The organism is Streptococcus australis, assembly GCF_019930045.1.
GTDB classification, from domain to species: Bacteria; Bacillota; Bacilli; order Lactobacillales; family Streptococcaceae; genus Streptococcus; species Streptococcus australis_D.
On the sequence record NZ_JAHZQQ010000009.1, the window covers coordinates 1 to 50,130 of the forward strand.

General features: G+C 44.1%; 67 protein-coding genes, 1 tRNA gene and 2 pseudogenes. 4 read left to right on the forward strand and 66 right to left on the reverse strand.

Annotated features, from left to right (window positions below):
* Nucleotides 1–256: 256 nt before the first annotated feature.
* Entirely contained in the window at nt 257–1,741 is a 1,485-nt protein-coding gene (locus K1J10_RS03045; RefSeq protein WP_006595123.1) for a DUF1846 domain-containing protein, read from the forward strand.
* A 109-nt stretch (nt 1,742–1,850) separates the two neighbouring features.
* Here K1J10_RS03045 and K1J10_RS03050 read toward each other — a convergent pair whose 3' ends face one another.
* The 61 genes and pseudogenes from K1J10_RS03050 to K1J10_RS03345 form a co-directional block, all read right to left on the reverse strand.
* Nucleotides 1,851–2,006, reverse strand: a complete 156-nt coding sequence (locus K1J10_RS03050; protein WP_223355829.1) for a hypothetical protein — start codon at nt 2,004–2,006, stop codon at nt 1,851–1,853.
* Between the two features lie 96 nt (nt 2,007–2,102).
* On the reverse strand, nt 2,103–2,918 hold the full coding sequence (gene folK, locus K1J10_RS03055; RefSeq protein WP_164555447.1) for a 2-amino-4-hydroxy-6-hydroxymethyldihydropteridine diphosphokinase: 816 nt from the start codon (nt 2,916–2,918) through the stop codon (nt 2,103–2,105).
* A gap of 26 nt (nt 2,919–2,944) precedes the next feature.
* The gene (gene folE, locus K1J10_RS03060; RefSeq protein WP_048717524.1) at nt 2,945–3,499 is read right to left on the reverse strand and encodes a GTP cyclohydrolase I FolE; all 555 of its coding nucleotides are present in this window, start codon (nt 3,497–3,499) and stop codon (nt 2,945–2,947) included.
* Nucleotide 3,500: 1 nt separating this feature from the next.
* Nucleotides 3,501–4,805 (reverse strand): bifunctional folylpolyglutamate synthase/dihydrofolate synthase, encoded by a 1,305-nt coding sequence (locus K1J10_RS03065; protein ID WP_223355830.1) that lies wholly within the window; start codon nt 4,803–4,805, stop codon nt 3,501–3,503.
* A 16-nt stretch (nt 4,806–4,821) separates the two neighbouring features.
* Nucleotides 4,822–5,778: a dihydropteroate synthase gene (folP, locus tag K1J10_RS03070; protein ID WP_223355831.1), complete on the reverse strand. Its 957-nt coding sequence runs from the start codon at nt 5,776–5,778 to the stop codon at nt 4,822–4,824.
* A gap of 158 nt (nt 5,779–5,936) precedes the next feature.
* Nucleotides 5,937–6,611 carry a CPBP family intramembrane glutamic endopeptidase gene (locus K1J10_RS03075; RefSeq protein WP_223355832.1) on the reverse strand — a complete coding sequence of 225 codons (675 nt, stop codon included), beginning with the start codon at nt 6,609–6,611 and terminating at the stop codon, nt 5,937–5,939.
* 151 nt (nt 6,612–6,762) lie between these two features.
* Entirely contained in the window at nt 6,763–7,959 is a 1,197-nt protein-coding gene (locus tag K1J10_RS03080; protein WP_023022080.1) for an acetate kinase, read from the reverse strand.
* A 48-nt stretch (nt 7,960–8,007) separates the two neighbouring features.
* Nucleotides 8,008–8,961 (reverse strand): class I SAM-dependent methyltransferase, encoded by a 954-nt coding sequence (locus K1J10_RS03085; RefSeq protein WP_223355833.1) that lies wholly within the window; start codon nt 8,959–8,961, stop codon nt 8,008–8,010.
* Between the two features lie 31 nt (nt 8,962–8,992).
* Nucleotides 8,993–9,439 (reverse strand): competence type IV pilus minor pilin ComGG, encoded by a 447-nt coding sequence (gene comGG / locus K1J10_RS03090; protein WP_223355834.1) that lies wholly within the window; start codon nt 9,437–9,439, stop codon nt 8,993–8,995.
* Nucleotides 9,405–9,857, reverse strand: a complete 453-nt coding sequence (gene comGF / locus K1J10_RS03095; RefSeq protein ID WP_223355882.1) for a competence type IV pilus minor pilin ComGF — start codon at nt 9,855–9,857, stop codon at nt 9,405–9,407. Before comGF ends, comGG begins: the two co-directional genes overlap by 35 nt.
* Complete coding sequence (gene comGE, locus K1J10_RS03100) at nt 9,841–10,134, reverse strand: competence type IV pilus minor pilin ComGE (RefSeq protein WP_048717510.1); 294 nt, start codon at nt 10,132–10,134, stop codon at nt 9,841–9,843. The genes comGF and comGE overlap by 17 nt, the downstream gene beginning before the upstream one ends.
* Nucleotides 10,100–10,525: a competence type IV pilus minor pilin ComGD gene (gene comGD / locus K1J10_RS03105; protein ID WP_042507426.1), complete on the reverse strand. Its 426-nt coding sequence runs from the start codon at nt 10,523–10,525 to the stop codon at nt 10,100–10,102. The genes comGE and comGD overlap by 35 nt, the downstream gene beginning before the upstream one ends.
* A complete protein-coding gene (gene comGC / locus K1J10_RS03110; RefSeq protein WP_048717660.1) occupies nt 10,494–10,763 on the reverse strand; it encodes a competence type IV pilus major pilin ComGC in 270 nt (89 codons plus the stop codon). Before comGC ends, comGD begins: the two co-directional genes overlap by 32 nt.
* A 1-nt stretch (nt 10,764) precedes the next feature.
* A complete protein-coding gene (locus tag K1J10_RS03115; protein WP_223355835.1) occupies nt 10,765–11,004 on the reverse strand; it encodes a hypothetical protein in 240 nt (79 codons plus the stop codon).
* A 112-nt stretch (nt 11,005–11,116) separates the two neighbouring features.
* A complete protein-coding gene (locus tag K1J10_RS03120) occupies nt 11,117–12,571 on the reverse strand; it encodes a peptidoglycan amidohydrolase family protein (RefSeq protein WP_223355836.1) in 1,455 nt (484 codons plus the stop codon).
* A 1-nt stretch (nt 12,572) separates the two neighbouring features.
* Entirely contained in the window at nt 12,573–12,905 is a 333-nt protein-coding gene (locus K1J10_RS03125; protein WP_223355837.1) for a phage holin, read from the reverse strand.
* Between the two features lie 2 nt (nt 12,906–12,907).
* Nucleotides 12,908–13,207 carry a hypothetical protein gene (locus tag K1J10_RS03130; RefSeq protein ID WP_223355838.1) on the reverse strand — a complete coding sequence of 100 codons (300 nt, stop codon included), beginning with the start codon at nt 13,205–13,207 and terminating at the stop codon, nt 12,908–12,910.
* A 3-nt stretch (nt 13,208–13,210) separates the two neighbouring features.
* Complete coding sequence (locus tag K1J10_RS03135; protein WP_223355839.1) at nt 13,211–13,444, reverse strand: hypothetical protein; 234 nt, start codon at nt 13,442–13,444, stop codon at nt 13,211–13,213.
* Nucleotides 13,445–13,446: 2 nt separating this feature from the next.
* On the reverse strand, nt 13,447–13,890 hold the full coding sequence (locus K1J10_RS03140) for a DUF1366 domain-containing protein (protein WP_223355840.1): 444 nt from the start codon (nt 13,888–13,890) through the stop codon (nt 13,447–13,449).
* Nucleotides 13,891–13,902: 12 nt separating this feature from the next.
* Nucleotides 13,903–15,909, reverse strand: coding sequence for a DUF859 domain-containing protein (locus K1J10_RS03145; RefSeq protein ID WP_223355841.1), 2,007 nt, complete (start codon nt 15,907–15,909; stop codon nt 13,903–13,905).
* Nucleotides 15,909–18,962 carry a phage tail spike protein gene (locus K1J10_RS03150; RefSeq protein ID WP_223355842.1) on the reverse strand — a complete coding sequence of 1,018 codons (3,054 nt, stop codon included), beginning with the start codon at nt 18,960–18,962 and terminating at the stop codon, nt 15,909–15,911. Before K1J10_RS03150 ends, K1J10_RS03145 begins: the two co-directional genes overlap by 1 nt.
* Nucleotides 18,963–18,964: 2 nt before the next feature.
* Nucleotides 18,965–20,464 carry a distal tail protein Dit gene (locus K1J10_RS03155; protein ID WP_223355843.1) on the reverse strand — a complete coding sequence of 500 codons (1,500 nt, stop codon included), beginning with the start codon at nt 20,462–20,464 and terminating at the stop codon, nt 18,965–18,967.
* A complete protein-coding gene (locus tag K1J10_RS03160; RefSeq protein ID WP_223355844.1) occupies nt 20,461–24,270 on the reverse strand; it encodes a tape measure protein in 3,810 nt (1,269 codons plus the stop codon). Before K1J10_RS03160 ends, K1J10_RS03155 begins: the two co-directional genes overlap by 4 nt.
* 20 nt (nt 24,271–24,290) lie before the next feature.
* Entirely contained in the window at nt 24,291–24,890 is a 600-nt protein-coding gene (locus K1J10_RS03165) for a Gp15 family bacteriophage protein (protein WP_223355845.1), read from the reverse strand.
* Nucleotide 24,891: 1 nt separating this feature from the next.
* Nucleotides 24,892–25,251 carry a hypothetical protein gene (locus K1J10_RS03170; protein WP_223355846.1) on the reverse strand — a complete coding sequence of 120 codons (360 nt, stop codon included), beginning with the start codon at nt 25,249–25,251 and terminating at the stop codon, nt 24,892–24,894.
* A gap of 65 nt (nt 25,252–25,316) precedes the next feature.
* A complete protein-coding gene (locus tag K1J10_RS03175) occupies nt 25,317–25,775 on the reverse strand; it encodes a phage tail tube protein (protein ID WP_223355847.1) in 459 nt (152 codons plus the stop codon).
* Complete coding sequence (locus tag K1J10_RS03180; protein ID WP_223355848.1) at nt 25,776–26,177, reverse strand: minor capsid protein; 402 nt, start codon at nt 26,175–26,177, stop codon at nt 25,776–25,778.
* Nucleotides 26,174–26,536, reverse strand: a complete 363-nt coding sequence (locus K1J10_RS03185; RefSeq protein WP_223355849.1) for a minor capsid protein — start codon at nt 26,534–26,536, stop codon at nt 26,174–26,176. Before K1J10_RS03185 ends, K1J10_RS03180 begins: the two co-directional genes overlap by 4 nt.
* On the reverse strand, nt 26,536–26,877 hold the full coding sequence (locus K1J10_RS03190) for a putative minor capsid protein (RefSeq protein WP_223355850.1): 342 nt from the start codon (nt 26,875–26,877) through the stop codon (nt 26,536–26,538). Before K1J10_RS03190 ends, K1J10_RS03185 begins: the two co-directional genes overlap by 1 nt.
* Complete coding sequence (locus K1J10_RS03195) at nt 26,864–27,271, reverse strand: hypothetical protein (protein ID WP_223355851.1); 408 nt, start codon at nt 27,269–27,271, stop codon at nt 26,864–26,866. Before K1J10_RS03195 ends, K1J10_RS03190 begins: the two co-directional genes overlap by 14 nt.
* A 14-nt stretch (nt 27,272–27,285) precedes the next feature.
* The gene (locus K1J10_RS03200; protein WP_115283096.1) at nt 27,286–27,483 is read right to left on the reverse strand and encodes a hypothetical protein; all 198 of its coding nucleotides are present in this window, start codon (nt 27,481–27,483) and stop codon (nt 27,286–27,288) included.
* A gap of 5 nt (nt 27,484–27,488) precedes the next feature.
* Nucleotides 27,489–27,647, reverse strand: a complete 159-nt coding sequence (locus K1J10_RS03205) for a hypothetical protein (RefSeq protein WP_172020711.1) — start codon at nt 27,645–27,647, stop codon at nt 27,489–27,491.
* 14 nt (nt 27,648–27,661) lie between these two features.
* A complete protein-coding gene (locus K1J10_RS03210) occupies nt 27,662–28,531 on the reverse strand; it encodes a capsid protein (RefSeq protein WP_223355852.1) in 870 nt (289 codons plus the stop codon).
* An 18-nt stretch (nt 28,532–28,549) separates the two neighbouring features.
* Nucleotides 28,550–29,113, reverse strand: coding sequence for a phage scaffolding protein (locus K1J10_RS03215; RefSeq protein ID WP_223355853.1), 564 nt, complete (start codon nt 29,111–29,113; stop codon nt 28,550–28,552).
* Between the two features lie 64 nt (nt 29,114–29,177).
* Nucleotides 29,178–29,248, reverse strand: a tRNA-Trp gene (locus K1J10_RS03220).
* 124 nt (nt 29,249–29,372) lie between these two features.
* Nucleotides 29,373–29,597, reverse strand: a complete 225-nt coding sequence (locus tag K1J10_RS03225; RefSeq protein WP_093651470.1) for a hypothetical protein — start codon at nt 29,595–29,597, stop codon at nt 29,373–29,375.
* A gap of 144 nt (nt 29,598–29,741) precedes the next feature.
* Nucleotides 29,742–30,900, reverse strand: a pseudogene (locus K1J10_RS03230) (phage minor capsid protein); the annotation flags it as partial.
* 4 nt (nt 30,901–30,904) lie between these two features.
* Nucleotides 30,905–32,416 (reverse strand): phage portal protein, encoded by a 1,512-nt coding sequence (locus tag K1J10_RS03235; protein WP_317629277.1) that lies wholly within the window; start codon nt 32,414–32,416, stop codon nt 30,905–30,907.
* An 11-nt stretch (nt 32,417–32,427) separates the two neighbouring features.
* On the reverse strand, nt 32,428–33,726 hold the full coding sequence (locus K1J10_RS03240) for a PBSX family phage terminase large subunit (protein WP_223355856.1): 1,299 nt from the start codon (nt 33,724–33,726) through the stop codon (nt 32,428–32,430).
* Nucleotides 33,695–34,378, reverse strand: coding sequence for a phage terminase small subunit (terS, locus tag K1J10_RS03245; RefSeq protein WP_223355857.1), 684 nt, complete (start codon nt 34,376–34,378; stop codon nt 33,695–33,697). The genes K1J10_RS03240 and terS overlap by 32 nt, the downstream gene beginning before the upstream one ends.
* A gap of 125 nt (nt 34,379–34,503) precedes the next feature.
* Nucleotides 34,504–34,938 carry a DUF1492 domain-containing protein gene (locus tag K1J10_RS03250; RefSeq protein ID WP_223355858.1) on the reverse strand — a complete coding sequence of 145 codons (435 nt, stop codon included), beginning with the start codon at nt 34,936–34,938 and terminating at the stop codon, nt 34,504–34,506.
* A 77-nt stretch (nt 34,939–35,015) separates the two neighbouring features.
* Nucleotides 35,016–35,330: a hypothetical protein gene (locus K1J10_RS03255; RefSeq protein ID WP_223355859.1), complete on the reverse strand. Its 315-nt coding sequence runs from the start codon at nt 35,328–35,330 to the stop codon at nt 35,016–35,018.
* A complete protein-coding gene (locus tag K1J10_RS03260; protein WP_223355860.1) occupies nt 35,317–35,574 on the reverse strand; it encodes a hypothetical protein in 258 nt (85 codons plus the stop codon). Before K1J10_RS03260 ends, K1J10_RS03255 begins: the two co-directional genes overlap by 14 nt.
* Before the next feature lie 10 nt (nt 35,575–35,584).
* Nucleotides 35,585–36,007, reverse strand: a complete 423-nt coding sequence (locus tag K1J10_RS03265) for a DUF7448 domain-containing protein (RefSeq protein ID WP_223355861.1) — start codon at nt 36,005–36,007, stop codon at nt 35,585–35,587.
* A 1-nt stretch (nt 36,008) separates the two neighbouring features.
* On the reverse strand, nt 36,009–36,311 hold the full coding sequence (locus K1J10_RS03270; protein WP_223355862.1) for a DUF1372 family protein: 303 nt from the start codon (nt 36,309–36,311) through the stop codon (nt 36,009–36,011).
* A 9-nt stretch (nt 36,312–36,320) separates the two neighbouring features.
* Nucleotides 36,321–36,833, reverse strand: coding sequence for a RuvC family protein (locus K1J10_RS03275; protein WP_223355863.1), 513 nt, complete (start codon nt 36,831–36,833; stop codon nt 36,321–36,323).
* Nucleotides 36,830–37,162, reverse strand: coding sequence for a hypothetical protein (locus K1J10_RS03280; RefSeq protein ID WP_223355864.1), 333 nt, complete (start codon nt 37,160–37,162; stop codon nt 36,830–36,832). Before K1J10_RS03280 ends, K1J10_RS03275 begins: the two co-directional genes overlap by 4 nt.
* 17 nt (nt 37,163–37,179) lie before the next feature.
* The gene (locus tag K1J10_RS03285) at nt 37,180–37,389 is read right to left on the reverse strand and encodes a hypothetical protein (RefSeq protein ID WP_223355865.1); all 210 of its coding nucleotides are present in this window, start codon (nt 37,387–37,389) and stop codon (nt 37,180–37,182) included.
* 9 nt (nt 37,390–37,398) lie between these two features.
* Nucleotides 37,399–37,902, reverse strand: a complete 504-nt coding sequence (gene ssb / locus K1J10_RS03290; RefSeq protein WP_223355866.1) for a single-stranded DNA-binding protein — start codon at nt 37,900–37,902, stop codon at nt 37,399–37,401.
* 20 nt (nt 37,903–37,922) lie between these two features.
* On the reverse strand, nt 37,923–38,309 hold the full coding sequence (locus tag K1J10_RS03295) for a hypothetical protein (RefSeq protein WP_223355867.1): 387 nt from the start codon (nt 38,307–38,309) through the stop codon (nt 37,923–37,925).
* Nucleotides 38,290–38,625 (reverse strand): hypothetical protein, encoded by a 336-nt coding sequence (locus K1J10_RS03300; RefSeq protein WP_223355868.1) that lies wholly within the window; start codon nt 38,623–38,625, stop codon nt 38,290–38,292. The genes K1J10_RS03295 and K1J10_RS03300 overlap by 20 nt, the downstream gene beginning before the upstream one ends.
* 2 nt (nt 38,626–38,627) lie before the next feature.
* Nucleotides 38,628–39,656 (reverse strand): DUF1351 domain-containing protein, encoded by a 1,029-nt coding sequence (locus K1J10_RS03305; protein ID WP_223355869.1) that lies wholly within the window; start codon nt 39,654–39,656, stop codon nt 38,628–38,630.
* Between the two features lie 9 nt (nt 39,657–39,665).
* Nucleotides 39,666–40,451: a phage recombination protein Bet gene (bet, locus tag K1J10_RS03310; RefSeq protein ID WP_223355870.1), complete on the reverse strand. Its 786-nt coding sequence runs from the start codon at nt 40,449–40,451 to the stop codon at nt 39,666–39,668.
* A complete protein-coding gene (locus tag K1J10_RS03315) occupies nt 40,448–40,627 on the reverse strand; it encodes a hypothetical protein (RefSeq protein WP_223355871.1) in 180 nt (59 codons plus the stop codon). Before K1J10_RS03315 ends, bet begins: the two co-directional genes overlap by 4 nt.
* Before the next feature lie 3 nt (nt 40,628–40,630).
* Complete coding sequence (locus K1J10_RS10705; RefSeq protein WP_263285377.1) at nt 40,631–40,762, reverse strand: hypothetical protein; 132 nt, start codon at nt 40,760–40,762, stop codon at nt 40,631–40,633.
* Nucleotides 40,763–40,772: 10 nt separating this feature from the next.
* Nucleotides 40,773–41,033, reverse strand: coding sequence for a hypothetical protein (locus tag K1J10_RS03320; protein ID WP_223355872.1), 261 nt, complete (start codon nt 41,031–41,033; stop codon nt 40,773–40,775).
* Nucleotides 41,033–41,305 carry a hypothetical protein gene (locus tag K1J10_RS03325; protein WP_223355873.1) on the reverse strand — a complete coding sequence of 91 codons (273 nt, stop codon included), beginning with the start codon at nt 41,303–41,305 and terminating at the stop codon, nt 41,033–41,035. The genes K1J10_RS03320 and K1J10_RS03325 overlap by 1 nt, the downstream gene beginning before the upstream one ends.
* A gap of 271 nt (nt 41,306–41,576) precedes the next feature.
* Complete coding sequence (locus tag K1J10_RS03330) at nt 41,577–41,957, reverse strand: transcriptional regulator (RefSeq protein ID WP_223355874.1); 381 nt, start codon at nt 41,955–41,957, stop codon at nt 41,577–41,579.
* A 9-nt stretch (nt 41,958–41,966) separates the two neighbouring features.
* Nucleotides 41,967–42,125 (reverse strand): BOW99_gp33 family protein, encoded by a 159-nt coding sequence (locus K1J10_RS03335; RefSeq protein ID WP_181877640.1) that lies wholly within the window; start codon nt 42,123–42,125, stop codon nt 41,967–41,969.
* A gap of 64 nt (nt 42,126–42,189) precedes the next feature.
* Complete coding sequence (locus K1J10_RS03340) at nt 42,190–42,921, reverse strand: phage antirepressor KilAC domain-containing protein (protein ID WP_223355875.1); 732 nt, start codon at nt 42,919–42,921, stop codon at nt 42,190–42,192.
* 12 nt (nt 42,922–42,933) lie between these two features.
* The gene (locus K1J10_RS03345; RefSeq protein WP_223355876.1) at nt 42,934–43,173 is read right to left on the reverse strand and encodes a helix-turn-helix domain-containing protein; all 240 of its coding nucleotides are present in this window, start codon (nt 43,171–43,173) and stop codon (nt 42,934–42,936) included.
* Nucleotides 43,174–43,357: 184 nt separating this feature from the next.
* Between K1J10_RS03345 and K1J10_RS03350 the strand changes: the two genes are divergently transcribed.
* The 3 genes from K1J10_RS03350 to K1J10_RS03360 all read left to right on the forward strand — a co-directional run bounded on the left by K1J10_RS03350 (nt 43,358) and on the right by K1J10_RS03360 (nt 45,936).
* The gene (locus tag K1J10_RS03350) at nt 43,358–44,110 is read left to right on the forward strand and encodes an XRE family transcriptional regulator (protein ID WP_223355877.1); all 753 of its coding nucleotides are present in this window, start codon (nt 43,358–43,360) and stop codon (nt 44,108–44,110) included.
* A 1-nt stretch (nt 44,111) separates the two neighbouring features.
* Nucleotides 44,112–44,312, forward strand: a complete 201-nt coding sequence (locus K1J10_RS03355; protein ID WP_223355878.1) for a hypothetical protein — start codon at nt 44,112–44,114, stop codon at nt 44,310–44,312.
* Between the two features lie 178 nt (nt 44,313–44,490).
* Nucleotides 44,491–45,936 (forward strand): recombinase family protein, encoded by a 1,446-nt coding sequence (locus K1J10_RS03360; protein WP_223355879.1) that lies wholly within the window; start codon nt 44,491–44,493, stop codon nt 45,934–45,936.
* A 63-nt stretch (nt 45,937–45,999) separates the two neighbouring features.
* Here K1J10_RS03360 and comGB read toward each other — a convergent pair whose 3' ends face one another.
* From comGB to K1J10_RS03385, 5 genes and pseudogenes are all read right to left on the reverse strand, one after another.
* The gene (gene comGB, locus K1J10_RS03365; RefSeq protein WP_398577087.1) at nt 46,000–47,031 is read right to left on the reverse strand and encodes a competence type IV pilus assembly protein ComGB; all 1,032 of its coding nucleotides are present in this window, start codon (nt 47,029–47,031) and stop codon (nt 46,000–46,002) included.
* Complete coding sequence (gene comGA, locus K1J10_RS03370; RefSeq protein WP_223355880.1) at nt 46,964–47,905, reverse strand: competence type IV pilus ATPase ComGA; 942 nt, start codon at nt 47,903–47,905, stop codon at nt 46,964–46,966. Before comGA ends, comGB begins: the two co-directional genes overlap by 68 nt.
* A 104-nt stretch (nt 47,906–48,009) precedes the next feature.
* The gene (locus K1J10_RS03375; RefSeq protein WP_006595139.1) at nt 48,010–48,387 is read right to left on the reverse strand and encodes a DUF1033 family protein; all 378 of its coding nucleotides are present in this window, start codon (nt 48,385–48,387) and stop codon (nt 48,010–48,012) included.
* 207 nt (nt 48,388–48,594) lie between these two features.
* A complete protein-coding gene (locus K1J10_RS03380) occupies nt 48,595–49,698 on the reverse strand; it encodes a glycosyl hydrolase family 8 (RefSeq protein WP_223355881.1) in 1,104 nt (367 codons plus the stop codon).
* Nucleotides 49,699–49,706: 8 nt separating this feature from the next.
* Nucleotides 49,707–50,054, reverse strand: a pseudogene (locus tag K1J10_RS03385) (glycosyltransferase family 2 protein); the annotation flags it as partial.
* Nucleotides 50,055–50,130 lie beyond the last annotated feature (76 nt).

The following is a 50,130-nucleotide window of genomic DNA, read 5'->3' on the forward strand; positions in this document are numbered from 1 at the left end:
TTGTGGTAGAATAATTAGTAGACATGTTCATCTTCCTTTATGCTGTTTTTCGCAATTCTAGTATATCAGATGAACGTATCTTTTGTGTTGCACTTCATTTTACAACAGGGCTAATTGTTTTAAACCCCCATTTTGGGGTTTTTTTGATATAATACTGAATGAATATTGCAACGGGTGTTCTTTTGCACTCCCCTTTCCCTATGTGAAAGGCGGAGCACCGCTAAAGATCACCCTCGCTTCTTTATTGGAGGTTTAAATGAAGAAACAAGCTTTTAGTTCCGAAAAGTATTTGAATTTGCAGCGCGATCACATCCTCGAGCGCATCAACCAATTTGATGGCAAGCTCTACCTAGAGTTTGGAGGAAAAATGTTGGAAGATTTCCACGCAGCTCGTGTCCTTCCTGGTTATGAACCAGATAACAAAATTAAGCTTCTCCAAGAACTTCGTGACCAAGTGGAGATTGTGATTGCTATTAATGCCAATAACATTGAGCATTCAAAAGCGCGTGGTGACCTAGGAATCTCTTACGACCAAGAGGTCTTCCGCTTGATCGATAAATTCAACGAATTGGGCATCTATGTTGGCTCTGTCGTCATCACTCAGTATGCTGGTCAACCAGCTGCAGACCTTTTCCGCAAGCAGTTGGAAAAAAATGGCATCGCCTCTTATCTCCACTACCCAATCAAGGGCTACCCAACGGATATGGACCACATCATCTCTCCTGAGGGAATGGGGAAAAACGACTACATTCAAACTAGCCGTAATCTCGTTGTCGTGACAGCTCCTGGTCCTGGTTCTGGTAAATTGGCGACTTGTATGTCCAACATGTACCATGACCAATTGAATGGCATCAAGTCTGGTTATGCTAAATTTGAAACCTTCCCAGTTTGGAACCTGCCTTTGCATCACCCAGTGAATTTGGCCTATGAAGCTGCTACTGCAGACCTTGACGATGTCAATATGATTGACCCATTCCACCTCCAAACCTATGGCGAAACAACGGTCAACTACAACCGGGATATCGAAATCTTCCCTGTCTTGAAGCGGATGTTGGAACGCATCCTTGGAGAATCTCCTTACGCTTCCCCAACAGATATGGGTGTGAACATGGTCGGCTTTGCCATCGTGGACAATGACGCAGCGATTGAAGCCTCTAAGCAAGAAATTATCCGCCGTTACTACCAAACCATTCTAGATGTGAAGGCAGAGCGTGTCGGAAACGGAGCTATTAAGAAAATTGAACTCTTGATGAATGACTTAGGCATTTCACCAAAAGACCGCCAAGTCACCGTCCTTGCCCGTCAAAAAGAGGAAGAAACCGGTGAACCTGCCTTGGCACTGGAATTGCCGAACGGAGAAACCGTGACAGGTAAGACTTCTGACTTATTTGGTCCAACGGCAGCTGTTCTCATCAACGCCATCAAGAAATTGGCCCATATTGATAAAGAAACCAAGTTGATTGAGCCAGAATATGTGAAACCAATCCAAGGCTTGAAGATCAACCACTTGGGCAGTCGCAACCCTCGCCTCCACTCAAATGAAATCCTCATCGCCCTCGCCATTACCGCCATGAACCATCCAGAGGCAAATCTTGCCATGCAAGAATTGGGTCGATTGAAAGGGAGCGAAGCCCATTCAACAGTCATGTTGACAGACGAAGATAAGAACGTTCTTCGCAAACTGGGCATTCATGTGACCATGGATCCAGTTTACCAATACGATCGCTTGTACCGCAAATAAAGAAAGGCAAGGCTAGACCGTTGGTCCTAGCTCCATATACAAAAAATCCCCTGAGTGCCTGAACCAGTTGGCACCCAGGGGATTTTTCATAGTTTAATTGGATGGAGAGTTACCTCTCCTTAAAAAGATAGAGGCCCACAATCAGTATCGAGACAAGGAGAAGGGGATACACTTCTTTTGGCAGTAAGTCCGTTTCCAAACTCAACCAAAGGAAAAAAACAGCCAAGACAATCGCGATCAACCATTTTACAAGATAAGATTTCATGACGCCCACCTACCCCTAATCTATTTATGCATAGTATACTCCTGCTCAGTCAACCTGTCAAGGTAAAAAAGGTAGTTGACCTAAGGGTCAACTACCTTATGTTTCTTTCACAGCCTCCCACAGTTGTCGGATCTGTTTTCTTTGGACAGGATCCACAAAGTAAGGAGCAATTTCATTCAAGGATTCTAGGACAAATGCCCGTTCTGCCACATACGGATGAGGGAGAATCAAATCTGGACTATAGAGGATCAAATCCTCCATATAAAGGAGATCCAAATCGATGACCCGTGGTCCCCATTTGATCTCACGAATCCGGCCCATTTCTAGTTCGATTCCTAGCAAGGTCTCAATCAAGTCTTGGGGCGTAAACCAAGTTTCGACCTCTACGACTTGGTTGAGGAAGCTATCCTGCTCAACCCCTCCCCAAGGTGCTGTCTCAATCTGAGAAGAGGTTTGGAGAATCGTAAGCCCCTTTTCTTCTAGTCTAGATACAGCCGTCTCCAACTGTTGTCCCTTATCGCCCATATTGGTTCCCAGACCAATAAAGGCTCGTCTTTTTTCTCGTTCAATCGTGACCGAACAAGTATCCAAAGGTAGAGGAACTGGCGCCCAAGGTTTTTTCAGCTCAAGTCGAACCTTTTTGACAAAGTCATAGGTTGCAAAAATCTTCTCCACAAGCTGAAAAGCTACTGTCTCAATCAAATCAATTTTCTCAGCTTGAACCCAATTTGTCAGTTGCTCTGCTAAGATTCCATAATGGATTGAAGCCGTCAAATCGCCCGTCCGAGCAGACTTTGTCATCTCATAATCGACACAGACATCCAAGACAAAGCGCTGCCCCAATTCCTTTTCAGCGGAAAACACACCATGATAAGCATAAATTTCCAAATCTTTGATCCGTAATTGATCCACCATCGTCACCTCAGTTTATCTAGGGATTAGTGTCCCATCAGTTTATAGGCTTCGTTTTTCAAGTCTTTATCTGTCTCGAACAAGCCACGCGCTGCTGTCGTTACAGTAGCTGTCCCTGGTTTGCGTACCCCACGCATGTTCATGCACATGTGCTCTGCTTCCACCCAGACAAGGGCTCCCTGCGCTCCCAGATACTCCATCAAGGCATCCGCGATTTCCACTGTCAAGCGCTCCTGGATTTGAGGCTTTTTGGCATACACTTCCACTGTCCGAGCTAGCTTAGAGAGGCCCGCTACGCGCCCATTTGGGATATAGGCAATGTGGACCTTGCCATAGAAGGGCAAGAAATGGTGTTCACACATCGAGTGGAAGAAGATATCCTTTTCTACCACCATATTGTTGTCCACAATCTCAAAAGATTTTGATAGGTGGACTTCCGCAGTTTGGTTGAGACCTGCAAAAATCTCTTGGTACATCTTGGCAATACGTTCTGGTGTTTCTTGCAAGCCCTCACGGCTTCCGTCTTCACCGACTGCGTCGATAATCATCTTCACGGCTTCTTGAATTTTCTTTGTATCCATGTCATCTCCTACTGATTTCTTCGATTAGAAAGGCTCTCACTTGAGCCAAAAAGTACAAGGATCCCGTCACTAAGAGGAGATCAGATTGTTGCGATTTTCTTTCTAGATATTGGGTTAAAAACACCTTCCATTCTTGATAAGGCAGGCCTTTTTGATGGGCTATTTCCTGCATGTCTCTCACGGAATAGGCGCGTGAATCCTCAAAGGTCGTCAAGGTTAATTGACTCTTTTCCAATCCGCTCCATAGTTCTAGCATCTCCTCAATCGCTTTAGTCTGGATACAGGTAAACAAGACTTGTTTGTCCAACTGTCCATACCGTTCTTTTATGGTGGCTACAAGAGGGGCTACTGCATGCGGATTATGGGCGCCATCTAGAATGATGAGGGGCTGGGTCGAAATAACCTCTAGGCGTCCCGGCCACTGGACCCCTTCCCAAGCTTGGAGGATTTCTTCTCGGCTTAAGAAAGAGAGCCCCTTTTCTTGACAGAAGGTATCGCAGAGAGCCAGGGCCAGTCCAGCATTGTCGACTTGATGAAGTCCCAAGAGCCCTGTCTTTAGTTGCAGTTCTTCCCGATACTGGCTCTGATAGCCAAAAACTTCCCCGTCTGCCAGTGACTCTTGGTAGCTAACTAAAAAGTCCTGACCTAACAGCTCTACTGGTGCCGATAAGCAGTTCGCCCGCTGCACAATGACTTCTTGGGCTTCCAGTTCCATCCGGCCTAGCAAGACCGGAATCTTTTCCTTGATGATTCCCGCCTTCTCTCGAGCAATGGAGGCCAAATCCGGCCCTAAGAGAGCCACATGGTCCAAGCCAATCGTCGTGATGGCTGTCAAAATAGGCTGACAAACATTGGTACTATCGAGACGACCACCCATGCCCACTTCCAAAATGACCACATCCGGCTTTTCTGCTACAAAATAATCAAAAGCCAGGACGGTCATCAACTCGAACTCGGTCAAGCCCAGCAAGGTCTGATCAGAACTGTTTTTTGCAAGTAAGTCCTGATAGAGGGACAGATAAGTTTCTAAATCCTGATCTGAGATGGGAAGCCCATTAATACTGATTTGCTCATGAAAGGAAACTAGATAGGGGGAGGAGAAAACACCAACCCGCAACCCTTTCGCCTCTAGTAAAGACCGTAAATGGGCTAGGGTCGATCCTTTTCCATTGGTCCCAGCTAGATGGATTACAGGACAGGTTAAGTGTGGGTTTCCCCTCAAGGCCAGCAGGGCTTCCATTCGCTCCAAGCCAAAATGGGGCTCGGAAGAACGATAAGTAGCTAACCAACTGAGATCTACTGTCATATCTCTTCTCTTTTCTTTAGCGATATTGTTTCAAATGAAGGTCCTGCGCTTGATCGGCTTGGTAGATCGCACTACCGATAGCTACCGCCATCTTATGGAGGGGGATATCATGCACACGCACAATTTCTACCCCTTGGCTGGCAGCCACACTCGTCAAATGACTGGATGCCAAATCCCGATTGTAGAATCCTTCTTTCGTTTCAGGGTCAGTCTCAAATCCCTCTTCTTCCAGAATATTAACCACAAAGCGCTTCCGAGAGACTCCTAAAAAGATTGGATACCCCTTAGCATGAATGGTTTTTAAGTCCTGCAAAAGTTGGAGGTTTTCCCGCTTGGTCAAGCCAAAACCAATCCCAGGATCTAAGAAGAGTTGATCCGGACTCAATCCCGCCTCCTCTGCTAGCTCAAGGCTCTTAGCAAAGAAGGTCCACATGCAGTCTTGGATAGAGAGACCTTCAAACTGCGCCAACTCCTCTGATGAAAAGGCCGGCTCAAAACCAAAGGTCGGAAAAATGACGGAACTTGGATGATGAGGACGAGCCATGACTGGATTAAACATAAGAATGGCTCCAGCCTGAGCTTCTGCAATCACCCTCGCCATTTGCGGATCTCCTAGCAAGCCAGTGATATCATTGACCAAGTCTGCACCAGCTGCTAGGGCTGCACGAGCGACCTCTGACTTCCAAGTATCAACCGAAATCAAGATATCACTCTCTGTTCGAATCGCTTCAATGACGGGCACGACTCGCTGGATTTCTTCCTGAATTTCCACAAAATGACTCCCCGGACGTGTGGACTCCCCACCAATATCCAGTATGCTTGCTCCTTCTGCTATTAACTTTCGAGCTTGCTCGAGAGCTCCTTCTACCGTTTGGTAGCGCCCCCCATCTGAAAAGGAGTCGGGGGTGACATTGAGGATGCCACAAAGAAGGGTCCGATCCTTGCCTAGTTGTCTCCATTCACTCTTTGACATATCTTCCTTCATCTTTCTAAGAAAAGCCAACCAAGCATAGAAAAGAGGTTAGAATCTTTCCAACCTCCGAGTTTGTCTCTATCTGCGCCTAGATGCTTCTTTGGTAGCTTACCAAAGCTTCTGAATAAAACCCATTGGTCCTATCATTCTACCATATTTTAAGCGGGAAGAAAAGAAACCAGAATAGTTATCAAAAAGGCAAAAGCATTCATGGTAAAGTGCAATAAAATCGAATATTCTACTCGTTTGTAGCGGTAGGCAACCCAAGTCAAGATGAGGGACATGCCTCCATAGATGATCCAGGAACCAAGATTACTTGGTGTGTGTAAATAGGCAAAGACAAGAGCCCCAACCAAATAACCAATTTTTTCGTGCCCCTTAAAGATCAAGCGGGGAATCACAGCTCGACAGATAATTTCTTCTCCTAAAGGCGCCACTACGACAATGAGCAAACCCATTGCCAGCTGAGGGGCCAAGGAAGCCACCCCTTGGATGGTCTCTTGGTTAGCTGTCGTCGCCTCTCCCAACTGTCGAAGAAGGTTAACCCCAAGAGCATTATTGGCCAGCAACAGGAGAAAATAAAGGAAATTTCGCCCAATATCTCTGCCTTTGATTCGTGAAAAATCTAGTGAATCAAGTGGACTCCATTTCATAAACCACCAAAGCAAATAGACGAGGAGCATGGTAACCCCAAGGACCAAACTATTGATTGTCCAATTTGACCAAGCATTTTCAATCCCCAAGATCAAAGCGATCATGGGTAGTTGAGTCGCTATAAATAACGGTAATCCAATTAGTAACCACAGACCATTTGAAACCCATTTTTTCTCCATCCAATTTTCCATTATTTTACCTCGATTATCAAACTATTTTTCTAGTATAGCATAGATGAGCTACTGGAGCAAGCCCATGTAGAAGTCACACAAGAGAAAAAAGAGGCGCTTCAAATCAGCCTCTTCTCTCTTGTTTTTTTAGAATAAAGTCTTACCCCTTATTTTTAAAGCGTTCAACATCACGGGCAATGACTAATTCTTCGTCCGTTGGGATGACCAAGACTCTCACTTTAGCATCCGCTGTTGAAATATCTCCTTCTGCACCAAAGACATTCTTTTCTGGATCAAGCTCACAACCAAACCAAGTCAAGCCGTCAATGACTTGTCCACGGATCGTCTTAGAATTTTCTCCAATTCCAGCTGTAAAGATGATGGCGTCTGCTCCATTCAAGACAGCAAAGTATTGACCGATATATTTCTTAATACGATCGACAAAAATGTCGTTGGCCAAAAGTGCCTTGTCATTTCCACTGCGCATGGCTTCGTGAATATCACGCATATCGCTAGAAAGCTCAGACACCCCTAGAAGACCAGATTCACGGTTCAAGATACGACTAATATCTTCTGGACTGTTGAAGTCCTCTGTGTGCTCCATCAAGTAAGGAATAATGGCAGGGTCAATATCCCCTGTACGTGTTCCCATCATGATGCCACCAAGTGGTGTGAAGCCCATAGACGTATCGACAGAAATCCCTTTGTCTACCGCTGTAATAGAAGCTCCATTCCCAATGTGGCAGGTGATTAATTTCAACTCTTCGATTGGTTTTCCAAGAAGCTTCGCAGCTTCGTGGGCTACATACTCATGGCTGGTCCCGTGAGCCCCATATTTACGAACCTTGTTTTCTGTATAGTACTTAGTTGGAAGAGGATAACGATAAGCTTTTTCAGGCATTGTTGTATGGAAAGAGGTATCAAATACAACAACGCTGGTAATATCTGGTAACAATTCTTTAAAGGCACGGATCCCAGCAGCGTTGGCAGGGTTGTGCAATGGAGCCAACAAAGAAAGTTCCTCAACCTTTTGAATGACTTCTTCATCTACAAGAGCAGACTCTTTGAAGTACTCGCCACCTGCAACGACACGGTGCCCTACTCCAGTGATTTCATCGTAGGAAGAAATAATATCGAAACGAATCAAATCATCGAGAAGGATTTTAACCGCTTGTGTGTGGTTCTCGATATCTAAAACCTGTTTTTCCGCTCGACCGTCAAATTTTACTGTCGAAATGGAATCTTTAAGGCCAATTCTCTCGATGAGCCCTTTTGCCAAAACTGTTTCTTCTGGCATTTGGTATAATTGCCATTTCAAACTTGAACTACCTGCATTAATTGCAATTGTTTTCGTCATTTTTTTACCTCTTTAAGCGTTTTCACTCCTATTATAGCAAAATTTTGTTTAAATTTCACTTTCTTTATTCCAGTTTCGAAAACTTTCACGGAATTTCATGAGGTCTTCCTGGTCTTGCAAATCAGTCAAAGGATAGACAAATGGTTGGACCACCGCTTCTTCTTGCTTGCGGAAAACAAAGATGGTTTTTGCTAGATTGGCTGATCGAAAGAGGTTCTCTGGCAAGGTCACCATGGCCAAGACCTGAGCATGATCCTGCATCCATTTTTTCAGCAGAGGACTCTGCTCACTCGTCAAGAGATCATTCGGAGCTAGAAAAATAGCGACGCCACCTGGTTTTAAGTATTTTAGCGATTGTTCGATCAATAAATGATGGGCATAGGTGTGGCCCTGAGGGGAAGCGACCTGGTAACGACTCGCAATGGCATCATCTGGATAATAACCGACAGGTAAATCGCTGATAATCACATCGCTCTCTTTCAAAACTTGTGGACGAATGGCATCACCTTGGGCAAAATTCACATCCGCCTTCATCACTTCTGCCATACTAGCCGCAAGGTCAATCAAGAGATCATCAATTTCCAAGCCCAAATAATCTAAGGAACGCTGACAGTTGTTCATCAAGGTTTGAGCTAAGTTCCCTGTTCCACTCCCCATTTCTAGCACATCAACTTGATCGGAACTAGCCAACTGATCCACTAGGAAGACCAGAAGAAATCCAATCCCATCTGGCGTAAATTGGTGATTGGCTTGTAGGGGCTCTGTTTGGGCAGCCTTCATCAAAAGATACTGGAAGGAGCGACGCCACTCTTCCTTGCTCAAGTTCAAGTCCTTCAGCCGCTGGTTGTTTTCCTTCACTAGAGTCAACTCTGTTTGCCCATCCAGATAGATGGCATTCTGCTCCACTAGAGCATCATAAAAGTTGGTCTGCAAATCATTTTGAATAGTTTGGGTATTCTCTAATAGGTAGCCGTAGGCTTTCTCAATTTTTTCGAAATTCATGCTTTCCTCCATCTCTTAATCATATCAAATTTTAAGAGTTTTCGCTATGCTTTTCGAAGGCCTGAGGCTTCTCTTCCTCAGTTGTGGTCGGGTGGTCTGTAGCTGTATCTGGAGCCTGCTTCTCCTTTTCCTTCTTGTCGGTTTTTTTCTTTTCCCGAGAAGGTAGAGCAAAGGTGAAATGGTAGCTTTCCCCATCTTGTAAGCGACTCGTTACGTTGGCAAAGCCCGATTTTTCTTCCAAATCGACTCGACCAGTTGAGAAGGTTATGGTTTTTTCTTCCCGATCCCAAGTATCAATCGCCAATTGAGCTTGCGCATAAGCCTGGATCCGGTGCTGACTAGCAAGGAGGATCCGTCTCTCTGCCACTTGTCTGTTCAGGTAAAACTGAAGCAAGAGACTAAAAACCGCCGACATAAAAAGGGCATAAAGAAGGATCCCGCCCTCAATCTGCTTCTTTTTTATCCTTTTCCACCACACGGTAGACCACCTCCCTTTCTAACCCTTCTTCAAAGCGCAGTTGAATAGACACCAGATCTCCTCTTTTTTCAATCCAGACGGATTCAACTCCATCTATCATCGGTTGATAGCCACGGCCAGTCGCATCTGTCTTTCGGATATCTCCCCCCTTAGCCAGTCCAATGGCTATGGGTTTTTGATCCTGAACAAGATAGAGTTTGTTGTCTCTGACCTCTTCAAATTGACTACGAGACAATTCAATATCCAGCTGGTCCTGAAAGAGTAACCATTCCTCTTGCTTGATGTGACTTTGGTACTGGAGTTCTTGACGCAAGAGGCTTGTCAATCCTTGAAACACCAATAAACCACCGCTAATGACGAGCAGGGCAACCAAGGCCTCCAATAAAGTAAAGGCTGGCAGTTTAGTTCTTTTCAACAGCAATCACAACCTTTCCTTCATGATAGACCTTTAAGGACTTGGCAGACCTCTCCACCTGGACACTGACCTGATTGATGTTCAATTGATCTTGCCTTGTCTGGATCGCCATTTTTGCGACGCGCAAAACTTCTCCTTGTCTCAACTCTTCTAAACGCTGCTGTCGCGAGTCCCCTAGCTCTCCCAGCACAAGGGTCGTGAGGACACCAAACATCGCTAGGGCGATTAGGCCTTCTAACAAGAGACTAGCGGGGAGCCGTCGATTTTTTAATTTTTCCATTCCCAATTGCCAACTGATAGGTCACCACCTCTTTCTCTGTCTGAAATTGAATCTTGGTCAAGCTTGAATTGCCTCCTGCTGGATCAAAGGTCAGTTGCTTCTCTCTGACCACTTCCACCCCTTTTGGAAGCGGTAATTCTTGATAGGGACTATGAACCCCACCGTGGTCGATGGAAAGGAGAGCTCTCTCCTCTTTTGCAATACTCATCTTTTGTGTCTCCTGATAGACCCGTTCAAATTCCGAGAAAAACAATGTTTCTTCCACCTGCCCAAAGGCTTGATGGACTGACCCAGCTAGCAGCCAACATAGAAGACTGACGATACCTAGAGTTAGTAAGCTCTCTAGAAGGGTGAAAGCTTTAATCTGCAACCGCACGGTGATCACCTGCATTCTTCACATAGTGAGCACGGTAGGCTTCTGCTTGTTTTTGAGTGATTTGTCCTTCTGCGACAAGCTTAGAAAGACTAGCTTTTTCATTCTGATGATTAAGTTCATAGAGCTCAGCCTGGCTCTCCACGACTTTGACAACTGCTCGATTTCCTGTATCTGTTACCGAATCTTTCTGCTTGGTCAAGTTCGGAACAAAGAGCAAGAGAAGAACGCTGATAATAAGCAAAACAACTAACATTTCAATGAATGATACTAAAATTACTAGTTTTTGACACAGACCTTACATGAGCCTTAATCTCCTTGGTACGCTTTAGCAACTCACAAGCTAGCTGGTAGTTATCCAGTTCCTCATCTGCCAGGACTAACTGCCATAGCTTGTAAAACTGTCCTCTGTGCTTGATGTAGACTCTGCACCAGTGCTCCACTCCATAGCTAGAGTACTCAATGCGGTCAAGTTTGATACGTTTGATTTTTGTCATTTTGTTTCCTCCTTACCTAGATATTCGTAAAAAGTCAAAGAAAATGCAAAAAAGCCCCTAGGATTTTTCCTAAGGGCTTAATGTATCTTATGCTGAAAGGAGTATACCCTTTCTAAACTGGTTTTTTAGAGATTGTGTAGGTTACGCCATTGATGGTAATTTCAATCCCCTCAATGTTGACCTCAATCTTGTCTGTGCTACCGACATTATCGACGGTACCAACATCAAACTTAGCTAGTGAGCCATTTTCAGCCTCAATAGCTTTCAGACGGCTTGACATACCTACCAGGTAATTATCATAGCCTGTAGCAGCGTAGTCATAGACTGCACCACCGACCTTAAACATGCCTTTGACAGCCTCGCTAAAGGTCTTAGCACCGCTGACCTTGTAAGAGCCGTCAGCACGTAGCAGATAGAACCAGTCAGTCAAGAAGTCATCTACAGAGGCGTAGTGCATGTAGTTTCCTCCCTCGCTAGCTGGTCTAGCTGAGCCTTGGGTTACTGTCACACCGCTAGGACGCTCTCCTTTATCTGTCCAGGTCATACCGCCCCAGTTGTTATCAACCTTGCCCACTGCTGAGGTGCCCCAAAGCCCCTCAAAGTGTAGGACTGTGATAGCGTAGCTAGGTAGGATATTGTGTTCCTTACACTTAGCAAGAATAACATCAAGGACAGATTTTTTCAGGATTGCCCCGTTAAAGGACAAGTCACCGTCCTCTTTTGTGATTTTGGTGTCTGTCGCTTCACCAGTTGCCCCAGTTTTCTCCGTCTTAGGTTCGGTGGAGGAATTTACCACCTCACTTTTTGGAGCGTCTGAGGGCGTTTTAGGGGCGTTTCCTGATGTGCTACCTTTTAGGATTTCAGTAACCCGTTTTTGGACTGCGTCATAGTCAGAGCCTAGGGCTTTCTTACGCTCCTCACCGTTGCCGTGCTTGCCTTGGATGACTTCCTGAGCAAGTTGGTCAATCGTCTTTTTAGGTGCCGTAGCCTTGCCATTGATGACTGCCATGACAGCCTCATATTGATTGCCAAGAGCTGCCTTGCGGGTATCTCCGTTGCCGTACTTACCCGCCAAGGTTTCTCTAACCAAGGTATCAAGGTCTTTGCCTGATGGTGAGGTTGAGGGCGTGCTTGCTTGGTTCGCCAAGCGGTAAACATAGCAATACATCCAACCGCTAGCAGCAGCTGTCTGATTGTAGTTATTTACCGTGATACCGTTGTGAGCGTAGTTACAGTGGATGATGTTGTCAGGGTCAATAAAGATACCTGTGTGACCTCCAGCACCGCTAGACTGTCTACGTCGCCCCCAGATAAAGACATCACCACGCTTAGCGTCCCAGTCCTGATTTTCAGCAATGAGTGTATAACCATTCTTGATGAGCCAATCATGCTCATACTCTGTATTTACCGCCCAGCCCGCTGAAATTGCTCCAGCGCTCATAAGGGCAAAGTAAACAGAGCTAGAACAGTCGTAGGAGCCTGGACCGTTTCGGTAGTCCATTGAGTAGGTGACCTTGCCAGCTCTTGCTGACATCCAGGCAATGGCTGTCTCTATGTTAATTCCCATGTCAGTTACCTTTCCATGCTTCGTTAGCTTGCTTGACAGCAGCCTCAAGGAAGTTGTCAATTTGAGAGTTAGTCAGGTAGATGTTGTACTGCTCTAAGCCTTTCTTGACAATATCCTTGGCATGTGCCAGCTTTTGCTCTCCGTGAATGTCCAACTTTTGAGCAACCTGCTCAGTTGCACTGACTGCATTTTTAGCAAGGATTTCTGTAATTTCTACAGCTTTTTGACCACCTTTAGCGATAAGGTACTTTTTGACTGCCTGAACAGCAATACCTGCTAAGATAACCAGGATACTCATTGCCCCACTGGCAATAATTTCTGTGATTTGGTTCATTGTTAGTCTCCTTTTTCGATTTCATCCATGCGGTTATTCATTCTGACCATTTCTTTCTGAATGTCACCGACTGTGTGAGTGATGGTGCTTAATTCCTCAGTTGTTTTTTCCAAATGAGTCATCAAGCGCTCCTCTCTCTTGTTTGAGTCTGCTTTTGAGTTCTCGTGAAATTCCATCAGTTTCTTTTCCCGCTTGTCTGAGGTACGGACTAGAAAGCCCGTAACAATGACAAACAAGATGATGAAAAGAATTTCCCAAGTGAATTGACTCTCTGCGATTTTTTGAGCCTCATCAAAGGGCATAGGCTACTCCTCCTTTGTTTCGGCGACTTGTTCAGAGAGCACCTCAATTACAACCTCACGTAGGTTGAACAGTTTAGGCACTTCATCAACGGTGTAAGTCCCAGCAACCACTAAGGCTACCCATGATTTGACGATTTGGTGATTTTTCTTGAATGTGTAAGTGAATTTTTTCATTTTAATTTTTCCTTTCGTTAGTAAAGCTGTTCCAGTGATTAGACTGCTAAGAAGTGTTTTCATAGCTATCCCTCCTGTCCTTCTTGCCCCTCTGGGCTTGTTTCTTCGTCCGTAGAGGCGCTATTTATCAAAGACATAACCAACTCAGTTAGCTCTGAAACTGCTGAGTTTACAGTCTCTTGATTGTGCTGAGTGGCTTGTTTTGCCTCCTCAGTAGCTTGCTTAAGCTCTTTGATGGCTTTCTGAGATTTCTCAATCAGCTCATCATACTTAGCGATTTTTTCGCCAACCTCATTGAATTTCTCATTTTCGGCACGTTGTGGGAAATTCTCTTGATAGATGACCTCTAAAGCTAGCTCAAGTAGCTCTGTGTTGGGCAAGTCAATCTTGTCAGGGGGTAAAAAAATAGGCACATTAGCGCCGTCTGCGTTGACTAATGTAACCTTGGTGGTGGACGCTGTGCCACTAGCGTCATATTCTTGCGATTTTGAACCATATTCTAGTTTCATGCGGTTTCCTTTCTAAATCATGATTGTCAGCTGACCTCTGTAGATAACATTGTTACCTGTAGACAAAGCGTGCATATTGCTAGTTCCTTGGTTTATTTGTACATGAGTGTTATCACTTCCACCTATGCTCCAACCAGCGATTACCTGCATATATGATTGGGGGGCTTGCCAGACATTTTTAGGTATGTCAGCAAAGGTAATTGTCTGACCATTGCCTTTGAAATCGTACTTGACTGTCAAGATATCCCCAACACGCTTGTAGTAAGTGCCAGGAAAATTAGCTGACTGCCAGCCCGTATTGATAAGGTTGGTGTGGTCAGTAAATGCTACTTCTTTCCACTTAGTAGGTTTCCAACTTTTAGCGTCGTTGTAAACACGGATAAAGTGCCGCCCGCTACCTACAGCTGTAAAAAATTGAGCGCCTTTCCAACTTTCTAGCCAGTAGTTTTGAAATAGTCCCCATTCTCCATTTTTGCCAGTGGGGTTATCGTCATATTTACCGCTACGCCAGCCAATGACCGTAGCTTGTTTATTCCAACCATCATCCCACTGACCAGCCCCCATACTCAGCTGACCATTCGACTGAGTAAGCTGATACTGTTGAACAGGCTTATCATTGGCATAGATGTCACCCTTGACATCCAGGGCACCACGTTCTCTGATTTTGTTGACACCGACCCCGTTTCTGTCGTAGGAAAAAACCACGCTTTCCGTGGCTACATTGACTGCAAACTCTGTCCGTGTGAACTTGTCTTCTAGTGTCCCGATAACGACCCAAGACTGATTAGCTAGGTAATTACCAGCTAGATTAGCTTGTGAGTTGACCAGGCTAGATATACTAGTCCAGGAACCAGCAGCCGCTCCAGTGTCAGGGGTGTAGGTATTAGTACCTAATCTAGCAACCTTGAAAGAAAGCGTCATAGAGTTCTTTTGGCTACCTGATACAGCTAGAGGCGCTACTTTGGCATTTCTAGTCACGGTAAGAGTGCTAGAAGTTGCACCCGTCCTAGCAATGCTAAAGCTAAGGGCTGGAGCAAAGTACTCAAGCACCGTGACAGAGACATCTCTAGTATCAGACCAACGTCCACGGCTATCAGATACACTTGCCCTGACCGTGATAGCACCGCTGTAATTCATAATACCCAGGGTGCCACCGTTGACATTGGTAGTCTGGTTCTTACCGACTATCTCAGCACGGTAGCCCGTGATGTTTGAACCGTAAGACCCACTTGCACCGTTGAAAGCTACCTTGATGTTAGAGATAATCTGAATGAATGTGTTAGCGTTTGGTACCACGTTCTGAGCAGCTGTATTAGAGTCTGACAAAGAAACGCCTGTAAAGGTTGGTTTCATGCTAGCTGGGACACTTGCTGTCAGTGTAGCTGACTGCGTCCCTGTCCTAGTCCCTCCTGAATAGGTATCAACGTAGATAGTCCCTGTGCCCGTTGCTGAGTTCGGGATGTCGTTAGCAAAGTCAAGGGGGATAGTCCACGTTGCAGAGGTATCTACATTGCTTGCAATCGTTCCTGACTTGTTGCCCCAGGCATAGCGGACAGTATGCTTAAAACTAGAGCTTTGACGGCTGATGTTGATAGTGACTGAGCTACCAATAGTACCAGCACCAACGCTGACAGAGCTAGACCGTGGGATAGTCGTTAGGGTGAATGAGTTACCCCCGATAGACAGCGTCCCAGGAGACCATCCACCACTACCGTTAAAATGAGCAGATAGACCAAAGGACTTAGTCCCGTCTGCATTGTGCCCAATTGTGATAGTCTCATCAATCAGCATGATTGTAGAGTTGTAACTTGTCATGCTAGGGCTGCCCGACCAATTCAAGCGCCGTCCGTTCAAGTCTACCCATGCAGAGCAACTATACTGAGCAAAGGCGGTAGTTGTATTCAGCAATGCAAGCCTTACTCTGACTTGACTGCTATTGCCTGAGATATTTTGAGAGGTTTGGTCAATCCATAGACGGATACGGTAACCTCTGTCATTATTTGACCAAAATTCAGCCATTAAGCACCTCCTACGTATCTAATAACATTCATGTCTGCGTTGAGATGGTATTGTTCCTCCCTAAACCGTCCAATTTGGATTGTCTTAGAGAAAATACCATTTTCAATGTGGATAACCCCTTGAGAGATATACATGACCTCCACCCCTGCTGAGTACATTGAGATACGACCGTTAGGGTTGAACATCATGCTAGAGCTACCATCATTCTTACCAATTACCAGCCCATCATTTGATGAACTCATGTAGGTATCAATGAAATTCCAGCGGTCTGATAACTCTCCAAGGTCTTTAGCAATGTTAGAAACACGCTGAGTAGCTGAAACAAGGTCTTTTTCTGCTTGTGCTCTTGCCTTGTCGTTAGCTTTGACATAGTCTTGATAGGCTTTAAGCCAGTTGTCCAAGGTAGCAGCACTAGCTTTAGCCTCTAGTTCAGCTTGGATGATACCCGCTTTCTCATTGAGAGCGTTGAGTTGCTCCTGAGTAAGGACATTGTCAGCTTTTGAGTCTAATTCAGCTTTGATGTCTTCAGGAGCTTCTGTGTGGTCAGTTGATATTGTCCCAGTCTCTACCTTAGGCAAAGCAATCCAAACAGTAGCTTTTGTGAATATGTGTAGTATTGCCTCGTTAGTTGCATTAGCTGGCAAAGGGGCTGTTAATTGAAAACTAAAATATTGCCAATTAGTCCCAATAGATAGCTCTTTGGTGGCTGAACGATAACCAGCACGCCACAACATGACCGTATTAGATACAGTAGATTTCGCCCAAAAGCTCATCATGACGCTTTTATTCTTCATTTCAGCCTCTGTACCTAATCGTTCATCTCCACCTGTCCTGAATGTAATTTTTTGATTATTTCTAGTACCGTTAAACGTTGATACAACTTTTAGAGTGTTAGCACCTCTATATTTTGTATTGACATCAACTGATACAGATAACTGCCCTTGTGTTTGCTCATTACTATCATCTAAGAAATATGTGGAATAAGTCTTTTTTAAATCAAATTTGAATTTTGAATTAAGAAAAAGATTTCTTCCTCCAACTTCCACCAAATCAAAAAGCGCTGTCCATTTGTACCTGGTAGGGTCTTGGCTGTCTGCCTCTGTAAAGTCTGTCAGCGTACCTAGATAGCGTTTGTTGCTGCTATCTGAGGTGCTAAAGCCGTCACGACCGTCAGCAGAGTTAGCCCACGCCCTATGAAAGTATGGAGTTCTGCCATCCGCTCCTGGTTTCCCAGGGATACCTTGAGCACCATCCTTACCATTTTGACCGTCTGGACCTCTCCACTTAGTCCAGCGATAATCAGCGGGGTTCTTGCTATCGGTGATATTGAAATCAACGTAGACACCTATATAGGCTTTATCTGCGTTGGTTTGACTAAAGCCACCGCCTGAGATTGTGTCAGCGTAGGCTAAGTGAGTGTATTGAGTACGACCGTCAGCCCCTTTAGCTCCAGGGATACCTTGGTCACCCTTGGCACCTTGTAAGCCTTGGAGACCTTGCAAGCCACGCTCACCACGCTCTCCTCTATCCCCTTTGTCTCCTTTATCGCCTTTCTCTCCACGGTCACCTTTAGCTCCTTTGGTGCCATCAGAGGTATTCAAAAAAGTAACCTGTTCAGAGGCTACTTCCTGATTATCTACCCAGGCTGACACCGTCAAAACCATTGTCTGATTGATGTCAGCAGCTTTGACAATGTAGCTAGGGCTAGTTGCTTTGATTTCACCATTCACGACCCAACGCCAGCCGCTATTGATAACCTTGTTGCCTTTCATCAAGGTAGGAGTCACTACGGACTGCCCTTGACCATTTTTAAAGGCTACACCATTGTCAGTAGCAACCTTGATAGTATAAGGCTTAGCGTCTTCTATCATTTGGTCTAGCCGTTGCTGGATACCTTGTGACAGACGATTTTCAAGAGCCTTAGCGTTGGAGAAAGTGGTCTTGTTGTTTTGAGGATTGGTAAAGCTGATAGCTTGCTCAGATACCCTCATCTCAAGCAAGAGCGTAGGGCTAAAACCGTCATCATAGACTTGTACTGTGTCCCCTATCTCTAGGTCAGCAAAACCCTCAGCCTCGTAAGTTACAGCGGGGTAACAGTTCTTTTTAAGCTCACGGTAAGCCGTTGAGCGGATAACCTCAGGATTGGCACTCTCTACCGTCATGTCCTTTCTTGTCCACTGGTCAAGGTTCCCTGTATTGCTTGTGAATGTTGACGGGTACATCTGCATAGAAAGAGGAGCGTACAACGCCGCTCCTGACTGATAGAACTCACGCTCACCCCTAGAGTTATTGACAGACCAAGCACCAAGACCAGAGATGTAGATAGTATTTCCTTGGTCATCTCGCCCTGTTGGTACAACCATGTTGTAGATATTGGTCTTGTCTATCGTCCTAGTGAGCGTTTTGAGGTTTTTACCATACTTCAAGACTGTAGGGCTGACCCGTCCTACTCCTTGGTGGGTGTCGTCGTTTTCATGATAAACATTGACTACAAATGACTTGATAGAGCTGTTAGCGTTGAGGTGGGTGTCAAACTCAATTTCTGCACCAAACTTCTTAGCTAGGCTAAGCAGACGGTTCAGCTTAGTATCTGTACCCTCCCATTCAGCAGAAATTTTCTGAGTAGAAATCTCATTGACCCCGATTTTTAAGAATGTAAAGTTTAGCAAGTCCATAGCGTCACAGTATTCTTTGAAACTCATTGACCTAGGAGACTTATAAGGGTTTGCATACTCATTGATAAGTTCAAGGTTTAGATTGATACCGTAACACTTGATAACTTGCTCATTCTCTTCGACCTTGCGGATCGTATGCAAGTAATCCTTACCCTTGTATCTAAACGATACAAAGGCCTTTTCGTTGAGGTAGTTATAGGCTTTTTTCTGGCCAGTGCCCGAGGTGATAGCCTTTTTAAAGACGGTAAAATCAAAAGTACTAGACCCAGTGTCCAGATATCTTGTCCAGGTATCGTTGAAAAAGTTCAGAGTGCCTTGTTTTGAGTTGTCAATAAAGGCTACTTTCCTCAATCCTGAGTCATGTATTGTTAATAACATAGCTATAGATACCTTTCTCTAAATTCTACTTTCACCGACGGCTTGACCCTTGCCCAGCTCGAACAATAAACCTCTAGTTTACTGTTGCCAGGAGGGATAGTGATGAAATTTGAGCCGTGGACAATGTCCATCACTCGCTCAATCCCATCAACGATAACCGTGTCATTCTCACAATCTAAAATCACATTTGATCCCATCGGGTAGCGGTTTGGGACATCTCTGGTTGCACTAACAAAATCCTTTTGATAGTAAATGCTATCAAGGTACATGTGAGTTACTAGAGGTTTATTACCAAGTGCTCCAAAAGCCACATGGATTTTAGCTGACTTTCTACCTTTAATTTCGGGGATCGTAAACGTGTTATATCCACCCCACCAAAAAACAGTGACCTGATCATCATTGCGTTTGATATCAGACCATCCCCTGGGCTCATTGAATGGGTTGTGATAATCCCAATGCGTCCCTGTAAAACTCCACTGCTTAACCATGTTGTAGCCACCTCTACCGTTGCTAGCCATGAAGTTATACTCGCAACCTAAGCCGTTATACCGTTTGAACGTCTCAACTCCATACAAAAACTGTCCCTGGTCGTCAGAGACAGTCAATTTGATAAAGCCAAACTCGTTGGCAGCGCCAAGCCAAAAAACCTGCCTCCACCAGATATAGTCATTAAGAGAGCCAGTAGCTCCTGAGCTATCTGCTGGAATTGTCCAAGTCAAAGACCCTGCATTGTTTGGTTGAGGTCCACTACCTCGACTAGTCAAGGCTAAATGTGGACGTCCCCAAGCATTATCAATCCCGACGGTACCTTTTAAATTTTGACTTGTATCATTCAAAACAGCTACATTCTTTTGGGCCTGCGATAGACCTGTTGTGATTTTGCTATCTCGATAGTCAAATAGCACCTCAGAACGTCTGTACTGCTCTGTATCAGCTTCCTCACGGTCTCCGACCTCTAAGGCCCCGTTTACATTAACAAGGCCGATATAGCCGTTTTCTGAGTTGTTTTTAACAGTGATTACAGGAACTGCATCATCATTGCCATTGTTGATAAGGTCGAATGTGATCTTGTCACCTGATGCCGTCCCATTTTCAAATCGTCGATAGGTTGAGCTGTGAGCTACACCATCAGGGATAAGGATTTCAAACTCCCCTTTTTGGAACCAACGGGTTACGTTGTCCATATTGACAGAACCAGAGATCAAGCCCATATAGTACTTGTCTGGCTCGTCACTGATGGTTATTTTAACTGCCTCATTGGTCTTGAAGACACCAGCCAGCGTGTGCTTGGCTTGCTCAAGGCTCGCACCATCAGAAAACTGCATGGCAAACTTAACCTTGATGATTTTGGGTCCAGTTCTCACTTCTTGCAGATTAACTCCCAACCGTGGGGCATTATTGGTAGTGATTGACCTTTCATTCCCCACAGGTCGGATGATTTCAATTATGCGGATGACCTTTGAGAGGTCAAATCCATTGAAAATTATAGTGTCATTGTTCATCGAATTATCCCTCTCATCATGTTATCCAGCATTAACTTGTCATTTTGGAAGTTAGTTATAGGAGCCCCGATTTTAGCAACCAGAGTACCATCATCAAGCATCAAGTTGACTGGACGCTTAACAGCCTCCTCAGCCACTTCTAGCGCTCTAGTGAGAGCTTTGTCCGATTGCTCTCTAATCACTTCAATCTGGCTTGTCTCAGCACGTTCTGTGCGTGATTTGAGCTTGAATTGACTTGATAGAGTGCTACTGCCAAGACCTAAGAGATCCTCAACGCCAAATTTAAACGCTGACATCTCTCTTTGCACGTAAGCTAGGCTATCGGTCACATCAGACGTGTTTTGCTCGATACCTACAGCGATACCTTGAGCGATATAGCGCCCGACATTGTCCCTGAATAGCCGTGATGGACTGTGGATTTTGGCTTTAGCTTGAGCTGCACGCTCAGCCTGTGCTACAAGAGCGTTGGCTGCCGCTGTAACTGCTCCAAGAGCTGAGTACATACCTTGCGCCAAACCTTGGCCAATCATGGCACCAATTCCTACCATCATACCAGCGCCTGCTGCCGCTGTAGAACGGATTGCGTTGACCATTGCTGACATTGCAGCTGTTGCTGATCCAATGCCAGCACGGATGCCGTTAGTTACGCCATTAGCAACGCCACGCCCTGCTTGTTGACCTGCTTGAGTCATTTGGACCGCTGACATTCTTATAACCATAACAATCTGCATCATGCTACTAGTAACAGATGCTACTGCTTGCATCATGCTAGAACGGATTACAGACTCTACTCTTGACATGCCAGACATAGCGGCAGATGCCACTTGAGACATTGCTGCCGTCATCACTGCCCCTAACTGTCCGAACATAGTACCAGACGTTGCCAGCGATGAGCCAAGGCTCATAAATGATGCTTGCATAGACTGCACAGATGCATTAACGGCCGTACTAGTAGATAAGAACGACGTTAGAGATGATACAACCGAACTTAGCACGCCCTGGATACTAGCTAACACTGATCCGAACATAGTCATGACTGATGTTGCTGTTGTGATACCAGAGTTGAAGCGTGTGAAACTACTTGTCATTTGTGTAAACATCGGTACAGCTCCAGAGAGCGATGCACCAAGTAAAGAAAATCCTTGAGCGAATGAACGGATTCCAGTAGCTGATGCTGTAGAGGCAGGGCCTAGCTGTTGCATTGCAGTTGCTACTAATGGCAGGCCAGTTGTTAATCTGGACACCATGCTTGCAGCTATCTGCATACCGCTCCCCATTTGTGAGAATACTGCGCCAACGTTTCTGCCGCTAATTTTGTACATGACTGTATCCAGTTTGTCCAAATCGGCACGGAAGCCGTTAAGGTTCCCTCCAGCAGAAGCAGCGCCAAGTCCGAGGACCGCCGCAGCAACTGCACCGATACCAGCAGCAGCTTGTAGCCCGTTGTCTCCAGCAAGTTTAACACCCTCGCCAAACAGTTTAAATCCTTGACCAGCGTCTTTGATTGCTTGGCCGATGGATTTGATAACACCAGAAACACCGTCTAAGATGCTCTTGACTGCATCACCAAAAGAACGGATGACATCTGCTGCTCCCTCAAATACAGACTTGACGGAGTTACCAAACGCCTCAATGATTGGGGCTACAGGAGTAAGAGCGCTCTGGATAGCAGAGCCAACGCTGGTGAATAGATTGGATAAGCTATCAATGATTGGAGCAATCTGACCAACCACACTAGCGAATGCCTCAGCAATAGATGATACCGCTGAGCCAATAGCCGATGCCACTTGTGCCACTGCTGGCATTACTGGGACTAAAGCCTGTACAATCTGTACAATAGCGTTAGCGATAATCTGAGCAGTAGTTGTAAATACATTCCCTAATGTTTCAATGATAGGGGCTACAGCTTCCAACACTGGTGGCAGGTTCGTCATGATGATCTGAGTTACTTGGACTATTGTGTTTCCGATAGTTTCCACAATCGGAGCAAACGCCGTAACAATTTGGGCGATACCAGACGCTATAGATTGAACAGCGGTACCTACAGCCTGAATAATAGAGCTGAATGCTGTACCAAATGCATTGACCAAGATTGCCAATTGTGGTGCTACTAAGCCGACTGCTACCACAACAGTCCCGATAGCCTCCCCAATAGCATGAATAACAGGCACGAAAGCCTGAACAGCTGGGGCAATAGTAACAATCGCCTTGGCGAATGCGCCGATGATTGAGCTTGCGATAGTAGCGAATGCTTGGCCTACCGACTCAATCACGCTACCGATACCTTGCAAGATTTTAGCAATTCCAGCGCCTTGCATACCAGCCAGAGCCATTGCTGCACCCACAGCTAAGATAGCTACAGAGAGCGCAAGGATAGTAGCAGGATTAACCATAGATAACCCTTGCCCAATGCCTCTGAATGCAGCACCTATACCTTGTCCAATACCTCTAGCAGCAGCAGCTACACTTTGGCCCAGACTGCGAATGACATTTACAATGCCATTGCTTGCACTTCGGACAACGGATTGTACTCCACTGATCCCAGTAGTAGCATTTTTCTGGAACATTCCAAAAGGATTGAACGATTTCAAGAAATTTAGAGCCTTGAAAGCAGCAATCAGACCTACTAGACCGCCAGCTATTGCCTGGATGACTCCAGGTGGCATAGATTTTACAAAGTTAGCAGCCATTGTAGCAGCCTGAGATAACCACTTGACGACTGTGCCAAGAGCATTGCCTATCGTTGTTAGCACGTTTGAAGCTGTTAGACTTTCCCATACATGGCCCAGAGCTCCAGCAATACTTTTGATTGCTCCAGCAAATGCTGAAACAGCTCCTGTATTAGCGAATGCAGACCAGAAGGTTTTAATTTTTGAAACAACGTTAGAGATGGCATTGCTAATGTTTGAGATGATGGCCTCGATATTGACACCATCGAAGAATTTGCCTAGACCTTCTGCCATCTTGTCAAAGTTGATTTTGCCAAGGGCGTCAGATAAGGCGTTTACTGCTTTGATCCCGAATGAGTTCAACTTCTCAAAGACAGGCATTAGCTTGTTAGCTAGACTTTCCTTTGCTCCGTCGATTGCCTGATCAACCGTCTTGAACTCTGTAGCCATTTTCTGGAAAGCGTCAGAGTTACCTGCTCGGTTCATGGCATCGAAGAAATCCTCAGTCTTGATTTTTCCATCTTGCACAGCTGATACTAACTCGGCTGTGGACATCCCCATCTCTTTGGCTACTGCTGCCATACCTGCTGGGGCTTGTTCCATCATGATCTTGAAGTCCATCCAAGCTACCTTAGGCTTACTTGCCATCTGTGTTGCTTGAGTGGATAGTGATTTCATGGCCTGTGCTGGGTTTTCTGCTGATGCAGCAAGTCCACCAAAGGCCTTAACTAGACTACCAACATTTTTAGTACCAACAGCATCGAGCTGTGAGTAGGTGCTAGCCATGTCGGAGGCTGAGTAGATGGTCTTGGTGGCAAAGTCCTGCATCTCGGCTTTGGCTGCCTTGATTTCATCAGTTGACCGACCAAAAGCCTGTAGGTTTCCCTCAAAGGTCTTCCACGCTTTCTGCGATCCATTAAGTTCAGAGGCCATATCACGAATACCGCCAGTAATTGTGCTGATGCCACTTGTTAGCGCCGAACTAATCAAGTTGGCACCGAGTACTGACTTAAACACAGACCCAGCTTTTGAGCTGGCACTTTCGAGACCACCAAATAAGGCTTTAAGCTTGCTGACGCCAGACTTGGCATCAGAGCTATCTATATCAACCTTGATAGTAACCGAACCATCTGCCATTGTGTACCTCCTTTCTCCGATTAGTAGTCAAATTCTTTAGGTAGAGCGTACTCTTTCTTGAGTTCTTTCATACTCTCCTTGTACTTCTTGCTGTCGCCTTTTTGGGGCTTGTAGGCCCTTATTTTAAGCACCTCAGCAAACTTTGTGTCACTAGGTAGCCCATTTAATAGGGCGTTGAATTTTTTCCAGTGTAGGCTGTTCTGTGCATCCATCAAGTCGATACCATAAGCCTGCAAAAATGATGCGTAGATGTACTCAGCATCATACTTCAAGCTAAACAGACGCTCTCCGTCCTCAGACTGGGATTGTGAGCGTATTTTGCTCTTAATTGGATTGCCAGCTAGGTCTAACACTGGAGCTGTGTCTTTCACTGGGATTATTCGGACGTGTTCCTCAAATATCATCTTAAAGATCGCTGTTGCCTCTTCTGGCGATAACTTAGAGGTAAAATCTACGCCCGTGAAAATCTGAATAGCCAGATAAGGCTTGTAGATATCCTCGATATCACCATCATTGATTAGCTCCACTACCTTCAAAACCTTGTTGAAGGCGATATTTAGCGGATACACATCATCACCAAGGACCAACTCATCTGTTAACTTCCTTGATAGATCCAGCATGTTAGTCACCTAGATACTTTTTGAGTGCGTCGACGTTATTGCGTTGCTCCCATTCGTTCACTACACCTGCGATTGTCTCAAGTAGGTAAGCCATAGCGTCTACTGTGGACTCTCCAGAGAATGCGTAGACTTTATCATAAGCCTCAACACCGAATAGAGCGGTCCATGACTCCTTGACCATACCTTGTAAGGCGTCAAGAGCATTGTTGTCAGCTTTTTCAGCCAACTCTCCTCCCTCTTTTTGCAATTTCTTGCCGACTTCTTCCATTTTGCGGATGCTTAAGTCATTTGATACAAACTCAAGAGTAAAATCGCCAAACTCTACAGGGATAATATTGTTACGCTTTTTAATTACTACCATTTTGTTATTCTCCTACTAATCAAAAATAAAAAGGGGAGCGTTAGACTCCCCTTTGAGTTAAGTTATTAGCCCACAACAACAGACTCTTTAGGTGCAGAGTTCCAGCTGATAGTAGCCTCGAATGCTTCGTATTCGGAAGCCTCACCGCCACCGATTTTGATGTCTGAGACAGTAGCTACGCCGACTTTTTGAGTCTTGCCATCTGCTTCAACCACTTTGAACCAAAGATTACGATCATCACCAGTTTTGAGCTCTTTAGATGCAATGAGCGCTTGAGCTGCATCCTCACGGATGTAGTCGCCCTCAAAGCTGTAACCTTTTTTAACAGATGTAACAACGGTTTTCTTGGTACCGTCACCGTTGTAGTACGCAACGTCATCTGTTTCTTCGTCGTTCTCAACTTCTGCAGTGGTTACCCCATCTGCAAGCCATTTCCAAGCGTCGCCTGTTGGCTCAGTAGCTGCACTGTCTGCTGACCATTCGGCAATAAAGTGCTTGCGTTTGGCATTTTTTAATTTTGGCATTTAATTTCCTCCATTTGTTTCTAATTTTGCTGTTACGTCCAGCATATAAATATAAAAGCCTTGTTCGTCACGGTCATTAAGAAATGGCTGTGAGACTTCAAGGCCCATGAATTGATACGAATTGTTTTTACTTGGTAGTTCAAGGTTGAAATCAGCAAGAGCATGATTGATGGTCCACAGGATAGAGCTGGTTTTTTCGTGATCAGTCGTTTTGATTGCCACTTCATAAACCAAGCTAATTAGCTGTTTACCGTTCATGTATTCTTTCTCAACCTTGCCACCAGGTAAAGGGTAGATAACTAAACTCTCTTTCTCTGACAAGTAATCTAAGGTACAAGTCAGAGGCAAGTTTAGCGTATTGATGAAATCTCTAAGGACTTCTGAAAAATCGTTGTTGTTCATGCTTTTACTCCCATTGCTCTTAGACCGACCTTGCCCCAATCCTTAACATGCAGAGCTGTAGCTTTCTTATCCCACCGCTTGCCTGTCCCAGGAGTGGTGTACTTTTTAAAGGTAAAACTCCTATGTTTGTTGTAGCTTGAGCCGTAAAACTGGGCTCTGGCATACGGTCCAGGGTATCTCACCCCGTCCTTTGTAGCCTGTCCGCTACCGCTAAGGTTTCCGCTCTTGCGTGGAATAAATGGGGTCATGTCCATCATCATCTGATTAGCTATTGCTAGCTTGCCTTTGGCTAAGGCTGCTGATGATACCTTTTTCTCAATGCCCTTGAGGTCAACCTTGACAGATACTTTTGCTCCCATCAGACGCACTCCACTTCATAACAAAAAATCTTTTGCTTATGTGGATAACTAACAGGAACCACAGAGGTTACTCTGTACTCACGTTTTCCGTCATTGACAATGGCATTTTCAAAGGTGTCATCTAAGACAACTGGGCAATACTTGGGATACACAAACAGGACGCTAGGCTTGGACTCTTTGCGGTTGTTCTGAGTGCCTTGCACTTGATACTGTCTATCGAACCTAACAGGTTTAAGGGTCACTGGGCTTTCTAGTATTACTTTACCCCATCCGTCTTTTTCCTCCGTTGGTTTTTGGATAGTTACAGTATCGACCAGCAAACGCTTATCAATGTCTGTCATAACCTACCCCCCTGTAGCCAAATCCTGCTGTTTTCAGCGTGTTTAGAGCGTCCTGGGACAGATTATACCTAGCGCTCTCTAAAGAGTAGCTAGAGGTGTCTCTGTAGCTCACAGAAGTACGACCAAGCGACACACTAGCCACCGATTGCTTATCATCAGCTGTCATGATACCGCTAGCGTCTAAGTAAGCCACTTGAAAAGCCGTAGCTAACTTGACCGCTTGCTTTCTGTGGTCAATCTCTTTCTCAAAGTCTATAAAGTCATAGAACCCATTAAGAAAGAGGTTGATAGACACCTCCGCCCTCTTTACGAGTTTTTCGAAGCCCTCTACTTCGTCAAAACCAAGCTCTTTAAATTCATCTTGAGTTAAGTAAGCGATAATAACCACCTCCAATTAAAAAGGCGGTGTTATTTGTCCGCCTTTGCTGCTTTTTCTTCGTTGATACGTTCAAAGAATGGACTGAGTTCTGGGTGAGTTACTTGCCCTTTAGCGTTCAACTCATCAGCTGTCTTGACATCCATGTCATACTCAGTGTCTTTGTCGTAGCTTTGCTCTTTACCATCAACGATAAAGACCACGTTTGATGTTGCTTTAAATTTAGCCATTTAGACTACTCCTTTACTGTTTTTTCTTCGATAACTACCTGAAAACCAATATTGTTATTGATTTCCTCGGCACGTTTTTTAGTGACATCAATGACTGAGCCTTTTTCAATATACTCATCTTTTTCAATGTCCCAAAAATCCGATACTACTTTGAATTTAGCCATTTAGACCTCCATTTTTAGCCTGCTGGAGCCAGTTTAGCTTTAAGGATACCTACTTTGTTTTCATCAGCAATGTACTTACCGTACTTACCAGCTCCTTGGATTGCTACACCGTAGAAGTCATCTGCGTCAATAGTACGGACAATCTGCAAGCCTACACCTGCAATACCCACACCATCAACTGCAAACATGACTTGTTCTCCCTCTTGGAAGTATTCATCAGGCGTTTCTTCCAAAACGAACCCTTTGAATTTATACAGGCTTTGTTCATCAATGTTGGCTGATGAGTTTTTAGCTGTTGTGGCAAGTTTTGAGTCAATCAAGAAATCATAGACATCTGATGTAACGTAGGCAACCCAAGCAATACTCTTAGAAATTTTGTTATTGACAAACTTCTTACGTGCTGCTGCAAATGTTTTTGTTACACCTTCCTCTGTCATTTGACCCGTCAATGTTTCACTTGCATTGTCAGACAAGGCTTTTGCAAGCAATTCATTGATATATTCAGTTTGAGCTAGGGCATTTTCTTCTAAACGCTCAGCTACAACTTTGTCAGGTACATCATTAACAATCACATTGTCAATCCCCTCATGGATTGCAATAGGAGCCTCGTAAGGAACTGTTAAATCAATAGACTTGATTTCTAGGCGTTGGCCAAAGCGGTTGGTTGAACCAGTACCTGTTCCAAACCCTACGTTTTCGCCTTTGTCATACTTTTTGATAACTGCCTTGGTGTTGTTCACTTTCAAATGGAGCATTGTGTCAGAGTCTGCTACTCCATCATAAATCTGAATTTGACCACCGAACGAACGTAAGAAACGTGAGCGGCTTTCTATAATCTTTGCCAGCATATCCATATAGTTTTTTGTGTAAATTTTTGTAGACATACTACTCTCCTTTTGTTTTTAATATTTACTCATGATTTCATCAAAAGCATTCCCCTTTTCGCCTGGTTCGGCTGCTGGGTTGCCACCAACTGAAATCTTAGGGTTAGGCTGTTCGTCTTCACCTTGGAATAAGTAAGGGCTGGACTCTTTGAGAGCATTGATAGTGTCATCTAAGATAGGTTTCCCATCTTCTCCTAGCTCAATCTTGTCTAGGTCAATGAACTTCATCAAGTCCTCAGAGTTGTAAGCTCCCACATCTTTCAAAGCAAGGGCTACAGCGTTAGTTTTGGTTACCTGGGCAAGTTTCGCCTCATTGTCAGTCTTGTACTGGTCAAATTGGGCTTGTAAGTCTGCTAGCTGTTGCTTGCTTTCCTCACTAGCTCCCTCTTTTTCCTGTAACTCCTTGACAGCTTGGGTTTGTTGCTCAAGTTGTTGTTTCAAGGTGTCGTTTTCTGCCTGTAACTCAGACTTAGCTTGTGCCTTTGTATTTTCAATACCTGCACCGTACGCTTGCATGATATTATCTAGCACTGCTTTATCTTCGATACCTGCGTCAACCAACATCTTACGTTTAAGGCTCATACCTTAACTCCTTTGTTTTACGCCACGAGGGGCAGAATTTGACAGTTTACGTCATGTCAGACAACACACTCTGTAGGATTTGAACCCACGCTATCAAGGTTGGAGCTTGATGTGCTACCGCTACACTAAGAGTGCAAAATAAAAACCGCTTGGATTTCCAAACGGTTAAGCCATAAATGGCTTGGTTGCCAATTTTGTTGGCGTCAACAAGTCAAATTTCGATAGTCTTTCCTACCAGTCAAGATGAGTGACCGCCTCCTTACTTGCGACTAAACCAAGATTTTTTAGATACCTTGTCAGCTACTTTCTTCTCAAGATAATCAAATCTTGAATTAGTAGCCTGAGCATTGCGTGAGTTAATCTGTTTCAACTCCTCAAGCTCTTTATCTTGCCTGATGATTTCATGAATAGCATAATCAAGCATAGTCTCAAGCCACTTGACTTTGTCCTCAAGTTCACGTTTCTTTTTGATACGTTTATTCATGGTTACCTCCTGATTTTTGGGCATAAGAAAAGCGCCTAGACTGTTCTAAGCGCTGATTTTTACTAATTGCTTTGCCTTTTCGTAGTATTTCAGAATACTCCTTTTTAGAGCGTTTGTCAATAGTTTTGTATAACTTTTGGACAGTATCATCATTGTAGTAGTATCTTTCTCTAGCATAATCACGGTGTAGGAATGGGTGCTGTCTGAGGTAGTCCCTCATGGCTCCCTGTTGTATCCTCACCTTGTTCTTATACTTGTCTATCAGCTCCTGGTTGCCTAGTTTCTCTGCAACGTGCAGATATTCCTTAGACTGCCTGATAGACCGTTCAAGCGCTCTCTGTTTTGCTTGGGCATTGGCGTTTTCTATCGCTTGCTCCGGTGTGATGTCCTTGACATCATCCCCTAGCTCAGGCTTGTAGTTAGCTCCTACAACAAAGGGAGTTATCTCATGCCTACAGTTGATACCTAGACAGCCTCCAGCAGAGCCGTAGCCGTAGTCTGAGAGGGCAAGGATACGCTCACCTTTCTCTGTTCTAGCAACGCCAGTAGTAACTATCTGATGTTGCAGAGGAGCACACATCTCTCTTGCTGTGGATTTCTTGGAGTAGTAAAAGGTATCTATCCCCATCTCCTCAGCTGGAGCCATCCTGACCTCACGATAGACACGCCAAGCTGTGGACTTGATAACCTGCCTAGCGTAGGTATCAGCTCTCCAACGTTTGCCTTGGCTGTCTGTAAAGCCGTAAAAGCCTTTTTTAGCCCATTTCATGACAGTATCAGCAATAGCTTTCTCTGATGTGGCAAGACCAGTGACAACCTTTGCTGTAGCCTCCTCAATGATGGACTTGTAAGCCCCTATCACGCTCTTTGGTAGCGTTGTGTTGATGAGGTTATCAATGTCATTCATAGTCTGATTGACATAGGCTGCTAGGTTGTTCTGGATAAGGCTGTTAGCAACCGTGCCAGTGCCTCCAGTAGCCTCTATAAGCTGTTGTTTGGTGTCTTGGTAGATTTGGTAGCCCTCGCCCTGGATAACGTGCCTGAGCTGTTCCTCAGCAATCCCTGAGCGTTCAGAGATGAGTTTGAGGTTATGCTCATTGAGTAGCCCCATCTCATTCATCTTCTCAAGTTGCCAGATGTAGGGGTTATCATCAAGGCTGGCAGAGCCACGCTCTTTGACACGGTCTACAACCTGGTCAAACAGGTCAAGTGTAAGCTGATGATAGATGTCTGCAACCTGACTAGCGTCAAGCATGAGCTGCTCATCATTTAGCTTGATTGGTTTCTTCTTGTCATCAGCCATCTAGTTACTCTCCGTAAATTTCTACATCATCAGGGCTACGGTCATCACTTGCCTCATCAATGGCATTACCGCTGATTTCAGCCTTAATCTCAAGAGCTTTCTCAGGGGTTACATTGAGCACTTTCTCAATAGCCATGACATCTGTACCAAAGCCAGCGTTTACAACCTTAATCCAGTAATCAAGCTCAGCGTTGCGGTCAGTAAAGACCCCATCATCAAGATTGATACTGATAGAGTCCATGTCAGGGATATTGCCCTTGTAGAGCTTGTAGGCTTTTGCCAACTCTAACATGGATACAATCAGCTCCTTGAGTGACTGCTCAACCAGACTTACAATGCTGTTCCGCATTTGGTAGGTGTCAGAGTTCTCTGAGACAATCTCTGTGGCTGTCTTCATGCTCTTGCCGTCAAAGGTGAACATCCCAACTGACACTCCTATCTGCATTTCAAAGAGTTTCAGTCCCTCATTGATAGCCTTGATATAGTCATCAGAGCGGATAGGGGTTGTAAGGTCTGTGATACCTATACCCTTGTCCATGTCGCCTGAGTCAAACTGCTCATAGACATTCTGACCTGTTTCAAACTCACGCTTGACGGTCACTTTTTCGCCTTGCTGGTTGTACTCCGTCTTAATCATCTGAGTAGGCACTGCTACCCTACGCTGACCCATTTTGACCTCCCACATAAACTCATCATAAGTGGTATTGAGGAAGTCAATAGTGGTCTTAGCGTTGTCAAAGATGGACAGACCAAGTGGGCTGTTAATGTCCTTGTTATTCATCCCTGGAGTCTTGAGATAAGTAAACAATGGACGGCTAAGCCCGTTAAGGTCTACTACCTCCTCCAAGTCCTCATAGAGCTCTGACAAAGGCACTCTAGCCCCTACGACATGCTGATTATCAGACTTGTAGAGTTCATTTGTCACAGTGTACTTGTCATCCTTGCCCCACTCATGGAGCTCAATTAGAGTGTAAAACTTCTGCTTATTACCCTCTGACTTGATAGTCTTGGTAATGATAGCAGCGCTAGAAACATCTTGAGTGTTTGACTGGAGAGGCAGAAAGACAGGAGCCTGAATGAATGAGACTCTCACCTTGTCCTTATCGACGTATGGACGCATAGCAAGCCCTCCAAGAGCCAAACAGCTCTCTAGGTACCGTTCAAAATTCTTGATAAAGCGGTCATTTTGTAGCTGTTGCTGAATAAACTCATTAGCTCTCTCATCATCTACCTTGATTTCAGCCTGCTCATTGAATACTAGGCTTGCAATCTTCTTAGAGGCTGTTCTGCCTACTGGTAAATGATTAAAGTCCCGCTTTTGCTTTGTGCCGTTGCTATCCTTGTACTCAATTTGTGGATAACGCCCTGCAAAGTATTTGAGATTTTCCCTGATACGGTCATACTCAGCACTAGACACCGCTATCTTGGGGTGGTCTGTTATGTTCGTTAAGTTTTGTGTAGTCATCACATACTTACTCCTTGTAAAGAAATTCTTGATAGTTTGTACTATTCCCATTGTTAGCTCCTTTAGGCTTTCAAATCTAGCTCCCTAGCGTTATCTAAGACAAAGTACTTGAACTCATCTACCGTGTGGTCATCTTCTTTGATAACCTTAGGCTCATCCGTATTCAGTGACTTGTCATCATAGCGGTACATCTTATGCTCCTCAACAAATACCTTGTTAGCTGGGATGTCAAGGTAGTAAAAGCGTCCCTCAGCTAGTAAGCTGATAACCATGTCAATCATGGTCTGATTTTTCTTCTTGGCTACTGGGTGCCAGCGTTCGCCATAATCTTTGAAATATTGATTTCTCAAAGCACCCTCAGCACTATCAATAGTCATCTTGAGCTTTGGCACTCTGTAAGTCTTCATGACCTTGTCTATAAAGTCATGTATCATCACTGAGAGCTCACTAGGTGCCTTTTTAATCGTCTTGCCAGCTGGGCTATAGTAGAAAGTATCAAGCAAGATAACATTACCTTTAGCGGTAAGCCCATAAGCCCCACAAGCTGTAGCTGATTGCTGGTGTCCTGTATCCAGGGCAAATGATATACCTATCACCTTGTCATCATCAGGGAGGCTCTCTAGCGGCTTAAAGTAGTTCATGTTGTAGACATGATTACCAAGCCCTATCACCTCTCCTAGATACATCCAGCGGTAATAGTCAGGGTCAGTCTCCTTGTACCTGGCTATCTTTGCTTTCATCTGCTTAGACAAAAAGCCTAGCTTGTCATCAAGATAGGTGCTGTGATGTATGAGATAAGTTGGATCTCCTGCTTTCTCTGCTACCCATTCATTTATCCAGTCGTAAGGGTTGCGTGGTGGGTTGTAGGTGAAATAGACCTTGACCTCTTTGCCATTAGGCAGCTCTTGACGGATAAAGGTATCCTCAACTATATCAATGTCCTCACGCCCTGCAAACTCTGCCAGCTCCTCAAACCATACAGCCATGACATAGCCTTTAGCTATCTTCTGTGATTTGAGTTTCATGGGGTCGTCTACACCGTAGAAATAGAACGCTGTGCCCGTCTTCTTGTGAGTGATTTGTAGCGGTGACTTTCCAAAGTGAAACTGATTAGCTAGCCCCATCTCATAGATTGCCCACCGTATCTGTTCATAGACGGACATCCTCAGGTACTTACCAACCTTGCGTAGTACTACCACATTACCTAGAGGGTCACTGATAAAGCTGTTCACTAGGTCAATAGACACCACAGAGGACTTAGTAGAGGCACGCCCACCCTTTAGCACCACATGGCTCTTGAGGGTGTATAGGACGCTATCAAATACTGGGTTAATCAGCTTCGCTAGGTTCAGTATCGCCATTGTACTCACTCCTATCAAATGCAAATCCAGTAATGACTGTGTCATCCTCATCATTAGAGCCTAGTTGAGCCTTGAGGTTATCAATTCTCAGGCGTTGCTCCTCTGTAACCAGCGGTGACCGTGTCAACTCATCATAGGTCTTAATCATGCCTTTAAGCTCTGACTGCGCCCTTGCTATTGCAGCTAGAGCCTTGCTTTGCTTATCCCATGCTGTATGATGTTCATAGCCTGTGCCAGCCTTTCCTGTGCTTGTGACAAAGGTGCTGGTATCTTCTATATCCTGGACAAATAAAATACGCTGAGCATGCAATAGATTAGCATAGGTCAGCGTGATGTTTTCCCAGAGTATATCTATAGGCTGTTTCTCTGAAACCTCCTGAGCTATCTCATAAACCTCTTGAGGCAGATACTTAGCAAACAAGCCATGTTTGAGGGCGTTGGTGTTTCCTTTAGGTGCTCCGTGCCCGTCTGCATTCTTATTCCCTTTGGGTGCACCTCTTGGGTTTTTGGGTGCACCCTTTTTGTCACGGCTCCATTTGTGCCTACGTTGCCATGATTTGACTGTGTTAATTGAGACATCATGCTTAGTAGCAATATCTTTGTACTTCATGCCTGCCTCATAGTCTTTGCGTGCTAGTTCACTTTTCTCCATGCCCTCCTCCCTGCTTTGTTTGTTTTGACAAAAAGAAAAGGGTAGACACTTCATAGGTGCCTTACCCTTAATTCTTGATACTACCATTCTAACAGATTTTAGACTTCATGCCTGTACAATCACTATCATTTACTATCATTTACTATCAATTCTGTAAGAATAACATCAAGCTCATTCACTGCCTGCTTTTTCAAGCGGTAATAAGTGGGTGAGCTCATGCCTCCCATACTGTCACAGATGTCATCAACATACATTTTATTGATGTACGTCATCCTCAAGATAGTTCTGTGCTTTGGATTTTTCAGCTTGTTAATCAGCCTACCAAGTTCAAGTTTCCTGTCAATAACTTCCTTGGTATCTTGCTCTATTGCCTCTTTCATCACAATAAGCCGAGTATAGACATCATCAACTTTTTTAGCCTGACCGCCCTTGACTTTGTCTGCTGTCCACTTCGGGCTTGAGAGCAAACCTGCCTCAAGCTCATTGATTTCATCTATACGGCTTTGAATGTCCATATCAAGATTTTGTAGCTCATTTAGGAGCTCTTTAGCCTTGTTCACTCTCCGTCTCCTTTATGGTATAATAGTTTTTGTCAGAAAACTATAGCTGAGGCAGAGAGTGCCTTGGCTTTTTTGTTTTACCAGGTAATATGTATCTTCTTATCAGAGACATATTCCTGCCCTGTGAATATGCTTTTAGAATGAGTTAATTGATACCCGACTGAAAACCCCTTTCCAAGCCGCTCTCTTAACATTTCTAGTGTTCTTGTGTCGTCTAATCGACGCTGGAGATATTCGTCCTCGGCTGACATTACATTGATTAGATAACCCGTATATCCCTTTTGCGCTGACACCTTAATTTTATGCTCAAGGTCGTACTCTTTAAAGTAGCGCTCGAACCACTTAGCGTGACTTTCTGAGCTTAATTCCTGAATTTCGTCAAACAATGTCATTCTTCAATCCCAACCTTTCATTATTCAGCATGTAGCCCTCTATGGTAATCTCCTCAGGGCTGTCCGTCCAGTTCTTCATAATTTCTACTTGATGAGTGAGAGAGGTAATGATGTAAAACTTACCATACTTGTCTTTGACAGTAGTAATGCTTACTTGCCTCTTTTTCTTCTGCTCTTTCAAACTCTCATCATAAGCCTTGGAGAAAGCCCTAGTAAACATCTTCTTACGTTGTCGCTTGTTCATTGGTTGCCTCCTACGCTTTCACTACTGGGAAATGAATGTCCCCAATCACTAGAGAGCCTACGCTGTAGTAATAGCCGTTATGCTCTGCTTCACAGTCGGCAATGGCTACAGGGTTCTGATTGTGGAAGATAGTTACTTTGTTTTTATAACCTACTCCCCAATGGTCAGGGATTTCTTTAGGGTTGCCAATTTCAACATCAGTAATCACAGCGTCAAGTGATACATCTTGAAACTCCCCGCCTGCTGAGGCACAGCAATCACTTTCAGACATTTCAATAGTGACCCTTGTGCCATCTTCAAGCTGTAGAAAGTCTTTGTCCCATTTCACGATACGCTTGTAGAGTAACAACTCTTTAAGTTCTTCTAATGAGCCATATCTGGCATTTTCCCAATCAGGCTCGTAGTAGTTTGGTAGTTTAATAGTTTCTGTCATCTTAATTTCCTCTTTTCTTCAAATACTCAGGAATGTCATCACCAACTTTGAGGCTTTCATACTGTTCCTTTGTCACTAGAAACTTGCCGTAAGCCCCAGCGGTGACTGTGTAGCGTCCCTCTATGATTTCCTTATCTGTGATTTGTCCTGCCATCATACCGCCTGCATTATCGACGCTGTGGATGATGATAGGCTGCCGTTGTGGAGCTTCATCATCAAAGAGTACGGCTGTTGCGACACCACCAGCAAAGAAAAGCATACAGATTAGCCCTAAAACTGGGCTATACCTCTTTAGTTCATCCATTCCATGACCTCAATTTCTATGACTTTCTAAGTCTCCAAAATCCTTACCAAGATTGACAAAATAAGAACCAATCAAGATAGCGTCTGCCTCATCATCTTTTACTTGTTTCTTGAATTCTACGGATACGGTATCTACAGCCTGTTTCTTCATTGATTTTTTACTACGGTCTTTATAGCTGAACTTCCAATATTTTCTCCATGTAGACACGTTGACAAAATATATATCCTCTGCCAAAAGACGACCTAAGATAACCCCTGTTGCAATCCCTATCTTAATTGATGATTGTTGATTAGGACCCATTACGGTATTTTGCTCAATAACAATAGACTCAAAAGGCTTGTCGTGTTGCTGGATAGTTCTGAGCTGGATAGTTTTAAGCTCGCTAGCCATAGCCTTTGCACGTTCGTAGAATGATTTTTGTTTAGGTTTACTAACTCCACTCTGGAGCAAGGTTGAACCATCATAGATAGCCCAACCAGTCCCAGTAGTAGAGACATCAAGAGATAATGTCAGACTACTCATGCTAGCTCCCCTCTCATACCACAGAGGTCAAAGAGGTTTTGTTTGTTTAACTCAATATATTCAAAGAATGCTTGTAGTTCGGCAAGTTTTCTTTTGTCTTTCTTGACACCCAGGCTGCTGTGATACTCAGTAGCCTCATTAGGTACAGCCCTAATATCTAACCAGTAAAGAGGTTCAAAGACATCCCCATTTTCATCAAGAGACGGCTCTGCGTCCTGGTTGCGAAAGACCATTTTTATATCATAATCAATCATGTTTTCTATCGTGATTTCTTTATCTTCAATCTCAATTACGATTGATGTTTTTGGTACGTTTATTTTTGTAATCATTGATGTTGTTTCTCCTGTTAAAAAAGTTTAGTTTGCAAGGGATAAACCTCACTTAGCGTAGTACCTGTTGCTTGGCAATCTTTTTCAATCGCCTCTAAGCACATCACAAATTTTACGCCGTTTTTGGGTTTGTCATAATGTGGATAAGTGTAGCCGTCATTTTCTATCTTGGATACAATCTCATCTCTATTTTTGGGTTCATACGTGACCCAGTCAGACCAATCCATCAGTGCCTCCTAAAATGGCAAGTCTGAGTCATCAATGTCCATAGGGTTTGAGTCCCCAAATGGAGACCTATAGCCACTTGATGAGTTATTAGCAAACTCAGACTGTGTAGAGCCTCCAGAGTGCCAGTTGCCACCTTGTGAGCTGTTTCCATTTTGGAAAGAGTTCCCTTGGCTCTGCTGGCTACCTTGGCTGTTACGGCTTTCTAGCAAGGCTACACTATCTGCCACAACCTCTGTCACATAGACACGTTGACCTTGTTGGTTTTCGTAGCTCCGTGTCTGGATACGCCCTGTGATACCAATTAGGGAGCCTTTGCCACAGTACTCAGCAATGATGTCAGCAATACCACGCCAGGCTTGAAAGTTGATAAAATCAGCCTCACGCTCTCCGTTTTGGTTCTTGAAATTGCGGTTGACGGCAAGGGTGCCCTGCAATGCTGAAACATTGCTAGGGGTCTTGCGTAAATCAGGAGCAGCTGTTAGCCGTCCTACCAGTGTAACGTTGTTAATCATCTTTCTTGTCCTTTCTAGCGCTACGTTCGCCGACTAGATAGCTCTGTTAATTGATTGGGAATTTGTAAATTAAACCCTGGAGCGTCTTCGTGCATGCCAATATCAATCCGTTTTGGTTCTGAAACATCATAACCTGCTTCACCGTATTTTTTTGCTAGTTGTTTCAGAATTAAGCCGACCACCTCAAGGCTTGCCCCACTTATTCCATTTAGAAACAGAGGGCCTCTTCCTGACCAGCGTGTTGAATTTGGTACACCAACAACAACCGAAAAACCTTTATACGTTTCGTTGTCGTCTAAAACAGTCAATTCAATCCGCCTATCTATTTCTTTCTCTGCGATATTGACAGATTTCTGAATGGAGTTCTTCTCCTGCAATTTTTTTAGTTCACCCATTGTTATTACCATCGTTCCCTCCTGGATTTTTCCACCACTCAAGCAAGTCATCCTGATAGTCCTTGATAAATTGCTCAAACTCTCCAAATTGTAGGATAGCCCAACGTAAGCGGTGCATATCCTCTCCACCTCTTGAGCAAAAGCCGCTGACTCTGAATATTGGGATAATGCTATCCACAATTTCCTGGGTGAGACTATCAATATTGAGCAATGGCTCCAGCTGATAATCAAGGTCTAGGATAAATTCATCTCCTAGGTCATGAATGACTTGTAGCCTCTTGCCATCTGAATAGATGGCAATATTGTCTGTAACTTCTCTAATTTCCATGACTACCACCCACACTGTTCATTGAGTTGTTCCTGAGTCAATGGCTCAATACGTTGATAGCCGCTGACTTGGTAATTTTGCTTGTGCTCAAAACCAAGCTGACTGAGTCCAACCTTAAAGCGGTCTTTGTCTGCTGTATCCTCAAAGTAGACCTCAAGGGTCATTTTTTGAGTGTATCGTTTTGAGTCATTCTCAGCCCCTCTAAGGGCGTTCTGATTATTTTGGGATAATTCCCCACTCTCCAAGATTTCGCCTGTTTCTGGGTCAAATTTTGGGGTCTCCGTTGATTTCTGTGCTTGTTCCTCCTCTTTAGCTTGCTGAGCCGCTAACTGTCGCTCTCTTTCTAGTCTAGCCTGCTCAATTTCTTGCTTTTGTTTTTCAAAAGCGTAGTCAGACTTGATTTGCTCCAGGACTTCTAGCACTGTCAAATCTCGTAACATACGGATATAAGGCTGGTCAGTCATGCCGTACTCAGCACATTGCCCTGAGATGGTCGCCTTAGCTTTCTCGTATTCCTGTTGCTTTTGAAATTCAAAGGTAACCATGTCATCAAGGGATTTCATTGTGACTTTCTTCAAGGTCATGCCGTCTGCCATAAAGTCACCAGCTTTGATGTATTCAAGAGCTTTTTCATCAAATAGCCTAGGGTCAAGCATGTACTCAGAGGCTTTGTTAGCTAGATAGCTCTTAACCGTGTCCAATCGGACAGCTTTCTGATGTTCTTCAAACTCTTTGACATCTGTAGCAATTTTATCAATCGTGTCATCAAGAGGCTTGCCTGTCGTTTTGATGTAATCGTCAAACTCATCAGCGGACTGTGACAGTTCACGCTTGATCTTGATACGCTCATCAGAAATCTGTTTCTTGAGCTTGCGTAAGTCCGCCAGTACCTGCTTGTCTTCCTTGATGGTTCCAGCTGTAACCGTGTAATTCTCGTACTTAGCTACAACCTCATTGATATTCTGCTCAAATTTCTCGCGGTCAATGATTTCAACTTGAGCCTGTGTTACTTTTACCTGTAATTCTTGCATGTTATCCTCCTAGTATTCTAGTTCCCCGTCATCCAATAGCTCGCCTTGTACTGGTTCCTGAGGTGGTTCAGGGTTTTCATCTGCTGTATAGGCTGTTTCACTCAGCTTGCCTTGTTCGGCTAGCTTGGCTTGCTGTGCTTTAGCCTCGTTGAGTCTACGCTCTAAGATTTCCTCACGGCTCTCCTGAGGTTGTGGGGTAACATCACGGATACGGTCAAAGGTCTCACCGCCGTCATCTTCCGTGTACATATTGCTCAAATCCTCTGGGAAAGCCTCACGTAGAGCGTTGACAAGCGCTGTTTTTCTAATCATGGTAGCTGGCATAGCGTTCCAGGTGCTTTGTTTCTTGTCGTATTCCTCACGACTGACAAAGATTTCCACTGGTACCTTGAAATTTTTGCGGTACACTCTAGCCCATCCGCCTACAAGGGTGTCACCAGGCAACATGAGAGCCCCTTTGCGTTCGTGCATAACACCCTCATCATCAACGGTTACCACTCCAGCCTCAAAGCCCTCATAGTTTGGATTTTGAGCAGCACGCTTGAGAAATGCCTCTTTTGAGACAATCAGGCTGAACTCAGTCCCACCGCTCTTTTTCTTGTAGGCGACAATATAGACCTCGTTTGCCAGAGGGTTCAGGTTACGCCCTTTGATAAGAGATAGAGCTTGTCCTACTTGTTTCTCTGTCAGTAGGTTCTGTGGGTCAAAGTAGCGTTTGACATCTTGAAATGTCCATACACTGGTATCAATAGCAATATCTCTCTTGTTTTGTGTTGATAGCTGATTATTAGTCATCTTCTTCTCCTTTTGGTCTGTTTCATGTTCCGAATCTCACGTCTCAGCCGTTTGTTTTCCTGACTAAGTGAGATAATCTTGTCTTGTTGCTCGTTGACGATTTCGCCCATCTCATAGCAGAGCCCCTGGTATCGTTTACGCCAATAAGCGTCATCTTCGTAGCATTGTATTTCCATAGGCTACTCATCTCCTACATAAATCCATTGACCGCCTCTGAATATCCATTCATCAGGGTCACGCTCCTCACGCTCTACGGGAGGCTGTAAGTAGTCACGGTCATAGTCAAAGGTGCCAAATAGTCCTCTGTCCATGTTCTACCTCCTAGCCCACTTGGCTCTCATAGACATCAATCAGACGCTGTTGAGTGGCTACGGTGTCAGCGTAGCGTCTACGGTCACGCCCTAGCTCCATGTTTTCCTCAGATAGCTCTCTCAGTAGAGCGTTCTTCTGTCTGATGACTTCTTTTAGCTCACGGTTTTCAGCTTGCAGAGCTCTCATCTCAATTAGGTTGCTACCCTCTTGAGTTGGTTCAGTCGTTGTAGGCTCTTCCAGCCCTAGGAATTGTTTCAATAGGTTCAGCATTAGTCTTCCTCCTCTTCTTTGTTGTCTTTGCCTGTTAGGTTCTCCTGAATAGCTTTCTTTGGTTCCATACCCTCTAGAACATCAGTGATAGCGTGTGACACCTTGTGAATGGTATCCATTGTGTTCTTAAGCAAGCCGTCCTCATCAGGAAGTCCTACGACTTTCAGAGTGAACATGCCAAACATGGCTAGAGTGTGTAGCTCCTCTTGTAGCTTTTCAATGTGTTCAATCTTCTTTTGCTGGTCTAAGATAATTCTGTCTTTGTCAATCATGTTTTTTCTCCTGTGGATAAGTTCTGAAAGAACTCTATATTATTCTTTCTAGTATTATTAGTTTGTTGTCGGTTAGTACTTATTTTTTATTAGTGCCGTTAGGCTCTGGATTGTTGTTTAATTAGTGTGCGTAAGCACTGGATTGTTATTATTTAGTTATTGTTATTACTTAGTTATTATTAGTGTCGGATTTTTCAACTTTTGAATTATTCAACTTTTGAACTTTTCAACTTTGTAAAATTCAACTTTTGAACTTTTCAACTTTGTAAAATCAGTAAGTTGTAAAATCATCATCATTATCACCTGTGGATAACTCTTTCTCTAAATGTCTCACCCAGTACTCCCAGTAACTATCAGTGATGGGGATGTCTTGTATTAACGGATAATTCTGTATCCCTTTGCCACGCCCTAGGCTCTTACGATATACACGGATATAGCCCGCTTTTTTCAGTTCCTCAAACGCTGCTCTGTGAGCGTCCCTGCCGTTCTTAGACCGCTGAGACAACTCCTCTAAGTAAGGTCTCCAGGTTTCCTTGTTAGTCATCAGCACCCATAACAACCCCTTAGCTTGTAGGCTCAGCTTGCTGTTTTGAGCTGAATGGTTGTTCATCTGTGTGTAATTTTCGTGAGTGTTTCGCTGAATGTATTGCATACCTCATAGTCAAGCCCCTTTCCGTAGCTTTTCTTTGTGATAACCTATGATGATGTCATAGTAGATGTGACCAGCTGGGATAACGTAGCCCGTCAAGTCGTCAACTTGAGAACCATCTGCCATAATGTTCACTATGCGTGGCTCCCATTTCTTTTTAACTGATTTCATGGTATAATTACCTCGTAAAGTATTTTGCTAGTCCCTGATTGCCGTCAGGGGCTTTTTTGCGTCCTTAACCTGGTAGATACTCCTGGTTAAGAAACTTGTTGATGAAATATTGCTGACCTTTGCCAGTGACAAGTGGTGTCTTGTTTACTGTGATATGCCCGTCTGAGTGAGTAATGCTGGTCTCTTTGACCCTAATCAGTCCAAGCTCAACGCTTTTCTGAGTAGGCATGTTCCAATCACGACCCTTACGCTTGATAAGGTAGCCATGGTCACGTAACCAGCTAAACAAGCGTGTAGCTCCTACCTCTACTCCATTCTGTTTGAGCAGTTTTGCCAGCTCTCCAACTAAGATAGATGTGTGGCTAGCACTCACAGCGTCAGCAAACAGAACCTTAGGACGGTCAGCCTCAATCTGAGCCTCTAACTTGTGGACTTTCTTGTCTGCCATGAGTAAGGCTCTTGCCATAATCTTCTCAGGGCTGTTGTAGTCCTTTTCAACTTGGATAAAATAGGCTCTGACTTCTTGCCCCTTATCTGTCTTAGACATCATTGCTAAGTGTTTAGCTGTATCTAAAGTTAAAGCGTAGTCATCCAAATATTGAGTGTTGCCATTTCCACCTTTAACGGGTGTACCTCCAGGTACGCCTGTAAAATCGTACCCCTCTACAAAACCTTTGATATTTTGCTCAAACCAAGCGCTAAACCTCTTTTTAACTTCTAAGGTTTGATGTAGTTGCCTAGCTGATACAATAGGCTCCTGCTTTTCATTAAGCGTTACATTGATAAGTTCATTCATAGCGTCTCCTTTCTACGCTAACAAGTGTTCCTTTTCGGGAACGTTATCTTCAAAAAAAATAGTTATCTTCTCCATAGGTAGACCAAAAATTAAAGTAATCTTTGCTAATTCGTCAGCACCAATAGATACAATACCATTCTCTCGCTTTGCGTAAGGTGTACGTGTTTTCCACCCCATGCGGTGAGCTACTTCATCTTGTGTCATACCGCTTGCGATACGCTCAGCTTTCAACCGTTTCAAGTTGATTGTCATACCGTGCTCTCCTTTTTGATTTTTTAGTTCCCGTTTTGGAACGATTTTATTATAACTCTACTTGTTCCAATTTGTCAACCCTTTTTATCAAAAAAATATCAAAAAATGTTTTTTATCGCTCCTCTTGTATATTTTCGGGAACGGTGGTATAATAGAACCATCAAAGTCAGAAGAAAGGAAAAACATGAGAACTAATGATGAAATCATTTCACTTATTCAAGAGAATATAGATGAAAAAGGGTTGTCAATGAGTGAGTTTGCTAGACGTGTAGGGATTGCAAAATCCACCATGTCAAGATACTTCAACAAGACAAGAGAGTTTCCTCTCAATAGAGCTGATGATTTTGCAAGAGTTTTAAACATCACTCCTGAGTACCTACTGGGTATCCAAAAAGAGAGTAATGTAGACCAAGCTGAAATTATCTCAATCTATAACAAGCTAGAACAGCCAAGACAGGAAAAAGTCCTAGACTTTGCCAAGGGACAGCTTGAGGAACAAGAGAAACCTGAGGTAGTTTCTATTTTCGATAAGCTCAAAGCAGAAGATGACGAAGACTACATTACTGATTATGTCGAGGGATTGGTAGCTGCTGGTCATGGAACATTTCAGGAAGACAACCTGCACATGGAGGTAAGATTGAGAGCCAATGATGTTCCTAACGAGTATGATACTATTGCTAAAGTAGCTGGCGACTCAATGGAGCCGCTTATAGAAGATAACGACTTATTGTTTATCAAGGTTACTAGTCAAGTAGATATCAACTCAATCGGTATCTTTCAGATAAATGGAAAGAACTTCGTCAAGAAGTTAAAAAGGGATTATGACGGATCCTGGTATCTTCAAAGTCTAAATAGTGGGTATGAGGAAATCCACTTGTCGGAAAATGACGACATCCGTACAATTGGAAAGGTCGTAGACATTTATCGGGAGGGATAACATGAGTATCGAAAGTAGACCAATGGAAGTGATTAAACACAACCTAGATTGTCAATGTCATAGAAGAAGAGAGTGGATTAGAGTCAATGATAAATGGCATGCTATCGAGTTTTCAGTGGATGATCCAAACGAACCTCCTATGACCGAAGAAGAAAAGGCCAACGTGGCCTTAATTCTTCAACAACACTTACCGAAAGAGTAAAAACAACTGTTTCTAAAATAGAAATAGTTGCAAACAAAAAAGCCCCACGCTCTCAAACTTTGGCGAGTCTGAGCGTGAGGCTAGTGGCAAGAAAAACTTTTCAAAAGAGGCTATCTTTTGAGATGTTTTCTTGTACCCATTTTATCATTTTTCAGAGAATTTTAAAAGAGGTACAGCAATGATAACAACAAATAAGGTGGCTATCTATGTCAGGGTATCGACAACAAACCAGGCAGAGGAGGGCTACTCTATTGAGGAACAAAAAGACAAGCTCTCTAGCTACTGCAACATCAAAGACTGGAGCGTCTATAAAATCTACACAGACGGGGGCTTTTCAGGCTCTAATACTAAACGCCCTGCCCTGGAGCAACTCATTAGGGACGCTAAAAAGAAACTCTTTGATACTGTCCTAGTCTACAAGCTAGATAGGCTGAGCCGTAGTCAAAAGGACACACTCTACCTAATTGAGGATGTCTTTTTAGAAAATAAAATAGACTTTGTCAGTCTGCTAGAAAACTTTGACACCTCTACCCCATTTGGTAAGGCTGTGGTGGGTATTCTGTCAGTCTTTGCTCAGCTTGAAAGGGAACAAATCAAGGAGCGTATGCAACTAGGCAAGCTAGGGCGTGCCAAGTCTGGTAAGTCCATGATGTGGGCTAGAACCTCCTACGGCTACGACTACCACAGAGAGACTGGGACGATGACCATCAACCCAGTACAGTCTCTAGCTATCAAGTTCATTTTTGAGCAATACTTGTCAGGGCGGTCTATCACCAAGCTCAGAGATGACCTAAACGATAAGTACCCTAAGGAGATTGACTGGAACTACAGGGCTGTCAGAATGATTTTAGCTAACCCTGTCTATTGTGGCTACAATCAATACAAGGGGCAAGTCTACCCTGGCAACCATGAGCCTATTATCACTGAGGAAGATTTTAACAAGACCCAGGAAGAACTCAAAATAAGACAGAATACAGCAGCTGAGAAGTTCAACCCTAGACCATTCCAGGCTAAGTATATGCTGTCAGGTATAGCTCAATGTGGATACTGTGGAGCACCGCTTACAATCACGCTAGGTACTATACGTAAAGACGGTAGCCGTAACATCCGCTATCAGTGTAAAAACAGGTTTCCTAGGACAACAAGAGGGGTGACCACCTACAACGATAACAAAAAATGTGACTCACGTTTTTACGAAAAGGCAGATGTTGAGGAGAACGTGCTCAACCAAATCAGCAAGCTACAAGAGGACACCAGCTACCTTGATGAACTATTTTCTGACAGTGAGGACAACGGTATAGACCGTGACAGCTATCAGAAACAGATAGAGGAGCTGACAGCCAAGCTGAGCAGATTGAATGACCTCTATATAGACGACCGTATCACACTAGAGGAGTTACAGAGACGGTCTGCTGAGTTTACTCTCATGAGAGCAACGCTAGAGGCTGAGCTGGAAAATGACCAGGCGCTAAAACAACAAGAACGAAAAGACGACATGAGAGAAATCCTGAATAGGGAGGATGTCCTGAGCATGGACTATGAGGGGCAAAAAGTGGTAGTTAGGGCTCTAATCAACAAGGTACAAGTGACATCTGAGGAGATTGTCATCAAGTGGAAAATCTAAGAATTTTACTATCCTACATCTCAATCAGAGTAAAAGCTTTTACTTTGAGTGTACGCAATGATTTCATAAAGGAACCTCCAAATTTTCATAAATTGGCAGCAACATGGCTGCATAGAGCAAAACAATCATAAGAGCAACAAAGACAAAGACCAGTGGTTGGACGACATTCATGGCCTTGTTCAAACGATGGAAAAAGCCAGCCCAGGTCTTGTCTGCATAGATTTCCAGCTCACTACCGAGCTTGGACTTGGCCTCCCCATATTCAATCATGAGGGCCAGCTCTCGTTTAAAGAAAGGATAGGTCTGAATATGGTCAGAAAAAGACCTGCCACGAGCCAATGCCCGTTCTAAATCCTGTCCAATCTCTCGAAAGAGACGGGAACGTTGCCCCTGCATCACAGGGAAAATTTGATTCAGCTCCAACCCTTGGGCAATCATACTTCCCCATTCTCGAGCATAAAAAGCTGTCAGATAATCCTGTAGGAAGGGGCGAAGAAAAGGAAGTCTAGCCAAATATGAAACCAGGGCCAGCCGTTTGGCACGACGGCCTAGGAAAAGGAGCATCAAAACTCCAGTCGTCAGCACCATACTCCCTAACAAAACATACTGGGGAAAGACACTAATCAGTCGTGTCGCCCCATTTTGATTCTCCAACTGAGGCAAGAGATAATTTTTCAGCCCCAGCATAATCAAGATCAAAAATCCCAACAAGAGCACGGGATAGGTCGCCACCTCAACTAGTTTCTTTCGAACCTGGGCCAAATTTTCCAGGTAGCTACGGATTTTTTCCAAACTTAAGGTGACATTTCCATGCTGCTCCGCTAGTGCTAATTGAGTCGTTACCTGATCGGAGAAACCTAGATCAGAGAGAATGGCTGACAGGGGCTTTCCGTTAGCAAGTCCAGCTTGCATTCTTTCAACAAAATTGGCTTCTACCAATTGACTGCGCCGAAGAAAGTCGATGACCTCTGATAGATGAAAGCCACTACTGTAAAGATTGTGAAAGAGCTCAATGACATGTTCTTGCTTAGCAATCGATAATTTTTTCGGCTTGCGCCTGATCCAGCTCAATATGTCCCGCTTCATAAAGCGCATCCATTTGTTGGTTCCACTGTTGACTGGAGTGGTTTTGGTAATCTTGGATGGCAAAGTCAGTGACACCTCCTCCCTTTATCAAACGCTGGTAACATATCCCTTGAAGGACAATCCGTAAATCCTCCTCACTCACCCCCAACTCCAAAAGGCGTTCGTAAACCCCAGGAATACTCTTGGCATGGATGGTAGAAAAGACCGTCACACCTGTCAGACTAGCCCGGATAACTGCACGAGCTGTCTCCGTATCACGGATTTCTCCGATGAGGAGGAGATCCGGGCGATGGCGCAGAGACAGTTTAATCAAGCTATCATAGGTCATGCCAATTGCTTCATTGAGCTGCAATTGCAGCATCTCTTCTTGCTTAATTTCTACCGGATCTTCAATCGACATGACTTGTTGCCCCGAAAATTTTTTCTTGGCTAGGGCATGCATCAGTGTTGTCTTCCCCGATCCGACTGGACCCGCAAATAAGTAGAGCCCCCGCTTACTCACCTTCTCTTCTAGCTCTTGAAGTTGGTCAAACCAGAAACGGAGCTCTCGGTCCTCATTGTGGAGCAGGCGAATAACCAAACTCTCATATCCCCTATAGTCTCCCACAGTAGACAAGCGTAAGGACAAGACCTTATCCCCTAGAGAATAGTCACAGGAGCCCAATTGACTCCGGCGCCTTTCCCCCACATTCATCCCTGCCATAAACTTAAAATGGCTGATGACCGCTACCATTTGTTCTTGCGAATAGGTCTCGACAAAGCGTCGCTCATCCCCAACCCTTAGAAAGAGCTGATAGTCTGACGCTCGAGGAACAAAATAAATATCCTGAGCTTCGGCATTCGATGCCATTCGAATTATGGATTGTGCAATTTCTTGAACCATATTTCCTCCTTTCACTATATAATTCGCAATTAATTGGCCAACTAGCGCTGGATTTAGAAAAAAGAGCAAAAAAAAGAAACTCAACTGCACATTGAATTTCTCTTCTATAGATTATTGCTCTCGTAGTCTAGCTTACAAGAGCGATGAGCCGTGTGGGCATTCTCTTTTTCGTAACCTGGACGACGCTTGCTTCTCGGAATCTTCTGATCGTTTTCTAACAAGGCGACTGAATGATATTGTTGCACGTATTCCGCACACTCTTCACACCAGCGCTGATCCTCAGGATCCCAAAAAATCGTCATTAAATCACTTCTACTTTTAAATAATGGAGATTGCTCTCTTAAAAGTAACCATTGGCGTTTGTAGTATTTTAGGGCTTCATAATAGTCATCAAAACTCTGACTAGTGACAATGTCCTTCTCCCAATCTTCTAAAAACCACCAGGGTTCGTAATCCCCATACATTTCAATTACTTGATACATATTTCTCTCCGTCCTTTGTATCCAATATTATATATAAAATCCTTTGATAATAAAAGAATTCTGCTTATGAAAGAAAAATACAGTAAATTTTCCGAACATTTCCATACTTTTCTTTCAAAATCTCCCCTTATGGAGGAGAGACAGGCTATTTTTTGACAAGAAAAAACTGAGAAGCCTAAAGTTCTCAGTTTTTCAAATGATGATCCGTTAGAACAATTGAAGGGCAATCATGGTTGTCATGGTTGCATCATAATAATTTTCTGTCGACAGATCTTGCATAAAGATAAACTTGTTCTGCTGCACCAACTTGAGATAGCCATCTCCATTTTCAGCTGCATAAGATACCGGAGCAATGAAGCTAGCGGATTGGTACTGATGAAGGGCATTGCCTTTCAGATCATAGCCTGCATAGATATTTCTCTGTTTCATAAAGAAGTCCAGCATCTTCTTGGCCAATTTTTGACTGGTCTTGTCCTGGCTTTGAGCCAAGTTGTATGGCAGACGACAAGCGTTGTAAGAATAAGCACCATCATACTTGGATTCGATGGTATCCGGATCCGCTACACGCGCCCCTTGTTCATCGACCCACATAAAGTCTGGTAGAAGGCCTGTCTTAGTTTTCGAACTGATGGCATCAAGCTGGGCCAACATCTTCTCTTTAATACTCAACCATTGTTCATTTCCAGTCAACTCATAGAAGGATTGGAAAAAAGATGGAAGGGTATCAGAAGTTCTCATCAAGTGATAGAATTCGGAATCTTGATCGGCCCAATTCCCAACTGTCAAGACACCCGTTGTCTCATTGTAGTTGTACTTGAGGATGTCTTCCAAGATAGCCTTGGCTTGATTTTGATAGCCTTCACCTTTCTCAGGCCACTGTTTTGCAGCCTCCATCAAAGCATAGGCAATATATAGATCGCCATCCGTCGCGTTTTGATGCTCAGATGAAAGCTCCCCTTTTTTGATGGTTTGTTTCCAAGCCATCAATTGGGTATCATCTAAGCGATTATTTTGATAATACCGATACAGACGGTCAAAATCCTTTTGGTCGGCAAGGTCTTTCTTAGCCGCCTCTACTGTGATCAGCATGCCATAACCTTGCGCTTCTGACAAGACAACCGTTTCTTGGTCGCTATTGGTCGTACGAACATAGGACTGTTTTCCATCCGTCACAAGGTAATGTTCCGTCCATTGACGATAGAGGCGGTTCCGCATCTCCACCTTGCTTCTTGTCCGAGCCAAGAAGAGGGTCAAACAAAAGACTGCCAGGATGACCACAAACCATAAATATTTCATTTTTTTTGTTCTCATAAGTCCTCCTAACCAGCAAACCGTTTCGTTTTCACCCACTTGGTTCCTTCACGGTGAAGCAATTTATCCATGATAATGGATGAAATCGAATCAATCGAAACAATGATAAAGAGTTGGGAATAGCTAAAGTAGGCTGCTAGGGCCAACCAAATCTGTTTCACCGTCGCCTGACCAAACTGAGAAGCCATGGCAATGTTGATTTGCAACAAATATAAACCAATCATCAGCACCCAGTTAAAGAGCATCAATTGGGCAATGTAGATATTTTCCGAGTCAAAAGCAAAGGGAATCTGTACGCCTGGAGCGAAGAGATGGATAAACATGGCAAGGACGTTGGCAAAGAAAATCAAATCAGGGTAGTGTACAATAAGTTGTGTAAACACAAAAAGGAATAAATCCTGTATAGTAGAGTTGCAACACATTTACTAGAAA

Coding starts and splice junctions, on each gene's coding strand:
- K1J10_RS03045 (WP_006595123.1), top strand. CDS start 257: ATGAAGAAACAAGCTTTTAGTTCCGAAAAGTATTTGAATTTGCAGCGC.
- K1J10_RS03050 (WP_223355829.1), bottom strand. CDS start 2,006: ATGAAATCTTATCTTGTAAAATGGTTGATCGCGATTGTCTTGGCTGTT.
- folE (WP_048717524.1), bottom strand. CDS start 3,499: ATGGATACAAAGAAAATTCAAGAAGCCGTGAAGATGATTATCGACGCA.
- K1J10_RS03065 (WP_223355830.1), bottom strand. CDS start 4,805: ATGACAGTAGATCTCAGTTGGTTAGCTACTTATCGTTCTTCCGAGCCC.
- folP (WP_223355831.1), bottom strand. CDS start 5,778: ATGTCAAAGAGTGAATGGAGACAACTAGGCAAGGATCGGACCCTTCTT.
- K1J10_RS03075 (WP_223355832.1), bottom strand. CDS start 6,611: ATGGAGAAAAAATGGGTTTCAAATGGTCTGTGGTTACTAATTGGATTA.
- K1J10_RS03080 (WP_023022080.1), bottom strand. CDS start 7,959: ATGACGAAAACAATTGCAATTAATGCAGGTAGTTCAAGTTTGAAATGG.
- K1J10_RS03085 (WP_223355833.1), bottom strand. CDS start 8,961: ATGAATTTCGAAAAAATTGAGAAAGCCTACGGCTACCTATTAGAGAAT.
- comGE (WP_048717510.1), bottom strand. CDS start 10,134: ATGGAAAAATTAAAAAATCGACGGCTCCCCGCTAGTCTCTTGTTAGAA.
- comGD (WP_042507426.1), bottom strand. CDS start 10,525: ATGCAGGTGATCACCGTGCGGTTGCAGATTAAAGCTTTCACCCTTCTA.
- comGC (WP_048717660.1), bottom strand. CDS start 10,763: ATGTTAGTTGTTTTGCTTATTATCAGCGTTCTTCTCTTGCTCTTTGTT.
- K1J10_RS03115 (WP_223355835.1), bottom strand. CDS start 11,004: ATGACAAAAATCAAACGTATCAAACTTGACCGCATTGAGTACTCTAGC.
- K1J10_RS03120 (WP_223355836.1), bottom strand. CDS start 12,571: ATGGGAATTAACATAGAGACAGCCATTGCCTGGATGTCAGCAAGAGCT.
- K1J10_RS03125 (WP_223355837.1), bottom strand. CDS start 12,905: ATGAACCAAATCACAGAAATTATTGCCAGTGGGGCAATGAGTATCCTG.
- K1J10_RS03130 (WP_223355838.1), bottom strand. CDS start 13,207: ATGCCCTTTGATGAGGCTCAAAAAATCGCAGAGAGTCAATTCACTTGG.
- K1J10_RS03135 (WP_223355839.1), bottom strand. CDS start 13,444: ATGAAAACACTTCTTAGCAGTCTAATCACTGGAACAGCTTTACTAACG.
- K1J10_RS03140 (WP_223355840.1), bottom strand. CDS start 13,890: ATGAAACTAGAATATGGTTCAAAATCGCAAGAATATGACGCTAGTGGC.
- K1J10_RS03145 (WP_223355841.1), bottom strand. CDS start 15,909: ATGGCTGAATTTTGGTCAAATAATGACAGAGGTTACCGTATCCGTCTA.
- K1J10_RS03150 (WP_223355842.1), bottom strand. CDS start 18,962: ATGTTATTAACAATACATGACTCAGGATTGAGGAAAGTAGCCTTTATT.
- K1J10_RS03155 (WP_223355843.1), bottom strand. CDS start 20,464: ATGAACAATGACACTATAATTTTCAATGGATTTGACCTCTCAAAGGTC.
- K1J10_RS03160 (WP_223355844.1), bottom strand. CDS start 24,270: ATGGCAGATGGTTCGGTTACTATCAAGGTTGATATAGATAGCTCTGAT.
- K1J10_RS03165 (WP_223355845.1), bottom strand. CDS start 24,890: ATGCTGGATCTATCAAGGAAGTTAACAGATGAGTTGGTCCTTGGTGAT.
- K1J10_RS03170 (WP_223355846.1), bottom strand. CDS start 25,251: ATGGTAGTAATTAAAAAGCGTAACAATATTATCCCTGTAGAGTTTGGC.
- K1J10_RS03175 (WP_223355847.1), bottom strand. CDS start 25,775: ATGCCAAAATTAAAAAATGCCAAACGCAAGCACTTTATTGCCGAATGG.
- K1J10_RS03180 (WP_223355848.1), bottom strand. CDS start 26,177: ATGAACAACAACGATTTTTCAGAAGTCCTTAGAGATTTCATCAATACG.
- K1J10_RS03185 (WP_223355849.1), bottom strand. CDS start 26,536: ATGGGAGCAAAAGTATCTGTCAAGGTTGACCTCAAGGGCATTGAGAAA.
- K1J10_RS03190 (WP_223355850.1), bottom strand. CDS start 26,877: ATGACAGACATTGATAAGCGTTTGCTGGTCGATACTGTAACTATCCAA.
- K1J10_RS03200 (WP_115283096.1), bottom strand. CDS start 27,483: ATGGCTAAATTTAAAGCAACATCAAACGTGGTCTTTATCGTTGATGGT.
- K1J10_RS03205 (WP_172020711.1), bottom strand. CDS start 27,647: ATGGCTAAATTCAAAGTAGTATCGGATTTTTGGGACATTGAAAAAGAT.
- K1J10_RS03210 (WP_223355852.1), bottom strand. CDS start 28,531: ATGTCTACAAAAATTTACACAAAAAACTATATGGATATGCTGGCAAAG.
- K1J10_RS03215 (WP_223355853.1), bottom strand. CDS start 29,113: ATGAGCCTTAAACGTAAGATGTTGGTTGACGCAGGTATCGAAGATAAA.
- K1J10_RS03225 (WP_093651470.1), bottom strand. CDS start 29,597: ATGAATAAACGTATCAAAAAGAAACGTGAACTTGAGGACAAAGTCAAG.
- K1J10_RS03235 (WP_317629277.1), bottom strand. CDS start 32,416: ATGGGAATAGTACAAACTATCAAGAATTTCTTTACAAGGAGTAAGTAT.
- K1J10_RS03240 (WP_223355856.1), bottom strand. CDS start 33,726: ATGGCGATACTGAACCTAGCGAAGCTGATTAACCCAGTATTTGATAGC.
- terS (WP_223355857.1), bottom strand. CDS start 34,378: ATGGAGAAAAGTGAACTAGCACGCAAAGACTATGAGGCAGGCATGAAG.
- K1J10_RS03255 (WP_223355859.1), bottom strand. CDS start 35,330: ATGACATTGTTTGACGAAATTCAGGAATTAAGCTCAGAAAGTCACGCT.
- K1J10_RS03260 (WP_223355860.1), bottom strand. CDS start 35,574: ATGAACAAGCGACAACGTAAGAAGATGTTTACTAGGGCTTTCTCCAAG.
- K1J10_RS03265 (WP_223355861.1), bottom strand. CDS start 36,007: ATGACAGAAACTATTAAACTACCAAACTACTACGAGCCTGATTGGGAA.
- K1J10_RS03270 (WP_223355862.1), bottom strand. CDS start 36,311: ATGGATGAACTAAAGAGGTATAGCCCAGTTTTAGGGCTAATCTGTATG.
- K1J10_RS03275 (WP_223355863.1), bottom strand. CDS start 36,833: ATGAGTAGTCTGACATTATCTCTTGATGTCTCTACTACTGGGACTGGT.
- K1J10_RS03280 (WP_223355864.1), bottom strand. CDS start 37,162: ATGATTACAAAAATAAACGTACCAAAAACATCAATCGTAATTGAGATT.
- K1J10_RS03285 (WP_223355865.1), bottom strand. CDS start 37,389: ATGGATTGGTCTGACTGGGTCACGTATGAACCCAAAAATAGAGATGAG.
- ssb (WP_223355866.1), bottom strand. CDS start 37,902: ATGATTAACAACGTTACACTGGTAGGACGGCTAACAGCTGCTCCTGAT.
- K1J10_RS03295 (WP_223355867.1), bottom strand. CDS start 38,309: ATGGTAATAACAATGGGTGAACTAAAAAAATTGCAGGAGAAGAACTCC.
- K1J10_RS03300 (WP_223355868.1), bottom strand. CDS start 38,625: ATGGAAATTAGAGAAGTTACAGACAATATTGCCATCTATTCAGATGGC.
- K1J10_RS03305 (WP_223355869.1), bottom strand. CDS start 39,656: ATGCAAGAATTACAGGTAAAAGTAACACAGGCTCAAGTTGAAATCATT.
- bet (WP_223355870.1), bottom strand. CDS start 40,451: ATGACTAATAATCAGCTATCAACACAAAACAAGAGAGATATTGCTATT.
- K1J10_RS03315 (WP_223355871.1), bottom strand. CDS start 40,627: ATGGAAATACAATGCTACGAAGATGACGCTTATTGGCGTAAACGATAC.
- K1J10_RS10705 (WP_263285377.1), bottom strand. CDS start 40,762: ATGGACAGAGGACTATTTGGCACCTTTGACTATGACCGTGACTACTTA.
- K1J10_RS03320 (WP_223355872.1), bottom strand. CDS start 41,033: ATGCTGAACCTATTGAAACAATTCCTAGGGCTGGAAGAGCCTACAACG.
- K1J10_RS03325 (WP_223355873.1), bottom strand. CDS start 41,305: ATGATTGACAAAGACAGAATTATCTTAGACCAGCAAAAGAAGATTGAA.
- K1J10_RS03330 (WP_223355874.1), bottom strand. CDS start 41,957: ATGCAATACATTCAGCGAAACACTCACGAAAATTACACACAGATGAAC.
- K1J10_RS03335 (WP_181877640.1), bottom strand. CDS start 42,125: ATGAAATCAGTTAAAAAGAAATGGGAGCCACGCATAGTGAACATTATG.
- K1J10_RS03340 (WP_223355875.1), bottom strand. CDS start 42,921: ATGAATGAACTTATCAATGTAACGCTTAATGAAAAGCAGGAGCCTATT.
- K1J10_RS03345 (WP_223355876.1), bottom strand. CDS start 43,173: ATGACAATCAACTTGAAACGGTTGAAAGCTGAGCGTATCGCAAGCGGT.
- K1J10_RS03350 (WP_223355877.1), top strand. CDS start 43,358: ATGAGAACTAATGATGAAATCATTTCACTTATTCAAGAGAATATAGAT.
- K1J10_RS03355 (WP_223355878.1), top strand. CDS start 44,112: ATGAGTATCGAAAGTAGACCAATGGAAGTGATTAAACACAACCTAGAT.
- K1J10_RS03360 (WP_223355879.1), top strand. CDS start 44,491: ATGATAACAACAAATAAGGTGGCTATCTATGTCAGGGTATCGACAACA.
- comGB (WP_398577087.1), bottom strand. CDS start 47,031: ATGCGCTTTATGAAGCGGGACATATTGAGCTGGATCAGGCGCAAGCCG.
- comGA (WP_223355880.1), bottom strand. CDS start 47,905: ATGGTTCAAGAAATTGCACAATCCATAATTCGAATGGCATCGAATGCC.
- K1J10_RS03375 (WP_006595139.1), bottom strand. CDS start 48,387: ATGTATCAAGTAATTGAAATGTATGGGGATTACGAACCCTGGTGGTTT.
- K1J10_RS03380 (WP_223355881.1), bottom strand. CDS start 49,698: ATGAGAACAAAAAAAATGAAATATTTATGGTTTGTGGTCATCCTGGCA.